Source organism: Muricoccus vinaceus (assembly GCF_042433125.1).
Lineage (GTDB): Bacteria > Pseudomonadota > Alphaproteobacteria > Acetobacterales > Acetobacteraceae > Roseomonas > Roseomonas vinacea.
Genome location: NZ_JBHLVZ010000083.1, coordinates 166009 through 223349, shown reverse-complemented (window position 1 = coordinate 223349; position 57341 = coordinate 166009). Strand labels below are relative to the sequence as shown.

Annotated in this window: 49 protein-coding genes (2 of these 49 only partly in view); 31 read left to right on the top strand and 18 right to left on the bottom strand. The window is 71.2% G+C overall.

What is annotated here, in order from left to right:
* The 6 genes in view from ACFFIC_RS23105 to ACFFIC_RS23080 are tightly spaced (each overlapping or abutting the next) and all read left to right on the top strand, a layout consistent with a single transcriptional unit that may run on beyond the window.
* On the top strand, positions 1–53 hold the 3' end of the coding sequence (locus ACFFIC_RS23105) for an ABC transporter substrate-binding protein (RefSeq protein WP_377054776.1). It extends 1576 nt beyond the left edge of the window; only the last 53 of its 1629 coding nucleotides appear in the window; its start codon lies off the left edge, out of view; it ends in the stop codon at positions 51–53.
* Positions 53–1684, top strand: a complete 1632-nt coding sequence (locus ACFFIC_RS23100) for an ABC transporter substrate-binding protein (RefSeq protein ID WP_377054774.1) — start codon at positions 53–55, stop codon at positions 1682–1684. The genes ACFFIC_RS23105 and ACFFIC_RS23100 overlap by 1 nt, the downstream gene beginning before the upstream one ends.
* Complete coding sequence (locus ACFFIC_RS23095) at positions 1684–2664, top strand: ABC transporter ATP-binding protein (protein ID WP_377054773.1); 981 nt, start codon at positions 1684–1686, stop codon at positions 2662–2664. Before ACFFIC_RS23100 ends, ACFFIC_RS23095 begins: the two co-directional genes overlap by 1 nt.
* Complete coding sequence (locus ACFFIC_RS23090) at positions 2661–3683, top strand: ABC transporter ATP-binding protein (RefSeq protein WP_377054772.1); 1023 nt, start codon at positions 2661–2663, stop codon at positions 3681–3683. The genes ACFFIC_RS23095 and ACFFIC_RS23090 overlap by 4 nt, the downstream gene beginning before the upstream one ends.
* Positions 3683–4618 (top strand): ABC transporter permease, encoded by a 936-nt coding sequence (locus ACFFIC_RS23085; protein WP_377054770.1) that lies wholly within the window; start codon positions 3683–3685, stop codon positions 4616–4618. Before ACFFIC_RS23090 ends, ACFFIC_RS23085 begins: the two co-directional genes overlap by 1 nt.
* The gene (locus tag ACFFIC_RS23080) at positions 4618–5505 is read left to right on the top strand and encodes an ABC transporter permease (protein ID WP_377054768.1); all 888 of its coding nucleotides are present in this window, start codon (positions 4618–4620) and stop codon (positions 5503–5505) included. Before ACFFIC_RS23085 ends, ACFFIC_RS23080 begins: the two co-directional genes overlap by 1 nt.
* Before the next feature lie 43 nt (positions 5506–5548).
* Here the strand turns inward: ACFFIC_RS23080 and ACFFIC_RS23075 are convergent, their stop codons facing one another.
* Both ACFFIC_RS23075 and ACFFIC_RS23070 read right to left on the bottom strand, forming a co-directional pair.
* Entirely contained in the window at positions 5549–6994 is a 1446-nt protein-coding gene (locus ACFFIC_RS23075) for an alkaline phosphatase family protein (RefSeq protein ID WP_377054766.1), read from the bottom strand.
* A 25-nt stretch (positions 6995–7019) separates the two neighbouring features.
* Positions 7020–7694, bottom strand: a complete 675-nt coding sequence (locus ACFFIC_RS23070) for an LbetaH domain-containing protein (RefSeq protein WP_377054764.1) — start codon at positions 7692–7694, stop codon at positions 7020–7022.
* A gap of 264 nt (positions 7695–7958) precedes the next feature.
* On the opposite strand from ACFFIC_RS23070, the gene phnF reads away from it, so the two are divergent.
* From phnF to phnN, 9 genes are read left to right on the top strand one after another with little or no spacing between them, the layout of a single operon-like run.
* On the top strand, positions 7959–8735 hold the full coding sequence (phnF, locus tag ACFFIC_RS23065; protein WP_377054762.1) for a phosphonate metabolism transcriptional regulator PhnF: 777 nt from the start codon (positions 7959–7961) through the stop codon (positions 8733–8735).
* A complete protein-coding gene (locus tag ACFFIC_RS23060; protein WP_377054760.1) occupies positions 8722–9891 on the top strand; it encodes an alpha-D-ribose 1-methylphosphonate 5-triphosphate diphosphatase in 1170 nt (389 codons plus the stop codon). Before phnF ends, ACFFIC_RS23060 begins: the two co-directional genes overlap by 14 nt.
* Complete coding sequence (gene phnG, locus ACFFIC_RS23055) at positions 9888–10400, top strand: phosphonate C-P lyase system protein PhnG (RefSeq protein WP_377054758.1); 513 nt, start codon at positions 9888–9890, stop codon at positions 10398–10400. Before ACFFIC_RS23060 ends, phnG begins: the two co-directional genes overlap by 4 nt.
* Positions 10397–10972, top strand: a complete 576-nt coding sequence (phnH, locus tag ACFFIC_RS23050; RefSeq protein WP_377054756.1) for a phosphonate C-P lyase system protein PhnH — start codon at positions 10397–10399, stop codon at positions 10970–10972. The genes phnG and phnH overlap by 4 nt, the downstream gene beginning before the upstream one ends.
* A gap of 4 nt (positions 10973–10976) precedes the next feature.
* Positions 10977–12101, top strand: coding sequence for a carbon-phosphorus lyase complex subunit PhnI (locus ACFFIC_RS23045; protein WP_377054754.1), 1125 nt, complete (start codon positions 10977–10979; stop codon positions 12099–12101).
* Positions 12098–12943, top strand: coding sequence for an alpha-D-ribose 1-methylphosphonate 5-phosphate C-P-lyase PhnJ (locus ACFFIC_RS23040; protein WP_377054752.1), 846 nt, complete (start codon positions 12098–12100; stop codon positions 12941–12943). The genes ACFFIC_RS23045 and ACFFIC_RS23040 overlap by 4 nt, the downstream gene beginning before the upstream one ends.
* Positions 12940–13716, top strand: a complete 777-nt coding sequence (gene phnK, locus ACFFIC_RS23035; protein WP_377054750.1) for a phosphonate C-P lyase system protein PhnK — start codon at positions 12940–12942, stop codon at positions 13714–13716. The genes ACFFIC_RS23040 and phnK overlap by 4 nt, the downstream gene beginning before the upstream one ends.
* A complete protein-coding gene (gene phnL, locus ACFFIC_RS23030; RefSeq protein WP_377054748.1) occupies positions 13713–14414 on the top strand; it encodes a phosphonate C-P lyase system protein PhnL in 702 nt (233 codons plus the stop codon). Before phnK ends, phnL begins: the two co-directional genes overlap by 4 nt.
* On the top strand, positions 14411–14959 hold the full coding sequence (phnN, locus tag ACFFIC_RS23025) for a phosphonate metabolism protein/1,5-bisphosphokinase (PRPP-forming) PhnN (RefSeq protein ID WP_377054746.1): 549 nt from the start codon (positions 14411–14413) through the stop codon (positions 14957–14959). The genes phnL and phnN overlap by 4 nt, the downstream gene beginning before the upstream one ends.
* On the opposite strand, the gene phnE (ACFFIC_RS23020) is transcribed toward phnN, so the two are convergent.
* From phnE (ACFFIC_RS23020) to ACFFIC_RS22990, 7 genes are all read right to left on the bottom strand, one after another.
* The gene (phnE, locus tag ACFFIC_RS23020; RefSeq protein WP_377054744.1) at positions 14956–15819 is read right to left on the bottom strand and encodes a phosphonate ABC transporter, permease protein PhnE; all 864 of its coding nucleotides are present in this window, start codon (positions 15817–15819) and stop codon (positions 14956–14958) included. The genes phnN and phnE (ACFFIC_RS23020) overlap by 4 nt on opposite strands.
* Positions 15816–16745: a phosphonate ABC transporter, permease protein PhnE gene (gene phnE, locus ACFFIC_RS23015; protein ID WP_377054742.1), complete on the bottom strand. Its 930-nt coding sequence runs from the start codon at positions 16743–16745 to the stop codon at positions 15816–15818. Before phnE (ACFFIC_RS23015) ends, phnE (ACFFIC_RS23020) begins: the two co-directional genes overlap by 4 nt.
* Positions 16746–16770: 25 nt before the next feature.
* Positions 16771–17688: a phosphonate ABC transporter substrate-binding protein gene (gene phnD, locus ACFFIC_RS23010; RefSeq protein WP_377054740.1), complete on the bottom strand. Its 918-nt coding sequence runs from the start codon at positions 17686–17688 to the stop codon at positions 16771–16773.
* Positions 17689–17726: 38 nt separating this feature from the next.
* Positions 17727–18533, bottom strand: a complete 807-nt coding sequence (gene phnC, locus ACFFIC_RS23005; RefSeq protein WP_377054738.1) for a phosphonate ABC transporter ATP-binding protein — start codon at positions 18531–18533, stop codon at positions 17727–17729.
* A gap of 338 nt (positions 18534–18871) precedes the next feature.
* Positions 18872–20320 carry a glycosyltransferase family 4 protein gene (locus tag ACFFIC_RS23000; RefSeq protein WP_377054736.1) on the bottom strand — a complete coding sequence of 483 codons (1449 nt, stop codon included), beginning with the start codon at positions 20318–20320 and terminating at the stop codon, positions 18872–18874.
* Between the two features lie 377 nt (positions 20321–20697).
* Positions 20698–20859 (bottom strand): hypothetical protein, encoded by a 162-nt coding sequence (locus ACFFIC_RS22995; protein ID WP_377054734.1) that lies wholly within the window; start codon positions 20857–20859, stop codon positions 20698–20700.
* 190 nt (positions 20860–21049) lie between these two features.
* Entirely contained in the window at positions 21050–21892 is an 843-nt protein-coding gene (locus ACFFIC_RS22990; protein WP_377054732.1) for an ABC transporter permease, read from the bottom strand.
* A 742-nt stretch (positions 21893–22634) separates the two neighbouring features.
* Between ACFFIC_RS22990 and ACFFIC_RS22985 the strand changes: the two genes are divergently transcribed.
* From ACFFIC_RS22985 to rpsA, 5 genes are all read left to right on the top strand, one after another.
* On the top strand, positions 22635–24281 hold the full coding sequence (locus ACFFIC_RS22985) for an FAD-dependent oxidoreductase (RefSeq protein WP_377054730.1): 1647 nt from the start codon (positions 22635–22637) through the stop codon (positions 24279–24281).
* Positions 24282–24378: 97 nt separating this feature from the next.
* Complete coding sequence (locus tag ACFFIC_RS22980; protein ID WP_377054728.1) at positions 24379–25374, top strand: tripartite tricarboxylate transporter substrate binding protein; 996 nt, start codon at positions 24379–24381, stop codon at positions 25372–25374.
* Positions 25375–25381: 7 nt separating this feature from the next.
* Positions 25382–25858, top strand: coding sequence for a MarR family winged helix-turn-helix transcriptional regulator (locus ACFFIC_RS22975; RefSeq protein WP_377054726.1), 477 nt, complete (start codon positions 25382–25384; stop codon positions 25856–25858).
* Positions 25859–25967: 109 nt separating this feature from the next.
* The gene (locus ACFFIC_RS22970; protein ID WP_377054724.1) at positions 25968–27695 is read left to right on the top strand and encodes a porin; all 1728 of its coding nucleotides are present in this window, start codon (positions 25968–25970) and stop codon (positions 27693–27695) included.
* 304 nt (positions 27696–27999) lie between these two features.
* Positions 28000–29718, top strand: coding sequence for a 30S ribosomal protein S1 (gene rpsA, locus ACFFIC_RS22965; RefSeq protein WP_377054722.1), 1719 nt, complete (start codon positions 28000–28002; stop codon positions 29716–29718).
* Between the two features lie 67 nt (positions 29719–29785).
* Here rpsA and ACFFIC_RS22960 read toward each other — a convergent pair whose 3' ends face one another.
* Complete coding sequence (locus ACFFIC_RS22960) at positions 29786–30265, bottom strand: nuclear transport factor 2 family protein (RefSeq protein WP_377054720.1); 480 nt, start codon at positions 30263–30265, stop codon at positions 29786–29788.
* Between the two features lie 722 nt (positions 30266–30987).
* Between ACFFIC_RS22960 and ACFFIC_RS22955 the strand changes: the two genes are divergently transcribed.
* The 6 genes from ACFFIC_RS22955 (at position 30988) to rfbA (ending at position 40465) form a co-directional block, all read left to right on the top strand.
* A complete protein-coding gene (locus ACFFIC_RS22955; protein WP_377054718.1) occupies positions 30988–34077 on the top strand; it encodes a glycosyltransferase in 3090 nt (1029 codons plus the stop codon).
* 588 nt (positions 34078–34665) lie between these two features.
* Entirely contained in the window at positions 34666–35913 is a 1248-nt protein-coding gene (locus ACFFIC_RS22950; protein WP_377054716.1) for a DUF4214 domain-containing protein, read from the top strand.
* Between the two features lie 1058 nt (positions 35914–36971).
* Complete coding sequence (gene rfbC, locus ACFFIC_RS22945) at positions 36972–37586, top strand: dTDP-4-dehydrorhamnose 3,5-epimerase (RefSeq protein WP_377054714.1); 615 nt, start codon at positions 36972–36974, stop codon at positions 37584–37586.
* Positions 37587–37614: 28 nt separating this feature from the next.
* Positions 37615–38676: a dTDP-glucose 4,6-dehydratase gene (gene rfbB, locus ACFFIC_RS22940; RefSeq protein WP_377054712.1), complete on the top strand. Its 1062-nt coding sequence runs from the start codon at positions 37615–37617 to the stop codon at positions 38674–38676.
* Positions 38676–39578, top strand: coding sequence for a dTDP-4-dehydrorhamnose reductase (gene rfbD / locus ACFFIC_RS22935; protein ID WP_377054710.1), 903 nt, complete (start codon positions 38676–38678; stop codon positions 39576–39578). Before rfbB ends, rfbD begins: the two co-directional genes overlap by 1 nt.
* Positions 39575–40465 (top strand): glucose-1-phosphate thymidylyltransferase RfbA, encoded by an 891-nt coding sequence (gene rfbA, locus ACFFIC_RS22930; RefSeq protein ID WP_377054708.1) that lies wholly within the window; start codon positions 39575–39577, stop codon positions 40463–40465. The genes rfbD and rfbA overlap by 4 nt, the downstream gene beginning before the upstream one ends.
* A 271-nt stretch (positions 40466–40736) precedes the next feature.
* Here the strand turns inward: rfbA and ACFFIC_RS22925 are convergent, their stop codons facing one another.
* On the bottom strand, positions 40737–41894 hold the full coding sequence (locus ACFFIC_RS22925) for an acyltransferase family protein (RefSeq protein ID WP_377054706.1): 1158 nt from the start codon (positions 41892–41894) through the stop codon (positions 40737–40739).
* 641 nt (positions 41895–42535) lie between these two features.
* Entirely contained in the window at positions 42536–43156 is a 621-nt protein-coding gene (locus tag ACFFIC_RS22920; protein ID WP_377054704.1) for a TlpA family protein disulfide reductase, read from the bottom strand.
* 18 nt (positions 43157–43174) lie between these two features.
* Here ACFFIC_RS22920 and argH point away from each other — a divergent pair, with 18 nt between their 5' ends.
* The 5 genes from argH to ACFFIC_RS22895 all read left to right on the top strand — a co-directional run bounded on the left by argH (position 43175) and on the right by ACFFIC_RS22895 (position 47917).
* Positions 43175–44590 carry an argininosuccinate lyase gene (gene argH, locus ACFFIC_RS22915; RefSeq protein ID WP_377054702.1) on the top strand — a complete coding sequence of 472 codons (1416 nt, stop codon included), beginning with the start codon at positions 43175–43177 and terminating at the stop codon, positions 44588–44590.
* Entirely contained in the window at positions 44587–44811 is a 225-nt protein-coding gene (locus ACFFIC_RS22910) for a hypothetical protein (RefSeq protein ID WP_377054700.1), read from the top strand. The genes argH and ACFFIC_RS22910 overlap by 4 nt, the downstream gene beginning before the upstream one ends.
* Before the next feature lie 10 nt (positions 44812–44821).
* A complete protein-coding gene (locus ACFFIC_RS22905) occupies positions 44822–44977 on the top strand; it encodes a hypothetical protein (protein ID WP_377054698.1) in 156 nt (51 codons plus the stop codon).
* 231 nt (positions 44978–45208) lie between these two features.
* A complete protein-coding gene (locus tag ACFFIC_RS22900; RefSeq protein WP_377054696.1) occupies positions 45209–47017 on the top strand; it encodes a DEAD/DEAH box helicase in 1809 nt (602 codons plus the stop codon).
* 117 nt (positions 47018–47134) lie between these two features.
* Complete coding sequence (locus tag ACFFIC_RS22895; RefSeq protein WP_377054694.1) at positions 47135–47917, top strand: lytic transglycosylase domain-containing protein; 783 nt, start codon at positions 47135–47137, stop codon at positions 47915–47917.
* A gap of 197 nt (positions 47918–48114) precedes the next feature.
* Here ACFFIC_RS22895 and ACFFIC_RS22890 read toward each other — a convergent pair whose 3' ends face one another.
* The 6 genes from ACFFIC_RS22890 to ACFFIC_RS22865 form a co-directional block, all read right to left on the bottom strand.
* On the bottom strand, positions 48115–48879 hold the full coding sequence (locus tag ACFFIC_RS22890; protein ID WP_377054692.1) for a hypothetical protein: 765 nt from the start codon (positions 48877–48879) through the stop codon (positions 48115–48117).
* 46 nt (positions 48880–48925) lie between these two features.
* Positions 48926–51373, bottom strand: a complete 2448-nt coding sequence (gspD, locus tag ACFFIC_RS22885) for a type II secretion system secretin GspD (RefSeq protein WP_377054690.1) — start codon at positions 51371–51373, stop codon at positions 48926–48928.
* Positions 51370–52602 (bottom strand): type II secretion system F family protein, encoded by a 1233-nt coding sequence (locus tag ACFFIC_RS22880; RefSeq protein ID WP_377054688.1) that lies wholly within the window; start codon positions 52600–52602, stop codon positions 51370–51372. Before ACFFIC_RS22880 ends, gspD begins: the two co-directional genes overlap by 4 nt.
* Positions 52603–52606: 4 nt before the next feature.
* Complete coding sequence (locus ACFFIC_RS22875) at positions 52607–54334, bottom strand: GspE/PulE family protein (RefSeq protein WP_377054686.1); 1728 nt, start codon at positions 54332–54334, stop codon at positions 52607–52609.
* Positions 54319–54915 (bottom strand): prepilin peptidase, encoded by a 597-nt coding sequence (locus ACFFIC_RS22870; protein WP_377054684.1) that lies wholly within the window; start codon positions 54913–54915, stop codon positions 54319–54321. Before ACFFIC_RS22870 ends, ACFFIC_RS22875 begins: the two co-directional genes overlap by 16 nt.
* Before the next feature lie 172 nt (positions 54916–55087).
* A protein-coding gene (locus tag ACFFIC_RS22865; RefSeq protein WP_377054682.1) for a beta strand repeat-containing protein crosses the window boundary here: on the bottom strand, positions 55088–57341 show its end. 4799 nt of this gene lie beyond the right edge of the window; the window shows 2254 of its 7053 coding nt (coding positions 4800–7053); its start codon lies beyond the right edge, outside the window — the gene reads right to left on this strand; its stop codon occupies positions 55088–55090.

Here is a 57341-nt window from a genome sequence, read left to right as displayed (position 1 = left end):
GCGCGGCGCCGGCCTTTGCCATGGACTTCCGCCAGGGCAACTGGGGCGGGTGATGACGCGCCTTTCCCGCCGCGCCGCGCTGGCCTCGGCCGGCGCGTCCCTCGTCCTGCCGCGCGTCGCGGTCGCGCAGGCGGACCAGCGCCCTTCCGTTACCGTCGCCGTGGGGAAGATCGCCAACAGCAACACGCTGGAAACGCTGCGCGAACAGTCCAACGTGGGCAGCCGCCACGGCGGCTCCTACGGGGAGGCGCTGATCGAGCAGGACTGGTTCGGCGACCTGCGCCTCCGGCCCGGCCTCGCCACCGCCTGGCGCCGCGTGGATGACCGCACGCTGGAACTGGACCTGCGCCCCGGCGTGCGCTTCCACGACGGGCGGGAGATGACGGCGGAGGACGTGGTCTTCTCCTTCGGCCCCGAGCGGATGTGGGGGGCGGACTCCCCGGCCGCCCGCAACCTCTTCGGCAACGTCCCTGGCCGCACCCAGGGCAAGGCCCCGCCAGCCGAGGCCGCCGCCATCGCCCGCCGCACCTATCCCGGCTTCGAGCGGATCGAGGTGGTGGACGCGCGCACCGTGCGCTTCGTCAACAAGGTGGCGGACCCCGCGCTCGAAGGCCGCCTCTCCCGCACGACCGGGATGGTCCTCTCGGGCGGAGGTTTCGAGCAGGCCGCCTCCTGGCTCGACTGGGCGCGGCGCCCGGTCGGCACCGGCCCGTACAAGGTCGCCGAGTTCCGGCCCGACCAGTCCCTCACGCTCCTCGCGCATGACGAGCACTGGCGGGGCCGGCCGCCGCTGCGACAGGTGCGCTTCGTCGAGGTGCCGGAGGTAGCGAGCCGCATCAACATGCTGCTCTCGGGCGAGGCGGACTTCGCCTGCGACATCCCGCCCGACCAGATCGGCGCCTTCGACCGTTCCGCGCGCCATGAGGTGGTGGGCGGTCCCATCATGAACCACCGCATCACCGTGTTCGACAAGAGCCACCCGCAGTTGCGCGACGCACGCGTGCGCCGCGCCTTCACCCATGCGATCGACCGCAAGGCGATCGTGGACGCGCTCTGGGCGGGGCAGGCAGCCATTCCGCGCGGCGAGCAGTTCGACTTCTACGGCCCCATGCTGCTGACGGACTGGGAAGCCCCGCGCCACGATCCCGTCGAAGCCCGCCGCCTGCTGCGCGAGGCCGGCTACCGGGGCGAGCCGATCCCCTACCGCCTGCTGAGCAACTACTACACGGCGCAGGTGGCCACCGCGCAGATCCTCGTCGAGGGCTGGCGCGCGGTGGGGCTGAACGTGGTGATCGAGATGAAGGAGAACTTCCCGCAGGTTCTCTCCAGCCAGGGCGCCGGCACGGCGGCGGGCCGCGGCGTGCGGGACTGGTCGAACTCGGCAAGCTTCAACGATCCCGTCTCCTCCCTGACCTCGGCCCACGGGCCGGAAGGGCAGCAGTGGCAGATCAACGAGTGGCGGAACGAGGAGTTCGGGCGCCTTTCCGCGGTGCTGGAGGGCTCGATGGGCCTGGACGACCGCCGCCGTGCCTTCCGCCGCATGCTCGAGATCATCGAGCGCGAGGACCCCGGCTACACCGTGCTGCACCAGACCCTGAACTTCACGGCCAAGCGGCGAGACCTCCCCTGGAAGCCCGGCCAGTCCTTCTTCATGGACTTTTCCGCGCGGAACTGGGGCGCCTGATGCCACCGCTGGTCGAGATCGCCGGGCTCACCGCCACCTTCGACGGCGTGCCCGCGCTGCGCGGCGTGGACCTCTCCGTCGGCCGCGGGGAGGCCGTGGCGCTGGTGGGTGAGTCCGGATGCGGAAAGTCCGTCACCTGGCTCGCCGCGCTCGGCCTCCTGCCGGGCAAGGCCCGCGTGGCCGGCAGCGTGCGGCTGGACGGGCAGGAGATCCTGAACGCCCCGCCGGCCACGCTGGACGCCCTGCGCGGCGGCCGCGTCGCCATGATCTTCCAGGACCCCGCCAGCAGCCTCAACCCGGTCCACCGGATCGGGCGGCAGATCACCGAGGCGCTGGCCCTGCATCGCGGCTTGAGGGGCGCGGCCGCGCGCGAGGAGGCGCGGCGCCTGCTGGACCGCGTGGGCATGCCCGATTCGCGGCGGCGGCTGGATGCCTATCCGCACGAGCTCTCGGGCGGGCAGAACCAGCGGGTGATGATCGCCATGGCGCTCGCGGGCTCGCCGGAGCTTCTGGTGGCGGACGAGCCCACCACCGCGCTCGACGTCACCATCCAGGCGCAGATCCTGGAACTGCTGGCGGAGATCCGGCGGGACACGGGCATGGCGCTCGTCCTCATCTCCCACGACCTCGGCGTGGTCGCCGAAACCTGCGAGCGGGTCTGCGTGATGTATGCCGGGCGCATCGTGGAGGAGACGGCGGCCGCCGACCTCTTCGCCGCGCCCGCCCATCCCTATGCCGCCGGGCTGCTCGCGGCGCTGCCGCCGATCGACGGACCGCGCCGGCCGCTGGCCGCCATTCCCGGCGGGGTGCCGGAGCCCTGGGCCATGCCGCCGGGCTGCCCCTATGCCCCGCGATGCCCGCGCCGCGTGGCGGCCTGCGACGAGGCGGTGCCGCGCCTCGCCACCGTCGCCCCCGCGCACCGGGCCGCCTGCATCCGCCCGCTGCCCGAAGGCGCCGCGAGGGAGCTGCTCAGCGCATGAGCGTGAACGACGAACCCCTTCTGCACGCGCAGGACCTCGTGCGCCGCTACGCGGTGCGCCGCGGGATGTTCGGGAGGCCGGCGGAGGTGCGGGCGGTGGACGGCGTCTCCCTCACGCTGCGGCGCGGGCAGACGCTGGGGCTGGTGGGTGAATCCGGCTGCGGCAAGTCCACGACCGGCCGCATGGTGCTGGGGCTCGAGATGCCGGATTCGGGCGGCGTCGCCTTCCGCAACGAGCGGATGCCGCCCCCCGGCACGCCGGAATGGCGGCGCCTGCGGGCGCGCATGGCCATGGTCTACCAGGACCCGCTCGGGGCGCTGGACCGCCGGCTCGACATCGGCGTGCAGGTGGCGGAGCCGCTGGAGATCCACGGCATCGGCACCCGCGCGGACCGCCCGGCGCGGGTGGAGGCGCTTCTGCGCAGCGTGGGCCTGCGCCCCGACCAGGCGCGAAGCTTCCCGCACGAGCTTTCCGGCGGGCAGCGCCAGCGCGCCGTGCTCGCGCGCGCCCTGGCCACCGCGCCGGACCTGCTCGTCTGCGACGAGCCGATCAGCGCGCTCGACGTCTCCATCCAGGCGCAGGTGATGAACCTGCTGTCGGAGGTGCAGGCGCGCACGGGCGTCGCCATGCTCTTCATCAGCCACGACCTGCGCGCGGTGCGGCAGATGAGTCACCGGGTGGCCGTGATGTATCTCGGCCGCGTGGTCGAGGAGGGCGAGCCCGACGACGTGCTGCGCGCCCCCGCCCACCCTTATGCGCAGGCGCTGGTCTCGGCCATTCCGCACCCGGGGCGGCGCGGTGGGCGCATCGTGCTGAAGGGCGACCCGCCGAACCCGGCGGCGCGCCCCACGGGCTGTGCCTTCCACCCCCGCTGCGCCGTGGCCGCCGCCGTCTGCGCGCGGGACGTGCCCGCCCTCAAGCCCCAGGCCGCCGACAGGCGGCTGGTCGCCTGCCATGTGGCGCAGGGCGAGGCCGCGCCGGGCGCCGGGCTGCCGCGCCACGCGTTGGAGGCCGCCTGATGCTCCGCTTCCTCGGCCTGCGCCTCGCCCGCGCGCTTCTGACCATGGTGCTGGTGGTCACCTTCGCCTTCGTCGTGCTGCGGCTGTCGGGCGATCCCGCGCTGCTCATCATGTCCGCCGACGCGCCGCCGGAGGCGATCGCGGCCTTCCGCCAGGCCTGGGGGCTGAACGACCCGATCTGGCAGCAGTACATCCGCTACTTCGCGGCGATCTTCCGCGGCGACCTCGGCCAGTCCATGCGCGACGGCCGGCCCGCGATCGAGCTGGTGGCCGAGCGCATCCCCGCGACCCTCGCCCTCACACTGCCGGCGCTGGCGATGAAGCTCGGGATCGGCATCCCCGCCGGCATCCACGCGGCGCTGCACCGCAACTCCTTCGCGGACCGCGCGGTGATGCTGCTGGCGGTGGCGGGCTTCACCGTGCCTTCCTTCGTGCTCGGGCTCCTGCTGGTGCTGGTCTTCGCCGTGCAGCTGGGCTGGCTGCCCTCGGGCGGGCAGGAAAGCTGGCGCCACGCGGTGCTGCCCGTCCTCACCCTCGGGATCGGGGGCGCGGCGGTGCTGGCCCGCTTCACCCGCTCCGCGATGCTGGAGGTGCTGGGGCAGCCCTACATGCGCACGGCCCTCGCCAAGGGGGTGCCCTGGGTGCGCGCCGTGCGCCGCCACGCGCTGCCCAACGCGGCCATCCCGACGGTGACCATCGTCGGCTTCATGGTGGGCAGCCTTCTCGCCGGCGCGGTCGTGGTGGAAAGCGTCTTCTCCTGGCCGGGCGTGGGCCGCCTGCTGGTGGTGGCCGTCGCGAACCGTGACCTCGCGGTGGTGCAGTGCATCCTCCTCCTCGTCGCCGCCACCATGGTCAGCGCGAACCTCGCGGTGGACCTCCTCTACGGCGTGCTCGACCCGCGCCTCCGCTCGGCGCCCCGGGAGGCAACCGCCTGATGTCCGACATTCCCCTCGGCGCCATGCCCGCCCCGGCGGTCTCGGCCCCGCCCGCGCGCCGGCAGGCCCGCCTGCCGGCACTGGTCGTCCTCGCGCTCGGCTGGCTGGTGCTCATGCTGCTGGTGGCCTTCGCGGCCGACCTTCTCAGCCCCTTTCCCTACACGGCGCTGGACCTGCGCAACCGCCTCTCGCCCCCGGTCGGCATGGGCGGCGTCTGGCTGCACCCGCTGGGAACGGACGAGCTGGGGCGGGACGTCCTCTCGCGCCTGATCACCTCCATCCGGATGAGCCTGCTGATCGCCTTCGGCGCCACCGCCATCTCCGCCGTGCTCGGCGTCACGCTGGGCTTCCTCGCGGCCCATTTCCGCGGGCTGGTGGAGCACGCGGTGCTGGCGCTGGTGGACTTCCAGGCCTCCATGCCCTTCCTCATCCTCGCGCTCGCCGTGCTCGCCTTCTTCGGCAACGCGTTGCCGCTGTTCATCTGCCTGCTCGGGCTGAACGGGTGGGAGCGGTACGCCCGCATCGCGCGCGGCCTCGCGGTCAGCGCGGGCTCGCAGGGCTACGCGGCGGCGGTGAAGGGGCTCGGCGCCTCGCCCTGGCGCGTCTATGGCCGCCACGTGCTGCCGAACATCGCGTCCACGCTCATCGTGAGCATGACCCTCGCCTTTCCCGAGATCATCCTGCTGGAAAGCGGGCTCTCCTTCCTTGGCCTCGGCGTGCAGCCGCCGATGACCTCGCTGGGCAACATGGTGGGATACGGGCGGGAATATCTCACGCGGGCGCCCTGGATCCTGCTCGCGCCCTCCTCGGTGATCGTGATGACGACGCTCTCGGTCAGCCTCGTCGGCGACTGGCTGCGGGACCGGCTGGACCCGACGCTGCGCTGACGCTCCGCGGCGAAGCGCCGGAGCCAGCGAGAAGGGCCGGCCGCTAGAGGCGGCCGCCCTCGCGCACGATGCTGCCGCGTCCCTCGCCGGCGACGGCCAGGTATTGCCGGTAGTCGCCCCGGCCGGTGGTCAGCACCCGCGATTCCCGCGCCGGGGCCCAGAACGGCCGCCCCGGCAGCGGCGCCAAGGGCGCGATGCCCAGGAGCGACAGCAGCGTCGGCGCCACGTCCACCAGGCCGACCGGGGAGCCGTCGTCGCCGGGCGGCACGCCGGGCGCGAGAAGGGCCATGAGGTTGCCCATCTCCCGCCGGTGCAGCCCGCCATGCATGCCGCCGCCGGCCGGGAAGTCCTTCCCGACGATGGGGCTCCGGCCTGGCAGCCCGTAGGGATCGGCCTCGGGCCCGCCGCGCATCTGGATCAGCAGCGGGGCGGCGCGCGCGTGGTCGGCATTGACCAGCGCGAGGTCGAAGGTGCCGGGGAAAGGCCCCTCCACGCCGCTGCCGCCGGCGGCCAGCAGCGCGCCGCACCAGGGCCGCTCCTGCAGGGCGGCCGCCAGCCGGCCCAGGCGGGCCGGATCCGCCTCCCGCGGCCAGAGCCAGCACATGGTCCCCGCGGCCACCGAGACATCCGCGCCCGGCCGGTCCAGCACCGCCTCCACCCCGAGGGCGGCGAGTTCGGCCACGAGGTCGAAGCGGCCGGTGGTGCCGACATGCCCATGGTCGGACATGGCGATCACGGCCATCCGCTCCGCCCCCGGCAGGCGCGATGCCGCCTCGAGCACCCCGGCGAAAGCCCGGTCGGCCGCGCGCATGGCGTCCCGCGTCCCCGGCGCGTCCATCCCGCGGTAGTGGAAGGACCAGTCCGGCTCGGTCAGCCAGAGCAGCGCCACGTCCGGCTGCAGCTCGGGCAGCACCACCTCCGCCATGGCGCGGCCGGCGTATTCCACGAGCGGGATCTTGTCCGGCGGGGCCGCGGGCGGCGGGCCGAGGCGGGCCACGACCCTGTCCCAGCCCTCCGGCGTCTCGGCGGCGTCCCGCCCGGACAGGCTGAAGATGAAGGACCCGTTCGCCTTCGCCCGCGGGTCGAGCAGGTAGGCGCCGCCGGCCGAGCCGCTGTGAACGAGGGCGAAGCGGCGGCCGGCCGCGGCCAGCGAGTCCGCGAAGCGCGGGGTGGCGACGAAGCCCGGCCCATGCACCGCGGTGCCGCGGCGCATGTCCCCGGCCGAGGACGTGTCGAGAAAGCGCCCCTCCCGCGCCGCCGGATCGGGGAAGGCGTTGTTGACGATGCCCGCGACGGCCGGCGGCTGCCCCGTTCCGATGGTTGTCGCGCAGACGCGGGTGAGGGAAGGGAAGACCGAGGAGGCTTCCGTGTAGCGCCGCGTCCCCTTGAGGAACTCGGCGAGGGCGGGCATGCGATCCGGCGTCGCCATGTCCGGGCGCAGCCCGTCGAAGAGGACGATGAGAACGCGGCTGGCGGTGCTGGGCGGCAAGGTGTGGCTCCGGTAGAGGCGTGCTTCAGGCGCCGGGGTCGTGCTTCGCGCAGAAGGCCCCGGCGCTCATGCGGCGGAAGTCCTGCATCGCCTCGCCCAGGCGCTCGTGCGGCCAGCTCCACCAGGCGATGCGATGGAGTGCCGCGACGATCTCCGGCGGGAAGCGGTGGCGCAGCACGCGCCCGGGAACGCCGACGACGATGGCGAAATCCGGCACGTCCTTCGACACAACCGCGCCCGCGCCGATCGCGGCACCCGTGCCGATGGTCACGCCGGGCAGGATCACCGCCCCGTGCCCGATCCACACATCGTGCCCCAGCGTGACGCGGTGCGAGCGGCGCCAGTCGAAGAAGGCCGCGTCGTCCTCGCCCAGGCCATAGGCCGAGGAGCGGTAGGTGAAGTGGTTCAGGGCCACGCGGTCGAGCGGGTGGTTGCCCGGGTTGATCCGCACCCCCGCCGCGATGGAGCAGAAGCGGCCGATCTCCGCGTAGATGATGTCGCTGTCGCGTGCGACGTAGCTGTAGTCGCCGAACACGCTCTCGGCGACGCGGGTGCCCGCGCCGACCTCGCAGAAGTGGCCGAAGACGCTGTCCCGCACCTCGGCCGTGGGGTGGATCGATGGCCGCGCGCCGAGGGACTTGCCGGCCGTGTCCGGGTCGGGAAGCACCGCCGCGGCCGGCGGACGTTCCTCTTTCAGCATCTTCCCCGCTTCCTCCCTGCGTTGCGTGCGGCCGACCGGGGGCAGGAGGCCGCCTCCCGCCGACGGAATGGCCGGGCCCCGTCATGCCGCGGGTCCTCTGCCTGCCCGACCGGAACAGGCATGCGTCGGTCCGGTGAAGCTTTGGCGACAGATGCATCGGCACCCGGCGGCGATCCGCCGCGCGGCGATGCGCGCCACAAACCTGTCATGGAGCGGTCACCACGGATTCATCCGAACGAGTGCTAAGGAGCGCCCCGTACACGCATGACCAAGACCTCCTCCCCTTATGGCTGGCGCACCGTGGAGACCTGCCTGACGGCGGAGATCCGCGACGGGCAGCTCAGTCCGGGCCAGCGGCTCCCGCCGGAACCCGCGCTCATGGCGCGGTTCACCGTGGGCCGGCACAGCGTGCGCCGTGCCGTCGCGGCCCTGCAGGCGCGGGGCCTGGTCCGGACGCTCCAGGGCAGCGGAACCTATGTGCGTCCGGCGGCGGTGCTCGAATACCGCCTGTCCGAGCGCACGCGCTTCTCGCGCATCCTTCTAGACCAGGGGCGCGAGCCTTCCGGCCGCTTCCTGCGCGGGGCGGAGGGTCCTGCCTCGCCCGAGGTGGCGGAGGAGCTGGGCCTGCTGCCCGGGGCGCCCGCCTACGAAATTCTCCGCCTGAACTTCGCCGATGGCGTGCCGATGAATCTTTCGGCGGCCTGGTACCCGGCGTGGCGCTTCCCCGGAATGCTGCAGGCCTGGCAGGCGGGGCGGGGAGCCAGCGAGGTGCTCGCCGTCCATGGGCTGCAGGACTACCTCCGGCTGCGCAGCGCCATCCTCACGCGGCTTCCCTCCCCCGAGGAGGCGTCGTGGCTGGACCAGCCCGCGGATCAGCCCGTGCTGGTGGTCCGCAAGGTGGACGCCGACCTGGCCGGCGCCCCCATCGCCTGTTCCGAAACCATCTGGGCCGGAGAGCGCGTGCAGCTCCTGGTCGACAACGCCCCCTCGCCGCGCGGCGAGGCCCCTGGGCGCGAGGAGATGACCGATGTGGATCGCTGACCTTCGGATCGTGCTGCCCGACCGCGTGCTGCCGCGCGGCGCCGTGCGCGTCGAGGACGGATGCATCGTCGAGGTGATCGAGGTTCCGAGCTTCGGCACCCGGCCGGCGGCGCTGACCCTCATCCCCGGGCTGGTCGACCTGCACGGGGACATGATCGAGAAGGAGGTGGAGCCGCGGCCGGATTGCGCCTTCCCGCTGGAGGTCGCGGTCGGCAACCTCGACGCCCGCCTGGCCGCATCGGGCGTCACCACGGCCTATGCCGGCGTTTCCTTCGCGGAAGGCAAGCGCGGCCTGCGGAGCGAGGAGCGGGCGCGCGCCATGGTCGAGGCCCTCGCGCGGCTGCGCGGGCAGGCGCGCACCGACCTTCGCGTCCACGCGCGCTTCGAGATCACCAACGACCGCGCCGAGCCGGTGCTGCGCGACCTTCTGGCCCGCCGGATGGTGGACATGGTCTCCCTGACCGACCACACGCCGGGCCAGGGGCAGTACCGCGATGTGGAGCAGTACGTCGCCTATTCCGCCCGCGCCCACGGCCATGCGCCGGAGGAGGCGGAAGCCCGCGCCCGCGCCCGCATGGCGGCGCCGCCGGCCTGGGAGGTGGCGCGCGCCGTGACGGAGCTGGCCCGCGCGCAAGGGTTGCCGATCGCCTCTCACGACGACGACACGCCGGCCAAGGTGGCGCTGATGCGGAGCCTCGGCGCCACCATCTCGGAGTTCCCGGTCACGCTGGAGGCGGCGCGCGCCGCGCGCGAGGCGGGAATGGCGACGCTGATGGGCGCGCCGAACGCGCTGCGCGGCCAGTCCATGACCGGCAACATCACGGCCGCGTCGGTGCTGGAGGCCGGGCTGCTGGACGCGCTGGCGGCGGATTACCACCAGGGCGCGATGCTGCCCGCCGCGATCGGCTGGGTGCGGGAGGGACGGCTGCCGCTGCACGCCGCCATCGCCCTGCTGACCGCTAATCCCGCCCGCGCCGCGGGGCTCGGTGACCGCGGCGTCATCGCCGCGGGGCGCCGCGCGGATCTCGTGCTGCTTGATGTCTCGGAGGCGCAGGGGGCCCCGCCGCCGCGGGTGCGGGCGGTGTGGCGCGAAGGACGGATGATCCATTCCGATGGCTGGACGGGCATGGCCGACGCCGTGGCGGAGGCCGCATGAGCGCGGAAGCCAGCAACGAGCGTCGCCGTGCGGACGACCAGTGTCGCCGTGCGGACGACGAGCGTCGCCGTGCGGACGACGAGCGTCGCCGCTGGATCGGCATCCTCGCCCGTGCCGGTGCCGCCGGGATCGAGGCGCGAATGGCGGACGTCCCGCCGCTGCCGCCGCACGTGCGGCTGCGGGGGCCGGAAACGGGCCTCGTGATGGTGCGCGGCCGCGCCGGCGGCGACGGCGCGCCCTTCAACCTCGGAGAGATGACGGTGACCCGCTGCGCCGTGCGGCTGGAAAACGGGACGGTGGGCCATGCCTATCTGGCCGGCCGAGACCGCCGCGGCGCCGAGCTGGCGGCCGCCATGGACGCGGCGCTGCAAGACCCCGCCCGCCGTCCCGCGCTGCTGGCGGCGGTGGTGGAGCCGCTGGCGGCCGAACAGGCAAAGGCCCGCGCGGTGACGGCGCGCAAGGCCGCCGCCACCCGCGTGCGCTTCCTGGCCATGGAGACGACCCGATGAACGGCCTTCTACCCGGTTTCGTCGACCCGGTGGCGGACGCGCAATCCGCCTTCCGCGCCGTGCTGGAGGCGATGGCGCGTCCGGGCCGCGTGCAGCACCTGCCCCATCCCCCTGCGCCGCCATCCCCCCTCTCGCCCGCCGCCGGCGCCGTCCTGCTGGCACTCGCGGATGCCGGGACGCCGCTCTGGCTCGATGCCGGTGCCGAGGCCGCCGGATGGGCGGTGTTCCATGCGGGCTGTCCGCTGGTGGAGAACCCCGGTGCCGCCGCCTTCGCACTTGCCACCGGCGCCCCGCCCGCGCTCGCATCGCTCGACCCGGGCACGGATGAGGAGCCGCAGCGTGCCGCGACGCTCATCCTCCAGGTCGCCTCGCTGGCCGAGGGGCGCGGCTGGCACCTGTCCGGCCCCGGCATCGAGCACGAGCACCGGCTGGAAGTGCAGGGCGCGCCGGATGGCTTCCTGGAAGCCTGGGCCGCGAACCGCGCGCGCTTCCCGCTCGGGGTGGACGTGATCCTGTGCGCGGGCGAGTGCGTCGCCGCCCTGCCGCGCGGCGTCGCGATCCGGGAGGGCTGAACCGATGTATGTCGCGGTCAAGGGCGGCGAGGCCGCCATCGCCAATGCCCATGCCTGGCTGGCCGAGGAGCGGCGCGGCGACGCGCGCGTGCCCGAGGTCGGCACCGACGCGATCCGGGAGCAGCTCACCCTTTCCGTCGATCGCGTGATGGCGGAGGGGTCCTGCTACGACCCCGACCTCGCGGCGCTGGCGATCAAGCAGGCGCGGGGGGACCTGATCGAGGCGATCTTCCTGCTTCGCGCCTATCGCACCACGCTGCCGCGCTTCGGCGCCTCCGCCCCCATCGACACGGCGGCCATGACGGTGCGCCGCCGCGTTTCCGCCACCTACAAGGACCTGCCGGGCGGGCAGGTGCTGGGGCCGACCTTCGACTACACCCACCGCCTGCTGGACTTCGCCCTGGCGGCCGAGGGGCTGGCGCCGCCCGCTGCGGCCGAGGCCGATCCCGGCCAGGACGCCGCTCCGCCGCGCGTCACCGGGATGCTGGCGGCGGAGGGGCTGATGGCGGCCGAGGAGCCTTCCGAGGCCGAGCCGGGCGACCTCACCCGCAACCCCGTCACCTTTCCCGCCGAAAGAGCGGTCCGCTTGCAGAACCTGGCGCGCGGGGACGAGGGCTTCCTCCTCTCCATGGCCTATTCCACCCAGCGCGGCTACGGCAACAACCACCCCTTCGTGGGCGAGCTGCGCCAGGGTGAACTGGCCGTGTGCTTCGCGCCGCCGGAGTTGGGCTTCGAGATCGAGATCGGCGACCTAGTCGTCACCGAGTGCCAGATGGTGAACCAGTTCCACGGGTCGCGCACGGAGCCGCCGCAGTTCACCAGGGGCTACGGCCTCGTCTTTGGCCGCTCGGAGCGCCGGGCCATGGCCATGGCGCTGATGGACCGGTCGCTGCGCGCGGCGGAGCTGGGCGAGACCGTGGAAGCGCCCGCGCAGGACGAGGAATTCGTCCTCTCGCATTCCGACAACGTGGAGGCGACCGGCTTCCTCGAGCACCTGAAGCTGCCGCACTACGTCGATTTCCAGAGCGAGCTCGAATCCGTGCGCGCCATGCGGGCCGCGGTGGAGGCGGAGCGGCATGCCGCGCACCCCACGGAACGGCATGCCGAAACCGTGGAGGCCGGGCCGTGAGCGGCTACAACTTCGCCTATCTCGACGAGGCGACCAAACGGATGATCCGGCGGGCGCTGCTGAAGGCGGTGGCCGTGCCCGGGCACCAGGTGCCCTTCGGCTCCCGCGAGATGCCGCTGCCCTATGGCTGGGGCACGGGCGGCATCCAGGTCACCGCGAGCGTCATCGGTGCGGACGACACGCTGAAGGTCATCGACCAGGGCGCGGACGACACCACCAACGCGGTCTCCATCCGCCGCTTCTTCGCGCGCGTCGCGCCAGGCCTGCGCACCACCGAGCGCACGGCCGAGGCGACGGTGATCCAGACCCGCCACCGCATCCCCGAGACGCCGCTGCGGGAAGGGCAGGTGCTGGTCTACCAGGTGCCGCAGCCCGAGCCGCTCTTCCGCCTGGAGCCGCGACGGGCCGAGACGCGCCGCCTGCACGCGCTGGCCGATTACGGGTTGATGCAGGTCAAGCTGTACGAGGACATCGCGCGGCACGGGCGCGTCGGCTCCTCCTACGACCATCCGGTCATGGTGAACGGGCGCTACCTCATGTCGCCCTCGCCCATTCCCTCGTTCGACAACCCGAAGATGCACCGCTCGCCCGCGCTCCAGCTCTTCGGCGCCGGGCGGGAACGCCGGCTTTATGCCGTGCCGCCCTACACGGACGTGCAAAGCCTCGACTTCGAGGACCACCCGTTCGTGCCGCTGCGCGCGAAGGGCCGCTGCACCCTCTGCGGCGCAGGCGACAGCTACCTCGACGAGGTGGTGACGGATGACCGGGGCGGGCGGATCTTCGTCTGCTCCGACACGGATTTCTGCACCGGGCGGCAGACCATGCGCGAGGCCGCGGAATGAACGACCATCCCATCCTTTCCGCCAGCAGCGTGACGCGCGCCTTCGGCGCCGTGCGCGCGGTGGCCGGCGTGTCGCTCGATCTCTGGCCGGGCGAGGTCCTCGCCATCGTCGGCGAGTCCGGCTCGGGCAAGTCCACCCTGCTGCGCCTGCTGGCCGGGGACGTGCGGCCCGATGCCGGAACCGTCCTCTACCGCGCCTCCTCGGGCGCGACGCGGGACGTGCATACGATGGGTGAGCCCGCGCGGAGGCATCTCGCCCGCACCGAATGGGGCTTTGTGCATCAGGATGCGCGCGACGGCCTCCGCATGGCGGTTTCGGCCGGCGGGAACGTCGGCGAGCGGCTGATGGCGAGCGGCGCCCGGCATTACGGCGACATCCGCGCCGAGGCCGCGCGCTGGCTGGAGCGGGTGGAGATCCCCGCGGCCCGCATCGACGACGCGCCCCGCCTGTTTTCCGGCGGCATGCGGCAACGCCTGCAGATCGCCCGCACCCTCGTCACCCGGCCGCGCCTCGTCTTCATGGACGAGCCGACCGGCGGGCTCGACGTTTCCGTGCAGGCCAGGCTGCTCGACATGATCCGGGCGCTGGTGGCCGATCTCGGCATCGCGGTGATCCTGGTGACACACGACATCGCCGCCGCGCGGTTGCTCGCGCACCGCCTCGTGGTGATGCGGCACGGGCGGGTGGTCGAGGAAGGTCTGACCGACCGCGTGCTCGACGATCCGCGGCACCCCTACACGCAGCTCCTCGTCTCCTCGGTGCTGGCGGCATGAGCTGGACGCTGAGGGCCGAAGGGCTCGCCAAGAGCTTCACCCTGCACCTGCAGGGCGGCGTGGAGATGCCCGTGCTGCGCGGCGCGGCGCTGGAGGTGGGGGCCGGCGAGTGCGTGGCGCTTTCCGGCCCTTCCGGTGCCGGCAAGTCCACCCTGATGCGGCTGCTGCAGGGAAACTACGGGGCCGATGCGGGGCGCATCCTGCTCCGCCGCTCCGACGGCAGCGTGGCCGACCTGGCCCAGGCCTCGCCGCGCGAGGTGATCGCGCTGCGGCACGACACGATCGGCCATGTCTCCCAGTTTCTCCGCGTCATCCCCCGTGTTCCGGCACTTGAGGTGGTGGCGGAGCCCCTGACCGCGCGCGGTGTCCCCGGGGAGGAGGCGCGTGCCCGCGCGGCCGCCCTGCTGCACCGCCTGAACCTGCCGGAACGCCTGCACGCCCTGCCGCCGGCCACCTTCTCGGGCGGGGAGCAGCAGCGCGTGAACCTCGCGCGCGGCTTCGTGGCCGAATACCCCCTGATGCTGCTAGACGAGCCCACCGCGAGCCTCGACGCGGTCAACCGCGAGGTGGTGATCGCCTTGATCGACGAGGCCAAGGCGCGGGGCGCCGCCCTCGTCGGCATCTTCCATGACGTGGAGGTGCGCCACCGCGTGGCCGACCGCGTCCTGGAGGTGGCGCCGCTGCGGGAAGCCGCGTGAGCGGCGTGCTGGTCGCGGTCGTCGGGCCCTCCGGCGCCGGCAAGGACACGCTGATGGAGGCCGCACGCGCCACCCTGGCGGGGGAGGACCGCATCACCTTTCTCCGCCGTGCCATCACCCGTCCGGCGGAAGCCGGCGGCGAGGATCATCTCCCGCTCTCGCGCGAGGCCTTCCTGGCGGAGCGCGACGCAGGCCGCTTCGCACTCTGGTGGGAGGCGCACGGGCTTCTCTACGGCCTGCCGCGCGCGACCTTCGAGGAGGCGCTCGTCCCGGGACGGGTCGCCGTCGCCAACCTTTCCCGGCGGGTGCTGGGCGAGGCGGCCGAGCGCCACCCGCTGCGCGTGCTGGAGATCACGGCTTCGCCCGCGGTCCTGGCAGCCCGGCTCGTCGCGAGGGGCCGGGAGAGCTCGTCCGACGTTGAGCGCCGCCTTTCCCGCCAGGCCCCCCTGCCGGCCGGGCTTTCCGTGGAGACGGTGGTGAACGACGGCAGTGTGGAGGCGGGCGTGCAGCGGGTGCTGCGGGTCCTCCGCCGCGCCCGGGCCTAGCCGGCCAGCGCCGCGCGCAGCCGCCCGGAGATCGCGTCGATCACGGCGACGGCGACCAGGATCAGCAGCACGATGAAGGAGACGACGCCCCATTCGAGGGTGCGGATCATCTCCGACAGCATCAGCCCGATCCCGCCTGCGCCGACAATGCCGATGATGGTGGAAGATCGCGTGTTGCTCTCGAACATGTAGAGCACGTGTCCCGCCATGACCGGCAGCACGGCCGGCAGCACGCCGAAGCGGATGCCCGCGAGCCTGCCGCCGCCTGCGGAGGTCACTCCCTCCACGGCCCGCCGGTCGGCGGTCTCGATGGCTTCGGAGAAGAGCTTGCCGAATGTGCCGATGTCGCTGGTCATGATGGCGAGCACACCGGCGAAGGGACCGAGGCCGACGACGCTGACCCAGATCAGCGCCCAGATCAGCGCGTCCACCCCACGGATGCTGTCCAGCGCGCGGCGCGACAGGAAATGCACCACGCGCCCGGCGGAGGTGTTCCGCGCGGCGAGGAAGCCCAGCGGGAAAGCGAGGGCGGCGGCGAGCAGCGTGCCGAGGAATGCGATGGCGAGCGTCTCGGCAAGGCCGCGCAGGATCAGCAGGGCGCGGGAGGTGCTGCCGGGATCGGGCGGCAGCATCAGCCCGAGGAAGTGCAGGAGCTGCCCGAAGCCGCCGGCGATGCGCCCGGGCGAGAATTCCAGCCGCCACAGGCCGAAGGCGAGAAGCCCGAGGGCGGTGGCGGCGACGAATGCCACGCCGAGGCGCGCGGCGGTGAAGCGGCGAAAGACCCGGGGGTGACGGGCCGCGAGCCCGGCGCGGTCGGCGAGCGCGGCCTCGCGCAGGGTGAGGATCCGGGCCGTGCTCATCGGCTGCGCTCCATCGCGCCGATCAGGCGGTGGCGCAGGCGTTCCGTGCCAAGATCGATCAGCATGACGGTGACGATGATCAGCACGAGGATCGCCGCGACGTCGTTGTAGTAGAACTTGCGGATGGCCTCGATCAGGTCCTGCCCGATCCCCCCCGCACCGACAAAGCCGAGCACCGAGGCCTGCCGGACGTTCACCTCGAAGCGCAGCAGCGCATAGCTCGCGTAGTTCGGCAGCACCTGCGGCAGCACCGCGAAGCGGAGGGTCGCCACCCAGGAGGCGCCCGCCGCGGTGGCGCCCTCCACGGGCTTCAGGTCGATGTTCTCCACCACCTCCGAGAAGAGCTTGCCCAGCGCGCCCATGGTATGGATCGCGATCGCCAGCACGCCCGGCACCGGCCCCAGCCCAAAGGCGATGACGAAGATCAGCGCGAAGACGATGTCGGGCACCGTGCGGCAGAACTCGAGGAATCGCCGGGCCGTGCCACGCATCCAGCGGTTGGAAACGAGGTTTGCGGCCGCGACGAACGAAAGAAGGAACCCGCCGGCGGCGCCGATCGCCGTGCCGACATAGGCGATCAGCAAGGTGTCCGCGAGCAGCAGGCCCCATTTCCGCCAGCCCCAGAACCACTCGGCTGGATCGGTCCAGACGCGCCCCCCTCCGGCCTCCAGTGCGGTAAGGCGGTCGAAGTAACCGAAGAAGTCACCGAGATGCCGCCAGAGCCTGGTGGGATCGACCTCTGCCACGCTGCCCGCCAGAAGCGCGAGGACGGCAATGGCGACGGCGAGAACCAGGGCGCGCCGCCGCGGCGCGCGCCCGGCGGCGTGGTAGCCGTCCAGCAACTCGGCCAGGCGCGCGCCGGGCAGGGGGGTAAGCGTGGTGACCAGCGGACCGGCTCCTTCTAGAAAGGCCCGCTTCCCCGGCAAGGCGCCCGGGCGGCGGACAAGGCCGCTACCCGCGGCGCCGCAGGTTGTCGACGAAGCGGTTCAGCTCGATGATCGGGTCGTAGGCAGCGTTGTCCACGGCGACCAGCGGCCCCTGCTTGCCCTCGTAGATCGCATCGAAGGCCCGCTTGTCGGCCGTCGCCAGCTCGAGCGCCGCGCTGCGGATCGCGGACTTCAGCTCGTCCGGAAGGGCGTTGAGGTAGGCCATGGGCGAATTCACGATCTGCTCGGACTTGAAGATGATGCGGAAGTCCTCCGCCTTCACCATGCCCTTGCGCGCCATGCGCAGCAGGTTGCTTTCCTGCTCGTCGTTCCACCAGTTCGCGCAGATGTCGACCGTGCCCTGGTTGAGCGCGATGACGGCATTCTCGTGGCTCCCCGTGTAGACGACGCGGCCGAAGAACTGCTCCGGCACGATGTTCATCTTGTTGAGGGCGAAGCGGGGCACGTTGTTGCCCGAGGTGGAGTTGGGATCCACCAGGCCGAGGTTCTTGCCGCGCAGGTCCTCGACGCGCTGGTAGGGGCTGCTCCCCTTCACATAGAACACGGAGTAGTAGCCCTTCGTGCCGTCGAGGTTCGTCTCGATCGCGAAGGCGGTGATCTGCGAGCCCGTCATCAGCGCGCGCGCGAAGGAGGAGGGGCCGTAGGAGGCGATGTGCACGTTGCCCGACCGCTGCCCTTCGATCACCGCCGCGTAGTCGTTGGCGATGCGGAGCGTGACCTTCGTGCCGAGGCGGCGGGAGAGATACTCGATGAAGGGGCCGTAACGCTCCGTCACGCCGGAGGCGTTCTCGGACGGGATGATCGCGAAGACAAGCTCCGGGTAGCGGGCTGCCCAGGGCGCGGCGCCTTGCGCGCGGAGGACGGAGGGGGCGGCCAGCAGGCCGGCCGCGGCGCTCAGCAGGGTGCGGCGATGGGTGATCATGGAGACCTCTTTCGTGTCGGCGGGCATGTCGGCGCCCGTCAGGTATGGGCCAGGAAGGGGCTCGGGGCTGGCCCCATCAGCGCCAGCGGAGCGGTTTCCATCACCTCCGCCGCCTCCAGGCCGTAGAGTCGGCGGGCGGCTTCGGCATCCAGCGCGTCCGGCGTCCCATCGAAGACCAGTCGCCCGGCGGAAAGGCCGACGAGCCGGTCGCAATAGGTGCGGGCGATGTCGAGCGAGTGGAGATTGCAAAGGATGGTGATGCCGTAGTCGCGGTTGATCCGCGCCAGGGCATCCATCACGACCCGCGTGTTCCGCGGATCCAGCGAGGCGATGGGTTCGTCCGCGAGGATGATCTCCGGCTCCTGCACCAGGGCGCGCGCGATGGCGACGCGCTGCTGCTGGCCACCCGACAGATGCTCGGCGCGCTGCGCCGCGAGTTCGGCGATGTCGAAGTGCTCCAGTGCCGAAAGGGCGATCGCACGGTCCGCATCGGACCACAGGCGCAGGAGCGAGCGGTGTGCGGGCACCTTGTTCAGGCGTCCGACGAGGACGTTGGTCAGTACGTCGAGCCGGCCGGAAAGATTGAAGCCCTGGAACACCATGGCGCAGCGCGACCGCCAGTCGCGCAGCGCCTTGCCGCGCATCTCCGTCACGTCGGTGCCGTTCCAGAGAATGCGGCCCGCGCTGGGTTCGGCCAGGCGGTTCACCATCCGGAGCAGGGTGGACTTGCCCGCGCCGGAGCGGCCGATGACTCCGACGAAGGCGCCGCGCGGCACCTCCATGCAAACATCGTCCACAGCGACCCGGCCACTGAAGTGGCGGGTCAGTCCCTCGATAATCAACATGGGGCGGGGCTTAGTGGGACTTGCCGGACATCTCCGTGAAGGAGGCATGAAGCAATGATGACAGACAGGGCCGACGCATGCCGTTCCCCCGCTGGTCTTGGCGTATCAGGAGGGAACCTGCGGACTGAACCGCTCCGGATGTCGAGGGAATGGAGCCATGACGGGGAAGGCACCGAACCGGCATTCGCCTGGGGTCCGCACCACCCGCCTGCCCGGCCTGCAGGGAGCCTGGGCCAGGGAAAGGGCCTGGTGGCCTTGTCGCTCGCGCGCGTGCAGCCGGTGGCGGCGTCGCGGATGCCGGCCCTCGGTGAAAACGCGAGGCCAGGTCCCGGCGAAGGTCAGCGTCTCGGAAGCTGAAAGGACGATTCGGGTTGGCCTGTCAGACCCAGATCGGCAGCCAGAACCTCGGCCGAGCGACGCCAGGAAACAGGCCGGAACCCGTCACGGATTTTCCTCTCGCATTCTTCGATCAGGCCGTCGTCCACGCAAGCCTTCCGGATTATCTCCGTTGCACCTGTCAGGTTATCGGGGTCGATATAAAGGCAGAAATCGCCGCCTGCCTCGGGTACCGAGGCCCTGTCCGAAGCGATGCATAGCTTTCCGAAGGAGAGGCTTTCCGTCACAGGCAGCCCCCATCCTTCGTAGAGGGACGGGAACAGAGTGAAGCGGCAACCCTGGTAAAGGGCGGCCAGCTCCGCATCATCGGGGTTGGTCACGACGACCACCTTGCCGCCAAGATAAGCGCAGTTTTCGAGTTGCTGCATCAGGTCGTTGACCAGCCAGCCGACACGGCCTGCAAAGACGAGTGTTGGCACGGCCTCCGCGGGCATTTCCTCCAACATGCGTCGCCAGGCACCGAAGGCGAGAAGGTGGTTCTTGCGCGCCTCGATGGTCGAAACGATCAGCGCGTAGCCTCCTGGCTCCAGGTTGCTGGGCAAAGCCGCGCCGGTACGAGGCAGGGCTCCCGAGAAGCCAGTTCCGATCGGCATCGTCCGTGCCGGCAGCTTGAGGGAAACGCCCTCGCGTGCAGCCCAGCGTCCTATATCCCGCGCGGTCGCGTTGGAGACGGCAAAAAACTGGTCGACATGCGGAGCCAGACCCCTGAACCAGCGGTCGAACACCTTCACCAGTCCAGCCTCACACCACTCGGGATGCATGAGCGGGATCAGGTCATGCACAAGCAGCATGATGCGTACGGAGCGCCCCTCCAGGGAGCGATTGATGAAGCCCGCATAGTCCGGGTGGGCCCAGGGCGCGCCGAGGATCCCGAAAACATCCCCTGGCTTGATGAGGTCGCGGATGTCGCAGCCATGTTGAGCGGGATCGTCGCTTTGCTGAATCTGGCCGCGCAGCAAGGCCGGGCTGGCCATCAAGGCGCGCCCGCCCTGCCGCAGCACCTCGCCTTGGGCTGAGATCGCTGCGCGCTGCGACCGGTACGCCTTGATCAAGGGAACACGCACCTCGACCGGCATCCGCTCGGCTAGAAAGCGCCCCAGCCGTTGGCGCAACGGTACCGCGGCGCCTCCAGACGCTTGTGGGGACGCCACCCGGGAAGGTTTCTCTTCTGGTACTGGCTCGGAAAGCTTCAGAAAATATTTGCTGATTGCTTCCCAGGGTAAGGTGCGCAGCTTGTCTGCCACAGGATCGTGCCGGCAGAACCGCACGCCATCACCAAGCAGGTTTGCCAGCTCGGCAGATACCTCAAAGGAAACCCTCTGGATGCCGCTCGGACGTGCGTGATGTTGAGCGTATGAGAGGAGATCATCCACATCGAGCCAGAGAGTCATCGGAGGAGTTGTTCCATCTTATGTGCCATCGAGGTGGTTTCTGGTTAGGATAGGCATTTCGGCAGAAGGGTGCCATGCGCGCCTTCCGAGAAGATCGCCGGAGGCGCTTTCGCCTCCTGTCTCTGCCCGCTCAAACACCGCTGGGTTATGTTTCGCTTCATCCGCCACGATCCCGCCGCCCTACGTTGGGAACAGGCCAGGGCACGGCAACGATGCGCAACCGCATGTCCTGAGCTTCGATCATCACGATGCCCGTGGCGGAGGTGAGATCAGCGGACCGTGCTGCGGCTTTGTCCGTGACGGTCCATTTCCAGCCATGAACCACGAGTTGACTGGCGGAATTCACTTTGCACGCCAGCAAAGATAGCAAAAACCATTCAGACCGGCGGACGGGCAGAACAGCCGTCGATCCAGGTCAGCAGCCGGGTCGATGAGGGCGCCCGCCAGCCTTTGATGACCAGCCGGCCTCCGGCAGGCTTATGGACGCTGGCAGGCCGGCGAAGCAGGATCGTTCCGCCGGCACTGCTGCCGCCGGTCATGACAGTCCATCCGGCAGCGTCCTTTCGAACACGCGGATCGCGCGGAACGCTCCCTGCCACATGGGTTGCCTTATCGGCCCGCACCCATGTTGCGGGCCCGGGCAGCCGCGCCGTCCTCAGGTTATGTGCCAGGAGGCGAAGGAGCATGAAATCGGTACACGGCCGGCATGCTGTGACCTGTACCAAGGCATCAGACCCAGAAGGCAAGCCGTCCGCGGAACCGGACAAAAAAGCTCACGGAAACGATGCCGAGGATCGCGGTGTACAGGAAGGCAGCCAACCATGTGAGCGGGCTTCCGCCGCCTTCGACCAGGGGCCCCCGAATGGTTTCCACCAGGGCATAGAAGGGATTGAGCGGCAACCATACGGCCGCCTCCTTCAGCAGTTCCGGCTTCCAGATGATGGGCGTGAGAAAGAAGGCGAGCTGCATCACGTTCGTCACGATCGGTCCGATGTCGCGGAAACGGGCACACACCATGCCGAGCAGGAGCGACGCGAAGAAGGCATTGACCAGAAGCAGGGCGACGCCCACCAGCGCCAGCAGCCCCTCGAACCCGGGAAGCTTCCAGAAAATCAGCAAAACCAGCAGCATCAGCGGAAGATTATGGGCCGCAGTGAGAGCGTTCCGGAAGACGGTGCGCAGAGCATGCACGGTGAAGGGAACGCGCAGCTGACGGATCACGCCTTCGGCGCCCGTCATGGTGACGCAGGCGTCACCCACGATGGCGGAGATGACGTTCCAGGTCACCAGGCTGACGGACAGATGGGGCAGGTAATCCGCCAGGCTGAACCCCAGCAAGCGGGAGTAGAGCAGGCCCAGCCCCACCAACATGGCGGCCGTCGACAGCGTCACCCAGAACGGCCCGATGACGGAACCGCGGTAGCGGTTGCGTAAGTCAAGGCGGGCGAGAGCCCAGGCAAGGCGCCAGGAGGCAAGGCCGTCGCGCAGGTCCGCGTAGGCAACCTCCCCGCGGCGCGGCAACCCAGCGTCGAACACGTAGGTCTCGGATTGAGCAAAGGAATTCTTCAGCATCGCCTGGGATTGTATGATGATCTATAGCTCGTCTGCCAGTCCCGCGACCCCGCCTGGTGGAACTGCTCCCATCAAGCTGAACGCCCGGCCAAGCGAGGCTGAGCGGAATGAACGCGCGGGGTGAGGATATCCGCAGGCCTGGGCGCCGATGGACTTCGCCGCAGCCGATGAGGGAACTCGCCCGGTGACGGCGGCACCCGGCCCGGGATGGATGCGGGCGCCGTCGCTCCCGAGTGCCTACACCCCGGTGTCGTTGACACGGTCGCACGCCGAAGCCGGTGAAACCGCCATCGGCCTTCCTCCCCCCTCCTCGAGCGGACACGGGGTGCGGCCTGAGCGATCCCGGCCCGGGCTTTGTGGCCAGCGGCCGGGCGGAGGCAGTGCCGGTCGTGAAAGCCGCGGAGGAGGGGGCGGCGCGGCCCTGACGGGTTGCCGGCTCCCGAAGGGCACCTCCTTGATCAGCCAGCGCCGGAGGCTGCCCGGCGGCACCCTCGCCAAAGCCGAGGCTGGGCAGGGAGGGAGGGAGCCCTCGCAGCCCGGCCCGCCGCACAGGCCATCCCCTCGCGCAACCTCTCCACCTCCGGGCAGCGCCGCAACGCCCGCGATTGGCGCGGATGGCTCAGCGCGCCACCTCAATCCGGATTGGCAAAACGGCGCCAGCATCGGAAATTGCCCGGAACGACTAGGCCTTGCTGGGGTCGTAAGGCTTCCTTACCATCTGTTTCGAAGGGGGAGGACGGACATGGAAGCGGCGGCACGCGTTCCCGTGCTGATCGCCGGCGGCGGGCCCTGCGGCCTGATGCTGGCCATCGAGCTGTCCCGCCGCGGCATCGGCGTGCTGCTGGTGGACGACAAGCCCGGCACGACCTTCAACCCCCAGGCCAACGCGACCCAGGCGCGCACCATGGAGCACTACCGCCGCCTGGGCTTCGCCGACGAGATCCGGGCGCTGGGCATGCCGCCGGACTATCCCACGGACATCGCCTACTTCACGCGCTTCGCCGGGCACGAGCTGGCGCGCTACCGCCTGCCCTCCGCGCGTGAGGCGCGGGCCAGAGTGGCGGGGCTGTCGGGTTCCTGGAGCGCGGCGGAGCTGCCCCACCGGGTGTCGCAGAAGTTCGTCGAGCGGGTGCTGCGCGCCAAGGCCGAGGCGGCAGGGGCAAAGCTTCTCTATGGCTGGCGCCTGGTCCGCTTCGCCGAGGAGGAGGGCGCCGTTTCGGCGGAGATCGAGGCGGTGGACGGCTCGGCCCGCCGCGCGCTCCGGGCGGATTACCTGGTGGGGGCGGACGGGCCGCGCTCCTTCGTGCGGGCGCTGCTCGGCATCCGCTATGGCGGCTCCTCCCGCGTGCCGCGGGACTTCATGGGCGGGCGGATGTACGCCCTCTATCTCCGCTGCCCCCGCTTCCACGAGGAGGTGCCGCACGCCCCCGCCTGGATGCACGTGACCTACAACGGGGACCGCCGCGCCTTCATGGCCGCGGTCGACGGGCACGGCGAGTTCGCCTTCCACACGCAGCTTCGCGACGGCGAGAACGAGGACGGCATCACCGAGGCGCGGGCACGCGACATGTTCGAGCACGCGGTGGGCCGCCCCGTCGCCGCCGAGATCCTCTCCCGTTCCGCCTGGACCGCCGGCCACGCGCTGGTGGCCGAGGGCTTCGGGCGGGGCCGCGTGCTGATCGCGGGGGACGCCGCGCATCTTTTCACCCCGGCGGGCGGCCTCGGCTACAACACGGCGGTGGAGGACGCGGTGAACCTGGGCTGGAAGCTGGCTTCCGCCCTGCGCGGCATCGCCGGCCCCGCCCTGCTGGAAAGCTACGGGGTGGAGCGGGGCGCGCTGGCCCGGCGCAACACCGCCTATGCCCGCCGGCTCGCGGACTCGCTCGGCTATCGCCCGGCGCCGCCGGAGCTGGAGGATGAGACCCCCGCCGGCGAGGCCGCCCGGCGCGAGGCGGGCGCGCATCTCGAGGCGCATGCGCGGATGGAGTTCAACATCCCCGGCATCACCTTCGGCGGGCGCTACGACGGATCGCCGGTGATCGTGCCGGACGGCACGGCGGCGCCGCCGGACGAGCCCAACCGCTACGAGCCCAGCGCCTGCCCGGGCGGCCGCCCGCCCCATGCCTGGCTGGCCGACGGCCGCTCGCTTTACGACAGCTTCGGGCCGGAATGGACCCTGCTGCACCTGGGCCCGGCCTCGGCCGAACCCTTCGCCCGGGCGGCGGAGGCGGCGGGGATGGATCTGCGCGTGGTCTCGCCGGAAGCCGAGGGGCTGCGCGATCTTTACCAGCGCGACCTCGTGCTGATCCGGCCGGACCACATGGTGGCCTGGCGCGGGAACGATGCCGGGGCGGCCGCGGCCGTGCTCGCGCGGGCCATGGGGCATTGAGGCGCCGCCTCCCCTTGCGGGGCTGGCGGGTTATGCTGCGCACAAGCACGGGACGCACCGGCCGGCGCGGCACGGATGCGCGGGGGAGGAGAACGCGATGATCAAGCGTGAGCAGTTCGGGCGCAGGCGGTTCGGGCGGGCGGCGGCCTTGCTGCCCCTGGCGGCGCTGGCGCCCCGCGCCGCGGGCGCGCAGGGGCGCATCCCGGACGGGCCGGTGACGGTGGTGGTGCCCTATACCCCCGGCACAGGGCCCGACATCCTGGGGCGGCTGATCTCCGCGCCCCTGCAGCAGCGCTTCGGCCAGCCGGTGGTGGTGGACAACCGCGCCGGGGCCAGCGGCAACATCGGCACCCAGTTCGTGGCCCGCGCGGCGCCGGACGGGCGGACGCTGATGCTGCAGCCCAACACCTTCATCATGAATCCCAGCCTGTTCAAGCAGGTGCCCTACGACCCCATCAACAGCTTCGTGCCGATCATCCAGCTCAGCGTGGGCGACCTCGTGGTGGTGGTGAACCCGGACGTGGCCGCCCGCAACGCGAAGGAACTGGCCGATCTGGCGCGGGCCAAGCCGGGGGAGCTGGACTACGGCTCGCCCGGGGTGGGCACCCCGCAGCACCTGGCCATGGCGCTGTTCGGGCTGACGGCCAACGTGCAGATGAACCACGTGCCCTACCGCGGCGCGGCGCCCTCGCTGCAGGACCTGATCGGCAAGCGGCTGGCGGCCATGGTGCTGCCCGTGCACACGGCGCTGCCGCTGGCCCAGGCCGGGCAGATCCGCCTGCTGGCGATCTGCGGCGAGACCCGGAGCGATGCGACCCCGGACGTGCCGACCCTGGCCGAGAGCGGCTTCCCGGGATCGCAGGCCGACCTCTGGTTCGGCCTGTTCGGTCCGGCGGGGCTGCCCGGGGACTTCGTGCAGCGGGTGAACGCCGACCTCAACGTCTGGCTGGGCGACCCGCGCACGCGCGAGGCGTTGCTGGCACAGGGCATGAGGCCGGCCGGAGGCACGCCGGAGGTGCTGGGAGCGCTGGCCAAGCGGGACCTCGCGCGCTGGGCCGACGTGATCAGGCGCGGCAACATCTCGGCGGATTAGCGCGGCCGTGCCGGATGCGCCCCCCTCCGCCGCACCCGTCGAAGAGAGCACGGAGGACTGGCGCCGGCGCAATGTCGGGCGGCTGCTGAACGAGGCCGTGAGGCGCTTCGAGAGCCGCGTGCTGGAACGCCTGGCGGAGCAGGGCTTCCATGGCGTGCGGCTGGCCCATGTCGGCGTGACGCGAAACCTCGACGTCGCCGGAACGCGTCCGACGGAACTCGCCTACCGTGCCAGCATGACCAAGCAGGCCATGGGGGAGCTGATCGGGCAATGCGTCGATCTCGGCCTGGTCCGGCGGGAGCCGGACCCGGCGGACGGGCGCGCCAAGATCGTGCGCTTCACCGACCAGGGTCTGCACTTCCTGGAACACTTCCGCCGGGCGGTGGTGGCCGCGCAGGGGGAGATGGGCGAGAACCTGGGCGAGGAGCGGGTGAGGGCGCTTCTCGAAACCTTGTGGGATTACGTGCACCCGGACGGGACCTGAGCGGGTCGCCTCCATCCTTGTTTCATCCTACGATACGCCTGACGATGCGGGCGTGACCTCCACCGGGATCCGCACCCTGTCGGCCGCAACATCGCAACAGGATGAACCCGTGACGCCTGGACGGACGCTGCTTCAATCGTTGGGCGAGCCCGGGGCGGGCAGCCGCTCGGGACGGGGTTCCGGGAGGCGGCTGCAAGCGGCCTGCGGGGCCGCCGCCCTGCTGCTTCTATCCTTTCCGGCGGCGGCGCAATCCGTCGGGGAGTTGCGGGCGCAGCTGAACGCCCTGCAACGCCGGATCGACCAGTTGGAGGCGGCGCAGCGCCGCGCCGAGCAGCGGGCCCCGCGTGGCGCCGCGGCGCCGGCCCCCGCGGCGGTGGCGGCGCGGCCTGCACCGGAGGGGACCGGGCGGCCGGCAACGGGCCAGGCAGCCGGGCAACCACCGGTGCGGACGCTGGACGCCGCGGCGGGCAACAGCATGTCGCGCGAGAGCAGCACGCAGGGGCCGCCGCAGGTCACCTCCGCCATCCCCGTGCAGTCGCAGCGGGAGGCCCCGCTGAGCCAGTGGCGCGGTTCCTTTCCCGGCTCTTTCCGGGTGCCGGGAACGGACACCTCCGTGCGGCTCTACGGCTTCGCCAAGCTCAACGCCTTCGGCGACCTCGGTCCCCGCAACCGCTCGGACTCGATCAGCGGGCAGTCGATCCCGCTGGAGCGCGGCGCGGCGGGAGCGCGGACGGGCGGGGACTTCCAGGCGAGCGCCCGGCGCTCCCGCCTCGGCATCGAGACGCGCACGCCCTTCGACGGCCTCGGCGAAGTGCGCACGCAGGTGGAGTTCGATTTCGCTGGCCAGAACACGGACCTGACCACCCAGGCAACCTCGAACGCCTATACCCCGCGCCTGCGCCAGGCTTTCGCCGAGTTCGGGCAGTTCGGGGCGGATGGCTGGGGCACGGTGCTGGTCGGGCAGTCCAACACCCTGTTCGGGGATGCCACGCTGCTGCCCCTGCAATGGCTCAACGACTGGACGCCGCTGGGCGCCAGCAACGTGCGGCAGGCGCAGATCCGCTACTCCCGCCGCCTGGAAGGTGGCGTGACGATCAAGGCCGCGCTGGAGAACGGCTACAGCGACATCGCCGCCACCTCCGGCACCAGCTATCCCGACGCCAATGGCGGGGCGGGCTTCGGGGTGAACCAGGTGCCGGACCTGACGGGGCAGGCGATCCTGGAAGGCGACTGGGGCTTCGCCGCGCTGCGCGGCGTGCTGCGCCAGGTGCGGATCGACAACCGCGGCGCCGCCAGCCCCGCCGCGCGCTACACCGATTCCGCGCTGGGTTTCGGGGTGGGCGCGACCGGGGCGTTGAACCTGCTGGACAAGCGGCTGATCCTGGCCGGCAGCGTGCAGTACGGCGAAGGGCTGGGGCGCTACCTCGATTCCAGCTCCGCCGGCTTCGGCGCCGTGTCCAATTTCGGCCTGCCCGCGGTTCAGGGCGGGGGCCGCGACATCGACACGGTGGGCGTGCTGGCCGGGCTGGTGGGGGCGCAGTACCACTTCACGCCCTCGCTTCGCAGCAACCTCTCGCTCCACGGGGTGCGGCTCACCTATCCCGACTACGTCCGCGCCTTCGCCGGCTGCGCCGGCGCCGGCGCGGGCTCGGTCTGTGACGGCGTGAACCAGGAGATCTGGGCGGGGGCGATCAACCTGATCTGGAGCCCCGTGCGCCCGGTGGACCTCGGGATCGAGTACATCCACACGGAGCGCACCCTGCAGAACCGGAACCTGAACGGCGTGCGGGGCGGCCAGTCGGACCGCATCCAGGCCTCCGCCATCGTGCGGTTCTGAGGCGGCGGGCCGGGCCGGCCACCCCGCGCCCGGCAAAGCCCCCGGTAAAGGAGGACCCGGCCCCTCCGTGGGAGCGGGACGCCCTCCCGGCCCGGGGTTTCCCTTGCATCCGACCGGCCTGATCGCCTAATGGGGTCCGGCTACCGGGGGTCTGACTCCCGGTCGCGCACCCGTACCCGGGTGTCTCCCGAACAGGCCCGACCGGGCAAGACGTGTCATCCAGCCGGCCGCGCGCGGCGGCAGAGGGATGGGGCGCAGGACCCAGGCGGCGCGCTGCGCCCCGCCTTCAGGAACACACCGCTACATGGCATCTGCCACCACCCTCGACCGGCCCATGGCCGGCGGCGAGGACTTTGCCTCCCTTCTCGACGAGACGCTGGGCGCCGATACCGGCTTCGCCGGCTCCGTCGTCACGGGCAAGGTGATCCGGATCGATGACGACGTCGCCGTCGTCGATGTCGGTCTCAAGAGCGAGGGGCGCGTGCCGCTCCGCGAGTTCGCGGCCCAGGGCCAGAAGCCCGAGGTCAAGCCGGGCGACCTGATCGAGCTCTTCGTCGAGCGCTACGAGGACCGCGACGGCTCCATCGTGCTGTCGCGCGAGAAGGCGCGGCGCGAGGAGGCCTGGACCAACCTGGAGAAGCAGTTCCAGGCGCAGGTCCGCGTGAACGGCGTCATCTTCGGGCGCGTGAAGGGCGGCTTCACCGTCGACCTCGGCGGCGCCGTGGCCTTCCTTCCGGGCTCCCAGGTCGATATCCGCCCCGTGCGCGACGTCGGCCCGCTGATGGGCAGCCCGCAGCCCTTCCAGATCCTCAAGATGGACCGCGCCCGCGGGAACATCGTGGTGTCGCGCCGCGCCGTTCTCGAGGAGACGCGCGCCGAGCAGCGTTCCGAGCTGATCCAGGGCCTCAAGGAAGGCATGGTGCTCGACGGCGTGGTGAAGAACATCACCGACTACGGCGCCTTCGTGGACCTGGGCGGCGTGGACGGGCTGCTGCACGTCACCGACATCGCCTGGCGCCGCATCAACCACCCCTCCGAGGCCCTGACGATCGGGCAGCCGGTGAAGGTGCAGGTCATCCGCTTCAACTCCGAGACGCAGCGCATCTCGCTCGGCATGAAGCAGCTGATGTCCGACCCGTGGGAGGGCGTCGCCGCCAAGTACCCGGTGCAGGGCAAGTTCTCCGGCCGCGTGACGAACATCACCGACTACGGCGCCTTCGTGGAGCTGGAGCCGGGCGTCGAGGGCCTGGTGCACGTGTCCGAGATGTCCTGGACGAAGAAGAACGTCCATCCGGGCAAGATCGTCGCCACTTCGCAGGAAGTGGAGGTGGTCATCCTGGACGTGGACGAGCCCAAGCGCCGCATCTCGCTCGGCCTCAAGCAGGCGCAGGGCAACCCGTGGGAGGTCTTCATGGAGACCCACGCCCCGGGGACGGTCGTCGAGGGCGAGATCCGCAACATCACCGAGTTCGGGCTGTTCGTGGGCCTGGCCCCGGAGATCGACGGCATGGTCCACATGTCCGACCTGTCGTGGGACCTTTCGCCCGAGCAGGCGATGGCGAACTACAACAAGGGCGACATGGTCAAGGCCAAGGTCCTTGATATCGACGTCGAGAAGGAGCGCATCTCGCTCGGCATCAAGCAGCTCGAGGCCGATCCGGCCGCCGAGGTGCTGGACAAGGTGAAGAAGGGTGAGATCGTCACCTGCATCGTCACCAAGGTCGAGGCCAACGGCATCGAGGTGAAGATCGACGAGGTCCTCACCGGCTTCATCCGTCGCGCCGAGCTGGCCCGCGACCGCGGCGACCAGCGCCCCGAGAAGTTCGCGATCGGCGAGAAGGTGGATGCCAAGGTCACCGGCATCGACCGCGCCGCCCGCCGCCTGGCCCTGACCATCAAGGGCAAGGAGATCGAGGAGGAGCGCGAGGCGGTGAAGGAGTTCGGGACGTCCGACAGCGGTGCTTCGCTGGGCGACATCCTGGGCGCCGCCATCCGCCGCCGGAACCTGTCCACGGACGAGTGATCGTCCGGGCTGAACCGAAGGAGGGCCGCCCCGCGAGGGGCGGCCCTTTTTCGTTCAGGGCGCCCCCTCAGGCCGGGCGCGGCACCGCCTGGCGGGCGAGCAGCTTCCAGTCGCCGCCCTGCTTCTGAAAAACGAGCAGCACGCCGATCCGCACGTTGCCGGGCCGCCCGCCATCCATGGTCTGGGCGGTAAGAAGGTGCCGGACCGTGGCGACATCGCCCGACACGTGGATGGCCTGTTCCGACAGGTCGATGCTGCGGAAGACGCTGCGCCCCTCCACGATGGAGGCGACGAACTGCTCCTTGTTCTCGAGCCGGCCGGAGGAGTGCCCATAGGTCAGGGCATCGGCGGCGGCGGCCTCCAGCCCGGCGCGGTCGGCCGAGATCATGGCCTGGCGCAGCCGTTCGACGGCATTGCCCACGGCAGCCTCTTCCGTGGACCGGGTACCGGCCGTCGGAGCGGCTGTCTGGGCCATGGCGGATGCCGCGCCGAGCAGGGCGAGGGTCCCCCCGGCGGCGATGGCGAGATGACGGCGGGAATGGGGCACGCGTTCCTCCTGGCATTCTGCCTCGGCGCTTCGCGCCGGGAGAAAGGCTAGGAGGGATCCACCCGCGCCGTCACCCCCTCTCTGCCACGAGCTCAGCCCATCATGAGGCACCCTGCCGGCCTTGGCAGGCGTGGCCATGGCGGATGGGCTTCAACGGTCGTGACCTGTCCTGGCGTGATGCGCCGCAACACGCCGCGGAGGCATGCGCCGCCCTTGCCCGCGCGGGCTGCTCGTGCCCCGCGGCGGCACGGCCGGAGCTCCCGGGGCAGGACCGGCCGCAGCGCGGCCCGGGCCGCTTCCTGCGGGCGCGGACTGCGCGCTTCATGCAGCCAGACAACATGCCGAACGGCTCCTGAACGGAAACGGCACGCGGGGGAAGTGGCGGAGGTTGTCGCCACCCTGCCAGGCAGCTCCGGCTGGGCCAGCCCGGCCGTCGCGTCTCCATGCCGGCGCACATTCCACCCACGCAGATGTCGAGGTGAGCATCCTGCCCCTGCCCCTGCCCCTGCCCCTGCCCCTGCCCCTGCCCCTGCCCCGACCTCCTCCGGCCGCTGATGCTCCCCCACCCTCCCGAAGCCCCCGGCGGCTTCCAGGGGCGAAGGCCGTGCGGCCTCATTCTCTCGGAAGGGCTGCTGATGCTACCTTGGTGCATCGCCCTCAAGATGGCCGATTGCCTCGCGTGATGTGCTGGCTGCAGTGGTGAGCCTGGTAAGGAAAGTACGATGGACGATGATATCCACCGGTTGAACGCGATGATCGAGGCAGAACGAACCAAGCAGCACGAGATGCTGGCCGCACACCGCGCCGAAATCCAGCGAATCCAGGAGAAGCTTGAGCAGGAAAGGCACAACCTTGCCGAGCGGATCGCCGAGCAGCGCGAGGAAATCCGTGCTCTGAGCGCGCGGATTGAAATCAGCGAGGCGCGGACAAAGGCCGCGGAGGAACGGCTGCAGGACTCGGAAAGATGGAGGGGCATCCTGGCGGCCCGGGCCGACGCCGCCGAAAAACGGCTGGAAGACCTTCTGCGGTCAACATCTTGGGCGGCCACTGCACCGCTGCGATTCGCGATGGAACGCGTTCGGGTTGTTAAGCGCTTCTTCCGTGCCCCGGCCGGCAAGGATCCGGCGGTGCTCGCGCACCAGGGCGAACCGGCGCTCCATGAAGCGGCGGTCGCGAGTTATGCCGCCTGGTCCGCGCGCTTCGATACGCCTGACGTTGAGGACACGAAGCGACTGCAGGTAAGCGCAGGCGATGTTCCCGAGGCTTTCTTTTTCATCGGGGCTTCCTCGGGAACTCTCGCGTTTCTCGACCGGACGCTTGAAGCCCTTCGCATGATCGTCGGGCTCCGCTGGCATGCCCAGATCATCTTCGATGAAGAATGCAATGCAAGAACATCCGAGGCACATGCCCATGCCTTGATCGATGACCCACGTTTCCTCCAAGCGGGCGACACGACCCCTGCTGATGCGGTGGTCCTCCTGCTTGAGGCGGGGGCCATCCCGCGTCCCCATGGGCCGAGAATCCTCGTCGATGCCCTTGCCGCAGATCAAACGGCCATGCTGGCTTATTCTGATGAGGATCGCCTCGGCGCCGATGGAGTGCCCCACACTCCCTTCTTCAAGCCAAAATTCGCGAGGCGCCTTGCTGAAGCCGGCATCCTTCTGGGGAAAATGACGGCGGTACGCCCTTCCGTGCACGGCATCGCCGGGCTTGCAAGCCGCCTGCGGATGATGGGTGGCGGGGCTGCCTCCCTCGCGCGGGACATCGCACTTGAACTGGCCGATCGAAAGATCCTGCACGTTCCGCATGTCACGTTTCACGACGTCGCACTCCCCCGGGTTCCATCGCCATCGACTCCGCCTCTGCCGGATCGTCTGCCGGGCGTCAGCATTGTCATTCCGACCCGCGACAGCTGGAACCTTCTCCAGGCATGCCTGGCCAGCCTGAAGATGACCGACTGGCCTCGCCACCAGCTTGACGTGATTGTTGTGGACAATAACTCGACGGAGGCCGAAACGCTTGACGGACTCGCGCAGGCGGAGGCCGCAGGAGAGATCCGGGTCCTGCGCGACCCGCATCCTTTCAATTACGCAAGACTGAACAACGCCGCGGCGCAACTCGCGCGCGGTGAACTTCTGGTGCTGCTGAACAACGATACGGAGGTGCTTGATCCGGCATGGCTCAAGAAGCTCGCGGCCTATGCCCTGCTTCCCGACGCCGGAGCGGTCGGCACCAAGTTGCTTTACGGCGATGGCAAGGTGCAGCACGGGGGCATCATCCTTGGCGTGCAGGGGGCGGCAGCGCACGCCCATCTTTTTCTGGGTGCCGAGGACCCGGGCTATGCAGGCCTCGCCAAACTGACGCACGAGATCTCCGCCGTCACGGGAGCCTGCCTGATGGTGCGGCGCGACCGATTCCTCGCAGTGGGCGGGTTGCGAGAGGAATTCCGCGTTTCGTTCAACGACGTGATGCTCTGCCTCGATCTTCTGATGCAGGGCCTCGACAACTTCTACGTCGGCGACCCTCTGATCACCCATCATGAAAGCAAAACCCGCGGCTACGACGACACCCCGGAAAAGATCCGCCTCGCCCGTCACGAAACATGCCTTGCACTGCGCGTGTACCCTGAGTTGTTTCGCAATGATCCGTTCTATTCGCCGAACCTCTCGCTGGAGGTTCCATACAAGCTCGCCTTCGCACCACGCCGGCGTTCTGCATGGAAGGCCCCGGCCGCGCAGTCACTCAAGGTGCTTTTTCTTTCGATCACATACGCCCGCGGCCATGGCGTGGCGGTTGTGATCGAGCAGCAGGTGCGGGCTCTTGTTAAAGCGGGGCATCAGGTCCTTCTTGCGGGTGAAAAGTCGGATCGCGATTTCGGCTTCGGCGAACAGGCGATCTTCGAGGTGCATGATCCACGCTCTGCAGCGACGCTGGCCAGCGATCTCAATGTCGATGTGATCGTCGCTCACACGCCGCCTTATTTCGGGGTTGCTCGCTGGGTCGGCACCTACCCGCCTGTCCTTGCCTACGACTATGGCGAACCGCCGCCCGAACTGTTTTCGGAAGCACCGGAACGGCGCAATCAGCTTGAGATAAAGGCGATGGAACTCGCCGCGGCCACTCGGGTGCTGGCGATCTCGGACGCTGTGGCGAATGAGGCTGCCTTTCCGCCGGACGGCGTCGTTCCGCTGGGAAATTCACATCTCGGACGATGGGATGAGCTGGCGGCGCGGCGGCGGACGACCGTGCGCGCCGACCGGGGCTGGGAAGACAGCACCGTCATTCTGAACGTCTGCCGCTTTCACGCCGGGGAACGTGCCTACAAGGGTGTCGACACTTACACGTTCATGAGGGATTCGCTCATGAGAATGAACCCGGCACTCGGCTCGAAGACGGTCTTTGTTCTTTGCGGCAAGGGAACGGCCGATGATGTCGTCGCGATGGAGGGATGCGGCCTGACGGTGATCGCGAACGTGGATGACGAGGAGATGTTTGACCTTTATGCGGCCTCCGATTTCTACGCGAGCTTCTCCCGCTGGGAGGGCTACAATCTCGGCATCGGCCAGGCGCTTGCCATGGGTCTTCCGGTCATTGCCTCGGATATACCCGCGCATAAGGCCTTCGGCGTGGCGGTCACGAACGACCCGGACGAAGCAGCTCGCTTCATCGTCAACGAAAGCGGCGCGCCGAGGAACCGCGTTCCGCGGATCTGGGAATGGAAGGAGCCGCTGGAAAGCTTCGTTGCCCAGGTGGAGGAGGTTGCGAGAGGCGGCCAGGCCCGTCGGGTGCACCAGGGGGGGCACAAAAGATGATCCCCACCACACCGGGCTGAGGAAACCTGCCCCGGCGGATCTGTTGGCCATCTCCCCACCTGCGCTGCCTCGCAAGGCAGGTGGGCGAACCGAGGGGTCGGACAAACCGGCCCTTCTGCGAGGAGTCTTGCCTCGTGTTCCCACGGCGGTGGAACCCGGCGACGGGGACTTGCTCAACCAAGCACCCCCACCTTCCCGTTCTCGCATAAGGTCAGAGCGAAGACGCCCTGGGATTGCTCAGAGGCTGCCCCGGGCAGTCGCCCCGCCCGGTCGGCGCTGGCCTACCCCTTGACGCCGTTCAGCATGGTCGCGGGCACCGCCTCCGGGCCGGCTCGCCCTGGCCCTGTGGGCACCTCAACCTGCCGCAGCTTGCTCACGCTCCGCTCGGCCCTCGGCGTCCTCTTCCGCCCCTCCACGGCCTCCTCGAAACAGCCACTGAAGAACATAACCTCCGATGGGGCAGATCATTCACACACCCATATTTGATTGCGCTAGCGCATTGGCGAATTCGTTCTGACACCCTACTGTGTTAACGTATCGTTGTTCGATGTATTTTCTCGCTGGTTCGTTCATTCGGAGGCGTTTCTTATGGCTTTCAGCCCTATTCCCACCAACAATGCTGATAATATCAGCAGCGACGGCATTGGCGACTTCATTGCGGCGCTCGGCGGGAATGACAGTGTTTTCGGCAATGGCGGCAACGACACATTGGATGGCGGCGACGGAAGCGACGCGCTTTCCGGTGGCGATGGAGACGACCTCCTGCGGGGCGGCGGCGGCCCGGTCGACACCATGAGGGGCGATGCCGGCAACGACATCTTGATCGGCGGCGCAGGCGGGAACGCCATGTTTGGCGGCTCTGGGAACGATGTCTTCATTCGCGGCGGCGTGCTGAACCAGTTCTTCGGCGACGAAGGCTATGACATCGAGCTTGCCTCGGGCGTCGGCCGCCGCGGTGCCACCTTTAGCCTGGAAGGCGGCACGTCCACCCGCAACGTCCAAGGCGTCAGGGACACCTATACTGGCGTCGAGGTGGTCCAGTATGCTGATGGGCGGGAGGTGTTCGACCTCAATGACCCGGCTGCCCAGGTCGTGCGGCTTTACCAGGCGGCTTTGGGCCGCGCACCCGAACAGTTCGGACAGAATTTCTGGGACACGAAGCTGCAGGCAGGGCAGGGCAGCCTCGCGGACCTGGCGCAGGGCTTTTTGAATTCCGTTGAGTTTGTCGGCCGTTTTGGCAACAACCTCGATAATCAAACGCTCATGGTTCGTCTGTACGAGAATGTGCTGGGACGGGCGCCTGATCAGGCCGGCCTCACTGACTGGGTGAACACGCTGAATGCGGGTGAAACCCGCGCCTCCGTTCTCGCCCGCTTCTCGGAGTCCGGCGAGAATGTCAGTCGGACCGCTCCTTTCATCCAGGCCGGCGTCTGGGATCTGTCGGAGCACGCCGCGCAGGTCGCCCGCCTTTACGACACGACCTTCGGGCGTGTGCCCGATGTGACGGGGCTGCAAGCTTGGCGCGAGCAGCTGGATGCCGGATCGCAAAGCCTGTTGGACGTGACGACCGGCTTCGTCAACAGCTCGGAATTCGTGTCCCGCTACGGTGCGGCGGTGGATACCGGCAGCTTCGTCGAGTTGCTCTACCAGAACACGCTTCACCGTGCTTCCGACGCGGCGGGAAAGCAGGGCTGGGTCAACGCCCTCGATGCGGGCGTCTACAGCAGGGCCCAGGTGGTGATCGGCTTTTCCGAAAGCACCGAGCATCAGTTCCTGACCAGCGGGAACATCCTCAACGAGAACCCGGGTCAGTTCGGCATTCTTTTCGCGGGGTGAGCGACTCTGTCGCGCAGCTTTGCCGTCGGGAACCGAGGTTCCTTGCTGGACCCAGTGCCGGCCGGGCGGTTCCCGCGCCGGTCCGGTGCCATGGCATGGACCCGTTGATGCGGTCCTGCGGCGAGCCGCCGACGAGGCGTTTGGCAAATCGGTGAAGTGGCTCTGCGGGTCGGTGTCTTCGGCTCCGCAGGGCCTTGACGAAAAGGCGAGCGGCCCGGCGGCAGCGTCCGTCCGGGCCGTTCGCGCATGAGGTGTTCTTGCGGCTGAAGCAGAGGAGCCTGCTGGCACGCTCCATGGTTGTTGGCATCCGGCAACGGCGAGCCCCGGCCGTCCCGACCCGCCGGCATGGTTCAGGGATGACAAGGCGGGTCGGCAGCGGGCATGGCGGATGCGCTGACTGGCATGCGTGCCATTCACCCGCGGCCCATCCCGATCGAGGGCGCCGGTCTTGTTGAAGACCGGTTGTTCGGGGTTCAGGCCAGGCCAGGCCAGGCCGAACACCGAACCGGGCGCGGCGCCTGGCCGCGACGTCGGCCGCCCTTGCTCGGCTGCATGCGCCGCTGTCGGGCTGGCCCACCAGCCACAAGCCGGGGCCGCAGCTTGGGAGGGTGCTGACCGAATGGCATGGGCAGGCCCGGCCCATCGAGCCTCCGGGGAGGGGCTCGCGGCCGAAACCCGGCCCAGCGAGGCCGCCCGGCTGCTGGCCACCCCCCCTTTTCGTCGCCGGGCGCAACGGCCCGGGTGGCGGCGACCGGCAGCCGGGGAGGCGATGTCGACCTCCGCGAGAGGCTGATGCGCGGCGCGCGTGCGGCCGTTCGGGACAAGTCCTGCGATGGTGTCGCCGTCCGGGAGTTCAGCCCTTCGCGCTCCCCCGCCGCCGACGGTGGGACAAGGTCCTCGGAAGGTGGAAACGCGAGGGTCCGCCAGTGGATCTCGGGCTCTGAATCGGGGTAGAGCGCCGGGCGTCCACACCCGCAAGCTGCGCGGCACGGTGAGGCTGTGGCACGGATTCACTTTTGTGATACCCTTCCGGCACCTTGCGATCAGGATCCCGCGTGATGTCCGCCACTTCTTCGCCGCTCCATGTCCCTCCTTCAGGTGACCTCCGCGTCAGTGGCAACGTGACGGCGCGCGTGCTGGAGATCGCTGGCCCTTTGCTGATCGGGGTTCGCCGCTTCGGTGACCTGCGCGGCTACTTCATGGAAACCTTCAGCGAGCGGGACCTGCGCGCGGTGGGCGTGCCCGAGAGCTTTGTGCAGGACAACCAGTCGCTTTCCGAGCGCGTGGGAACGCTGCGCGGCATGCACTTCCAGCTCGCCCCCCGCGCCCAGGCCAAGCTGGTCCGGGTGCTGCGGGGCGCGATCCTGGACGTGGCGGTGGACATCCGTCCGGGCTCGCCCGGCTTCGGGCGCCACGTGGCCTGCCGCCTGGATGCCGAGGGAGCGGAGCAGCTCTATGTTCCCACCGGCTTTGCCCATGGCTTCGTGACGCTCGAGCCCGGCACCGAGGTCGCCTACAAGGTCAGCGACTACTACGCCCCCGAGCTCGACCGGGGCCTGGCCTGGGACGATCCGGACCTCGCCCTGCCCTGGCCCGTGCTGCCGGAGGGGCCCATCCTGTCCGAGAAGGACCGCCGGCACCCGCGCCTGCGCGACCTTCCGGATGCCACCTGAACCCCCATCGCCTGCTGAGACCCACACCATGCGCGTGATCGTTACCGGCGGCGCCGGCTTCATCGGCTCGGCGCTCGTGCGCCACCTCGTGCTCGACCTCGGCCATGAGGTGCTGGTGGTGGACAAGCTCACCTATGCCGGCGACCGCCGCACGATCGCCGCCTGCGAGGGGCGCCCCGGCTTCGCCTTCCTCCAGGCCGACATCTGCGACACCGAGGCCATGCGGGCCGCCTTCGCCGATTTCGCCCCCGACGCCGTGATGCACCTGGCCGCCGAGAGCCACGTGGACCGCTCCATCGCTTCGGCCGCGCCCTTTGTGCAGACCAACGTGATGGGCACCTTCGCCCTGCTGGAGGCGGCGCGCGCGCTGGTGGGCGGGTATGACGCCGCCCGGCGCGCGGCCTTCCGCTTCCTGCACGTCTCCACTGACGAGGTGTTCGGCTCCCTCGGCCCGACCGGCGCCTTCACCGAGACCACCCCCTACGACCCGCGCTCGCCCTATTCCGCCAGCAAGGCCGGCTCGGACCACCTGGCGCGCGCCTGGCACGAGACCTACGGTCTGCCCACCATCGTGACCAACTGCTCCAACAACTACGGCCCCTACCACTTCCCCGAGAAGCTGATCCCGCTGGTCACCCTCAACGCGCTGGAGGGCAGGCCGCTCCCGGTCTATGGCGACGGCGGCAACGTGCGCGACTGGCTCTTCGTGGAGGACCACGTCCGGGCGCTGGCCGCGGCCGTCACGCACGGCGTGCCCGGCGAGACCTACAACATCGGCGGCCGCGCCGAGCGCACCAACCTCGAGGTCGTCCACGCGATCTGCGACACCCTGGACCGGCTGCGCCCCGGCGCCACCCCGCGGCGCGACCTCATCACCTTCGTGGCCGACCGACCCGGACACGACCGCCGCTACGCCATCGACCCCGCCAAGGCCGAGCGGGAACTGGCCTGGCGCGCCTCCGTCACCTTCGAGGAAGGGATCGCGCGCACGGTGGCCTGGTTCCTGGAGAACGAAGCCTGGTGGCGACCGCTGCGGGACCGCTACGACGGACAACGCCTCGGATTGCTCAACAACAAGGGGACTCCCTGATGCGTGTGCTGGTTGCCGGCCGCACCGGCCAGCTCGCCCTTGAACTGCAGGACCGCCTTCCGCGGGATGGCCACCCGGTGGTGGCGCTGGAGGCGCCCGAGCTGGACCTGACGGACCGCGCCTCCATCCTCCGCGCGTTGGCCGAGGCCGAACCGGACATCGTGGTGAACGCCGCCGCCTTCACGGCCGTGGACCGCGCCGAGAACGAGCGCGACATGGCCTTCGCGGTGAACGCGATCGGCCCGGGCATGCTGGCCGCGGCCGCCGCCGCGCGCGGCCTGCCCTTTGTCCACCTGTCCACCGACTACGTCTTTTCCGGCGAGGGCGGCGCCCCCTACGCCGAGGAAGCCACCCCCGATCCCGCCGGGGTCTACGGCGCCTCCAAGCTGGCGGGAGAGCGCGCGGCCCTGGCAGCCAATCCCCGCACCGCCATCCTGCGCACCGCCTGGGTGTGCAGCCCGCACGGCGCCAACTTCGTGAAAACCATGCTGCGCCTGGGCGCCGAGCGGGAGGAGGTTTCCGTGGTGGCCGACCAGCACGGCGCCCCCACCTTCGCCGCCGACCTGGCCGATGCCATCGCCCGCATGCTGCCGCGCCTCGGCGCCGCGCCGGAGGGCGATCCCGCCTTCGGGGTGTTCCACCTGACGGGCCAGCCCTGGACCACCTGGCACGGCTTCGCCGAGGCCATCTTCGCGGGCGCCGCCGCCCGCGGCCACAAGGTGCCGCGCCTCTCGGCCATCACCACCGCCCAGTATCCCACTCCCGCCCGGCGGCCACCCGACGGGCGCCTGGATTGCGGGCGCATCCAGCGGGTGCACGGCATCGGCGCCGCCGATTGGCGCTCCTCCCTTTCGCGCTGCCTCGACGCGCTGATCGGGCCCATCACGAAGGATCAGGCATGAGCGCCCCCGCACAGATTCCGGCCACCAAGGGCATCCTGCTTGCGGGCGGGAGCGGGACGCGGCTCTACCCGGCGACCCTGGCCGTCTCCAAGCAGCTCCTGCCCGTCTACGACAAGCCGATGATCTACTACCCGCTCTCGGTGCTCATGCTGGCGGGCATCCAGGACATCCTGGTGATCTCGACGCCCCACGACCTGCCGCTCTTCCGCCGCCTGCTCGGCACCGGAGAGCAGTGGGGCATCCGCCTTTCCTACGCGGAGCAGGCGCATCCGGACGGGCTGGCCCAGGCCTTCATCCTGGGCGAGGAGTTCCTCGGCGGGGCTCCCTCGGCCCTCGTGCTCGGGGACAACATCTACCACGGGCACGACCTGGACGACCGGCTGGCGGAAGCGCGTGTGGAACGGGAAGGGGCCTCGGTCTTCGCCTATCGCGTGGCCGATCCGGAACGCTACGGCGTGGTGGAGTTCGACGACAGCTTCCGCGCGCTGTCGCTGGAGGAGAAGCCAGCGGTGCCGCGCTCCAACTGGGCGGTCACGGGCCTCTACTTCTACGACGGGCGCGCTCCCACACTCGCCCGCTCCCTCAAGCCCTCCCCGCGCGGAGAACTGGAAATCACCGACCTCAACCGCCTCTACATGGAGGAAGGGACGCTGCGCGTGATCCGCCTCGGCCGCGGCTATGCGTGGCTGGACACCGGCACGCATGACAGCCTGCTGGAGGCCGGGGAATACGTGCGCGCCATCGAGAAGCGCACGGGCACGAAGGTGGCGGCCCCGGAAGAGGTCGCCTGGCGGCTGGGGCTGATCAACGACGATGCGCTCCGCGCCCTGGCCGGCAGGCAAAGCAAGAGCGGCTACGGCTCTTACCTGGAAGGGCTGATTTCCTAGGAACACCCGGCCAGGCTGCCCCGCGCGCGGAGATGCCTTGCGGGCGCTGCGTGCGGTGTTCGCGGCAAGCGCTATCGCATCCCGGACGGCGATGGAGGGTGATCGCCGTCCCCGCACGGCCTCGCGGGTTTCGAAGCGGCGCTGCTGACGGAGCAGCGAGGCTGGTGATGACGGCACGCCCTCGCCGAGCCGAGGGCGCTGCGCCGAAAAGCAGCGGCCCGCACCCGCGACGCGCTATGCTGTCGATGCGTTCGACAGACTTGGAAAATTCCTAGGGACCTTCCCCCCCAGGGCTTTTGAACTGGGGCAAGGTTAGATGCTCGTTCTTGGCATAAAGAGGATACAGGATCCGGTCGTCAGCCGGTCTGCGCGAATTCCGTCGGGTCGGCTTTAACTGCAGGGCTGGGCGTTCGACGACATGCCAGGACAGGAACGCACACGCCATCGTCCCGATCAAAGACAAGGTTATGAAGGCGGCAAAACTGATCCCGTGCCCGAAGAAATGCATGACTGTTTGCTGCACGGGAAAGGAATACACATAAATACCGTAGGAGAAATCTCCGCGGCTGGCGGCAAACGACAGGATCTTCACCGGATGAAAGGCGATGCTGAGTATCAGAAAAGGCAGTGCGAGATGCAGAACCGGCTGCAAACGACTGCCTCCGAGAGTCAAGATGGCGATGAGCGTGGCAAGTGCGTAGGCGCCATGCAGCTTCGGTAGCTTCGGCCACCAGTGGAACAGCATCGAACCAGCATAGAAATAGGCCGCGACGTCAAGAGACTGCTTCATCTCCATATTCAGAAACCCGTGGGTGCCCGACACGAAGTAAGTTGCATAGTAATACGCCACGAAGGCTACGAGAGCGAACGCCGTGGTCGCTGCCTTGCTCGAAAGAACCCCGACGATCCCGAGGACCAGGGCAACAATATAACAGGCCACCTCGATTCTGATCGACCACAAAGAACCATTGAAGTAAATCGGGAAAACGTTGTGCTCGTATACGCCGGGAAGATAACCCTGAAGCCAGAATATGCCGAGCTGCCAGACATACCCGGAAACGCGCGCCGCGGAGAAATATTCGCTTAGCGGCAATTCGGTCAGCAGCGGACCGACGAACACCGTGCTGATAAAGAGAAAAACATACAGCCCCGGCAGCAACCTGAGCGCGCGCCGGATGGAAAACCGGACCGGGTCTGGATCCCGATTCCAGCTTTGCGCCACAAGGAAACCGCTGACGATGAAGAAGATATAGACAGCGAAGGTTCCCAGGGTGATCGAGCCGGTTAACAACGCCAGTGGCTCGGCCGGATTTGCGTACAGTGGGTAGCTGTGACTGATCAGCACGGCCAACGCTGCCAAAAGCCTTATGAAGTCCAGGTTATTGTCAGTGTGTTTGGCTGAATTCGTTGGTGGCTGCGGTCGTGACATCGTATTCAAGAGAATCCTCTATTGAATGCAATTAGTCCAGACCACTTCAGGCTTGCACGATCTCAGGGGTGTGGATGCGGGGCTGCCGATGGAGCAGCGGGGCCGGTGACGCCGCCGCCGCCGCAGGACCGGCGCGAGTGGTCCAGGCTGTTGAGGCGGGCGCCTCGGCGGCGACCACGCCGGCCCGGCGGGTGCGCCAGACCGGCAGCACGGCCCCAGCCCGAGACGGCGGCTACCGCAAGCCGCCACTGCCTGGGGGCGTGCCGCTCATGCTGGGGGGGGGCGCGTAACGGGCGAGATCTTCCTCGCCTGTGTCGGGCGGTTCCTCGCGCCCGCCCCGGCCAAAGGTGACGTGGTGCCCACGGACGACGTCCCGGCCCACAAGGTCGCAGCCCCGCGCCGGCGATCCGGACCACCCGTGCCGGCCTGCTCGCCCCGCCGCCCCACTCACCCGTCCCTTCGAGGCAGTGCCTCAAAGCCCATGGGACAGGCCTTCGCCAAGCTGAAGGCTTCTGCTCCGAAAGGCCACGGCCCGCCCGCGGGAGGCGCTCTGGACCACCATCGGCCTGCTCAACACCTTCACCCCAGCCGGATGCCGGAACCACCGCGCCAGCTCCGGCTTCGAGTGAAGCGGTAAGGCTCTAGGCCGGCTCCGTGGCCGGCCGCCCGTTCCCGCCGCCATCCCCGCACAGGCGCCGCACCTCGGCCAGCAGCGCCGGCCCGTCCCAGGCCGCGCCGCCTTCCAGCCGCGCCCGCTCCCGCCCCAGCCGGTCGATCAGCACCGTGGTGGGCAGCCCCCGCGCGCCCAGCGCCCGCGTCGCCGCCGAGTTCGGGTCCAGCCAGATGCCGAGGTTCCTCACCCCCGTGCGCGCGTAGAAGGGCTCCACCATCGCCCGCCCGTTGCGGTCGGACGAGGCGGGGATCACCAGGATGTCGTCGGCCGCGAGCAGCCCCGCCAGGCGATCCAGCGCCGGCATCTCCTCCACGCAGGGCGGGCACCACGTGGCCCAGAGGTTCAGCACCACCCCCTTCCCCGCGAAGAAGGGCATCTCCCGCCGCGCCCCCTCCGGGTCGGTCAGGGAAAAGGCGGGCAGGGGCTTCGGCCCGTCCAGCCGCAACGCCCCCGTGGCCGGGTTCCCGCTTCCCTGGGGCCCGCTTCCCTGAGCCCGCGCTGGACGCGGCGGGAGGCCCGCGCCTAGTGTCCCGCCCGCGAAAAGGCCCGCCGAAAGGGCCAGATGGCCGCGACGGCCGTAATTCTTCACCGAGAGACCTCCTCGCCCGTGCCCGACGACCAGCCGAACATCGCCAACGCAGCCCACGTCAACACGGCATGGGGCGGCCGCTACGCCGCCGGCCCCTCCGCCATCATGCAGGCGATCAACGCCTCCATCGGCTTCGACCGCAAGATGTGGCGCCAGGATATCCGCGGAAGCCTGGCCCATGCCGCCATGCTCGCGCATGTGGGCATCATCACCGCCGCCGACGAGTCCGCGATCCGCGACGGCCTCACCGCCATCGGCGCCGAGATCGAGGCGGGCGACTTCCCCTTCAGCGAGGCGCTGGAGGATATCCACATGAACATCGAGGCCCGCCTGACGGATCGCATCGGCGAGGCCGGCAAGCGCCTGCACACCGCGCGCTCGCGGAACGACCAGGTGGCGCTCGACGTCCGCCTCTGGACGCGCGACGCCATCGACGGCCTCGATGCCCAGATCGCCGACGTCATGCGCGCCTTCGCCGCCCGCGCGGCCGAGCACGCCGGCACGGTGATGCCCGGCTTTACCCACCTCCAGCCGGCGCAGCCCACCACCTTCGGCCACCACCTTCTGGCCTATGTGGAGATGCTGTCCCGCGACCGCGGGCGGCTGGCCGATTGCCGCGCCCGCCTGAACGAGAGCCCGCTCGGCGCCGCCGCCCTCTGCGGCACCGGCTTCCCGATCGACCGCCACATGACCGCCGAGGCACTCGGCTTCGACCGCCCCACCCGCAACAGCCTCGATTCCGTCGCCTCCCGCGACTTCGCCCTCGAGTTCCTGGCGGCCTGCGCCATCTGCGCCACCCACCTCTCCCGCTTCGCGGAGGAGGTGGTGATCTGGACCAACCCCTACTTCAACTTCGTGAAGCTGAGCGACGCCTTCACCACCGGCTCCTCCATCATGCCGCAGAAGCGTAACCCGGACGCGGCCGAGCTGGTCCGCGCCAAGCCCGGCCGCATCAACGGCGCCCTCGTCGGCCTGCTCACCGTGATGAAGGGCCTGCCGCTGACCTACGGAAAGGACATGCAGGAGGACAAGGAGGGCATCTTCGACGCCGCCGAGAACCTCGCCCTGGCGCTGGCCGCCACCGCCGGCATGGTGCGCGACATGCAGCCCGTGCCCGGCCGCCTAGCCGAGGCCGCCGGCGCCGGCTTCTCCACCGCCACCGACCTGGCGGACTGGCTGGTGCGCGAACTCAGGCTCCCCTTCCGCGACGCCCACCACGTCACCGGCCGCCTGGTCGCCAAGGCGGAGGGCATGGGCGTGGACCTCGCCGGGCTCACCATCGGGGAGATGCAGGCGGTGGAGCCCCGCATCACCGAGGGGGTCTTCGGCGTGCTCTCGGTGGCCGCCTCCGTCCGCTCCCGCACCTCCCACGGCGGCACGGCGCCCGCGAACGTCGCGGCCATGGCAAAGGAATGGCTGGAGCGCCTGGCATGAGGAACCTGCTTCTTCTCGCCGCCGTCCTGGCACTGGCGGGCTGCGGCCGCATCGGCCCGATCCGGGCGGACGGCCCGGCCAGCGCGATCATCTATCCGCGCGCCTACCCCTATTTCCCGCCGGGCTCGCAACCCGGCGCCCCCGCCGGCGCGGCCGCTCCCGGCACGGCACCGGCCACGCTGGGAACGCCGCTGCTGGTCGTGCCCGGCATCACCCGCTGAGCCCGCCGGAATGCGCGCCCTCGCCCTGATCCTCCTGGCCGCCGGGGCGGCGGGGGTGGTCACCACTCTCGTTCTCGCCACCTCCGGCGACACGGGGGGCGCCACGCGCGCGGCAGGGGTGGCCTCCTCCGCCCTGATCCTCGGAATGATCCTCTACCGGCGCTGATCCCGGCGCTGATCCCGGTGCTGCCCGCGGCGCCGACTGGGGCGCCGACCGGGGCGCCGCAGGGCTGGAATGCGCAGCCGCCGGTTGTGGCGGCGGGCCCGAAGCCCGATATCGTCCTCTCCGCGGGCGCAATCCTTCGCCCGCTCGAACGCGCCGCCCCCCCGCGCCACGACGTGCCATGCCGCACGCCCCCCGCGATCAGGCGCCCCTTCCTCCGGACGCCTTAGACCCATGCCCTTCGAATCCCTGCCCCAGCCTCTGCGCGACGCCCTGTCGGCGCGCGGCTACGCCACCCCCACCCCCGTCCAGGCCGCCGTGCTCGCCGAAGGCACCGCCGGGCGCGACCTGCTGGTTTCCGCCCGCACCGGCTCCGGCAAGACCGTGGCCTATGGCCTGGCGATGGCCGGCGACCTGCTGGGGGAGGGCACGCGCCTTCCCGCCCCCGGCCATCCGCTCGCCCTGATCGTGGCGCCGACGCGCGAACTGGCGCTGCAGGTCAAGACCGAGCTCACCTGGCTCTACGGCCCCTCGGGCGGCCGCATCGCCTCCTGCGTGGGCGGCATGGATCCGGTGGCCGAGCGCCGCGTTCTGTCCGCCGGCGTGCACATCGCGGTGGGAACCCCCGGCCGCGTGCGCGACCACATCGAGCGCAACAATCTCCGCACCGACGCCATCCGCGCCGTGGTGCTGGACGAGGCCGACGAGATGCTGGACCTCGGCTTCCGCGAGGAGCTGGAGGCCATTCTCGGCGCCCTGCCGGAAACCCGCCGCACCCTGCTCTTCTCCGCCACCGTGCCGCGCCCCATCGCGCAGATGGCCAAGCAGTTCCAGCGCGACGCGCTGCGCATCGAGGCCACCTCCGGCGACGAGCCGCATGGCGACATCACCTACCGCGCGGCCCTGGTTTCCCCCGGCGACGTGGAGCGCGCCGTGGTGAACGCGCTGCGGCTGGAGGAGGCGCCGATCTCCATGGTGTTCTGCGCCACCCGCGCGGCCGTGGCCCGCCTGCACGGCAACCTCTCGGAACGCGGCTTCGCGGCCGTCGCCCTGTCCGGCGAGCTTTCCCAGGCCGAGCGCACCCGCGCCCTGCAGAGCCTGCGTGATGGCCATGTGCGGATCTGCGTGGCCACCGACGTCGCCGCCCGCGGCATCGACCTGCCGGAGCTGGACCTCGTCATCCACGCGGAACTCCCGCGCGACCCCGACACGCTGCTGCACCGCTCCGGCCGCACGGGCCGGGCCGGGCGCAAGGGCACCAGCCTGCTGATCGTGCCCCCCTCCCGCCGCCGCATCGCCGAGCGCCTCATCTCCGCCGCCCGCGTCGAGGCCGCCTGGGGCCCCGCCCCCTCGGCCGAGGCCGTGCGCGCCAAGGACGCCGAGCGCATCGCCGCCCGCGCCCGCGAACTCCTGACGGAGGAGGCGGCCGAGGAGGACCTGGCCATCGCCCGCGCCCTGGTGGGCACCCCGCTCGCGGCCACCGCCGCCACCGCCGCCACCGTCGCGCCCTCCCCCAGCAACGACGACGCCGGCTGGAGCCAGCCGGCCGCCGACGAGGCCGCCACGGCCGAGGCCCCCGCGGCGGCGGCAACGCCGCTCGCCTCCGCGGCGGCAACGCCGCTCGCCCTGGCCGCAGCCCTGGTGAAGCTGATGCGCGCCCCGCTGCCGGCCCCGGAGGAACTCTCCCCGGTCATGGCGGACCGTCCCCGCCGCACGATGGCGGAAGGCCCCCGCGACGCCGGCGGCCCGCCGCCCCCCTCCGAGGGCGTGTGGTTCCGCCTGAGCATCGGCCGCGACGGCCAGGCCGACCCGCGCTGGCTGCTGCCCTTCCTCTGCAAGCGCGGCGACGTTTCGCGCGCGGAGATCGGCCGCATCCGCATCCTCGGGCGCGAAACCCAGGTGGAGGTGGCCCCCTATGCCGCCTCCCACTTCGCCACCAACGCCCGCAATGCCGGGGCCGAGGATGCGCATATCCGGGTGGAGTCCATGCAGCCCCTGCCCCGCGCCCAGGCCCCGCGCCCGCCGAAGCACCGCCGGGGCTGAAGGCGGCGTCCACCACCCCGGGCCGGGCAAGTGCCCGCCCGGGGCAGGGCGGTCAGGCCATTCCCAGGATAAAACGGTTTCGGCATAGTCGCGGCCCCGACCTCCGCAGGAGTGGCCGTGATCCCCGGGTTTGTCCCGTCCAGGCGCGCAAGGCTGCCCGCCATCGCGATCGCCGGGCTGCTCCTGGGCTTCGCCGCCGCGGCGGAGACGCCTCCCGCCTCCGGGCCGCCCGCTTCTTCGCCCGTCGCGGCGCCCATCCCCGCCGGGACCGCGCAGCGGCGCGCCCTCTATGTCCCCGCCCTGATCCGCTGGGCCGCCCTGGCGGGCATCCCGGCCGAGCTGGCCGATGCGGTGGCCGTGGTCGAGAGCGCCTACGAGCCTCGCGCCGTCGGCTCCTCAGGGGAGGTCGGCCTGATGCAGGTCATGCCAGCCACTGCCGCCATGCTCGGCTTCCGCGGGGGGGTGGAGGCGCTGATGGAGCCCGACACCAATCTCCGCTACGGCACCCAGTACCTTGCCGGCGCCTGGAGGCTGTCGGGCGGCGATCTCTGCTGGACCCTGGCCCGTTACCGCGCCGGCCACGGGGAGCAGCGGATGACGCCGCGCTCGGTGGATTACTGCCGCCGCGCCGTGGCCCATCTCGCCTGGCTCGGCTCCCCCCTTGCCGCCGTGGCCTTGGTGCCCGCCGCCCCGCCCGCGCCAGGACCGGCGCGCGAGCCCGTGGTGGCCGCCCCCCCACCCCTCCCGCCCTTGCTCCGGCGCGTGGAGGAAGAGCGGCAGCGCTTCCAGGCGATGCGCGACGCCCGGCTCCGCCTGGTGCGCAGCGAGATGCTGGCCTCGGCGGGCAGCGCCCGCAACGGGCTGCTCCAGCGCTGGCCGGGTCTGCGCCCGCCACCCTGATCCACTCCCAGCCTCCTGTCCTGTCATGACCGGCGAGGCCGGGGAGAGAAAGAAGGAGTTCCTCCTCTCCCCACACCCCTCACCATCGTCTTTTTCTTCGAACAAGCAGGAGCCTCAGGCTCCCGGGTCCGGCGTGGGACCAAAGCCCGCTTTCCCCGCAGCCAACAGCACGGCGCCAGCACAACCGGAAGACGGCATCACAGGCCGGAGGGGCGCCATTCCAGCACCCGCCCGGGCATGCCGTTGCCCGGCGCGATCTCCATCACGGCCGCCGCGCGCGCCTCCACCGCTCCGCTCACCGCACGCGCCTCGATCCGCCACACCGCCCGTCGCCCGGGCGCGGTTCCCCGTCCGGTGGAGGGCGTGCGCAGCCCCGCGGACTGCGTGGCCTGCACCGGGATGGCGTCCCGCGACAGCGCCAGCGCGGCCATGACGGCGGGCGGTGCCGCCTCGGCCGCCGGCTGCGCCCGCCCGGTATGGACCGTGACCGCCCCGCCCAGCACCGCCGGCAGCGCGCGGGGCATGCCTGGAACCGCCGCCAGCTCGCCCGTGCCGCGAAAGGCGGGGCCCTGCGGCGCGGCCCCCATTCCGGCATCCTCCGCCCGCCGGCGCAGGCTTGCCGGCTCACGCCACTCCACCACCCGCGCGGCCAAGACCATGGCTTCGGGGGCGGGCAGGCCGGAGGTGCGGAACAGGTCCGCGAGCAATCCCTCCGGCGCGGCGTTCACGTCGATCCGCCCTTCCTCGTCCGCCATCTCCACCGCCACCTCCGCGCGGCCCAGGGCAAGCGTGAAGGCGGCGCGCGGCGGCCGGGCGCCGGCGGGCTGAAGCGCGAGGCGGTGCGCCGCCGCCCAGATTCCACCCTCGGCCGCCGCGCGGGCGGCGGCCAGGTCCGCCTCCACCCGCGCCGCGCCGGCACCGCCCGCGGCCAGGCGCATCGCCACCAAGCCGCAGACACCCACCAGAAGCGCGATCCACAGCGCGAGGACGAGCGCGAAGCCCCCCCGCTCAGCGGATCGCGGAGGGCACGGCATCGATGCGGGCAGGATAGGCCGTGGGATAGGCCGGCTGGCGCGGCGCCATGTTGTACATGCGCGTCCGCAGCTCCTCGGTCGCGCGGCGCAGGTCCTCCGTGCTCTGCACCACGCGCGGCGTGATCAGAACCAGAAGCTCCGTCCGCCGCCGGTCCCGCCGCCGCACGCCCACCAGGTCCCGCACGATGGGGATGTCGATCAGGTAGGGAATGCCGGAACGCGTGTTGCTGTCGGCCTCCCGGATCAGCCCGCCCAGCGCGACGGTTTCGCCGGAGGGCACGGAAACGACGGTGCGCAGGCGCCGCTGCTGGATGGTCGGGCTGTCGATGCCGCTGGTGGTGGTCGCCACCGCGTCGGACACGTCCTGGTCCACGTCCAGCAGCACGCCGCCCACCGAGTTCACCCGCGGCGTGACGTCGAGCGACACGCCGGTGTCGCGAAGCTGCACCGAGTTCACGATCCGCGTGTCCGTGATGCCGCCGCCCGAGGCCTGCTGCGTCACGATGGGCACGGAATCGCCCACCCGCAGCCGCGCCACCTGGTTGGACAGCACCACGAGCTGGGGGGAGGAGATCACGCGCACGTCGGTGATGCTGGCCAGCGCCGTCAGCACAGCCCCGGCATCGGCGCCGCCGGAATACAGCAGGTTGAAGCCCGGAAAGGTGGGGCTGGGCGTGCCGCCGCCGTTCTGGATCTGGTTGAACTGGAAGTTGCCCAGGCGAAAGAACCAGGACAGCCCGTATTCCAGTCCCTGGTTCAGCGTCACCTCGGCGATCACCGCGTCGATCGCCACCTGGCTCGGCGGGCGGTCCAGAAGCAGCACGGCGCGCTCCACCAGCCGCCAGTCGGACTGGCTGGCGTAAACGATCAGGGCGTTCTGCGCCTCGTCCGCCACGATGCGCACGGGGGCCGCGGGCAGGCCGCCCCCCGCATCCCCGCCCGGCCCGGAGGCCGCGCGCAGGCCGCCCGTTCCCCCACCGTTCGAGGGCCCGCCGCCCAGCAGGCCGCCGCGCGCGGCCAATCCGCCCGCACCGCCCGAGTTGATCAGCCCACCCCCGAGTCCACCCCCGAGTCCAGTCCCGAGTCCAGTCCCGAGTCCGGCCCCAAGTCCGGCGCCGAGGCCCGCCCCGGCCCCCGGCACACCGGCCGCACCGCCCAGGCCGCCCCCGGATGCGCCACCGGGCCCATTGCCCGAGCCGCCGAGCGCACCGCCCAGGCTTCCGCCCGACGGGTCGGACAGGGTGAGCCCGCCGCCCGCCTGCGCCCCGCCCAGCCCGGGCGCCAGCAGCGGCCCGCCCGGTGCGTCGCCGCGCCCGCCGCCCTGCAGCAGCTGCCGCAGCGTGGCCGCCAGCTCGTTGGCCCGCACATACTGCACGCGGTGCACGAAGAGCTGCGGCGCGCTGCCCAGGCCCGCCGAATCCAGCTCGCGCACCCAGCGGCGCACGCGCTCCAGCTGGCGCGGCTGGGATGCCACCACCAGCACCGCGTTCATGCGCGCCACCGGCACCACCCGCAGCGATTCGCGGGATGCGCTGCCTTCCCCGAACAGGGTGTTGATCTCCTGCGCCACCGAGGCCGCCGGGGCGGAATCCAGCGGCAGCAGCGCCAGGGACTGGTTCTGGATCCAGCCCACGTCGAAGCTCTGCGCGGTTTCCAGCAGCGTCGCGAGCTGCGGGCCGGTGCCGGCCAGCAGCAGGATGTTGCGCGCCTCGTCCGCCACCACCGCCCCGCCGCGCGGCGCCAGCGGCTGCAGCACGCGCTGCAACTCCGCCGCCCGCGCGAAGGACAGCGGCAGGGCCACGATCGAGAAGCCGGCACCCGCGGCGGCGCTGGCCGCACGCAGGCTACCCGCCGCGCTCACCGGCGGCCCCGATTGCAGCGCGCCTTCCAGCGGCACCACCCGGTAGTTGCCGTCCCCCGCCAGCAGCGCCGCGCCATTGGCCTCCAGCGCCGATTCCAGCAGGGACAGCGCCGCGCCCTGCGGCACCGGGCGCTGGGTCTGCAGGGTGATGTTGCCGCTTACCCTGGGGTCGATGGTGTAGCCGGCGCCGAGCAGGTCGCCGATCACCGCCTGCACCACCTGGGCCAGCGCGGCATCCACGAAGTTCAGCGTCACCGAGCCGCCGCCCGCCGGGGCGGCGCCACGCGGCGCGTTGGTCTGCACCGGCCCCGACCCGCCGCGCCCCTGCGCGCCCACGTCCACCACCGTCCGCCGCGTGCCCGGCCGGTCCGGCGGCACCGGGAAGGAGGGGCTCTCGGTGATCGGGCGCACGGTGTCGGGCTGGCGCGTGCGCGCCTCCTCCAGCCGCTGCATCGCCGCGTCGAAGGCCGCGGGGCCGCGCAGCGCGGGTTCGCCACAGGCGGAAAGCGCCAGCGCCGAGGCCGCCAGCCCGCGCAGGAACCGGCCATGGGCGGACCTCACGAGCTGCCCATCGCGGCGGAGTTCGCCCCCAGGATCGCGTTCAGCGTGGCCAGCACGATCCCCGCCACCAAGCCCCCGAGAAGCAGCGTCACCCCCGGCACCAGCAGCACGAGAAGGCGTTCCGTCGCCCGCTCGGCCTCTTCCTCGTGTATCACCGCGACCTCTTCCAGCATTTCCTTCAGCCGCCCCCCTTCCTCCCCCACGCCGATCAGCGTGACGGCGAGCTGCGGCAGCGCCCCTTCCTGCACCAGGGCGGTGGTGAAGCGCGCCCCGGCGGCCACCCGCATCCGCGCCCGCTCCAGCCGGCCCGCCACCGCCGCGTTCCCCGCCGCCGTGCCGGCGTGCCCCATCGCCTCGGCCAGCGGCACGCCGGCCGCGAGAAGCGTGGACAGCAGCCGGGCGAAGCGCGCGGCGGCCGATTGCCAGGCTAGGCGCCCGAGCAGCGGCAGGCCCAGCACCGCGTCGTCCCGCCAGCGCCGCGCCTCCTCCGACGCCAGGAGGCGCCGCGCCCCGAGGCCGAGCGCCAGCAGGGCGGCCAGCAGCATCGCCCCCCATTCGCGGAGAAAGGCCGCGCCATCCAGCATCATGCGGGTGGAGGCCGGCAGCCGCCCGCCGGCCGCCGAGAACAGCGGCTCCAGCGCCGGCAGCACCACCGTCACCAGCACCGCGACCGCGAGCACCGCCAGCCCCAGCACCACCAGCGGATAGGTCAGCCCGGCCCGGATGCGCTCCGCCACGCGCTCCAGCCGAAGGGTTTCGGCGGCCAGGCGGCTCAGCACCGCGGGCAGGCGCCCCGTGCCCTCGGCCGCCGCCACCGCCGCCGCGTACCAGCCGGGAAAGGCGCGCGGGCGGGCCGCGACCGCGACGGAGAAGGCGCTGCCCGCCCGCACCGCCTCGTGCAGGCCGCGCAGCAGCGTGCGGGGGCCGGCGCGGGTCTCGGCCGCCGCCAGGGCATCGAGCGCGACATCCAGTTGCAGCCCGGCGGAAAGCAGCAGGCTCAGGCCCCTGACGATCCGCGCCCGCTCCCGCGCGGGAATGGCGGGATCGCCGGGCGAGCGCGGCGCGCGCCCGGCAACGGCCTCGCCCGCCGGCCGGATCTCCATCGGCAGGCTGCCGGCCTCCTGCAGGCGGCGCGCGGCGGCCTGGCGGCTCTCGGCCTCGACGCGCCCGCGCAGGGTGCGCCCATCGGCCGCGATGGCCACATAGTCGAAGGCGGTGCTGCCCGGCACCGCCTCAGCCCCCGCCCGTCACGCGCAGCACTTCCTCGACCGAGGTGGTGCCCGCCAGCGCCTTGCGCAGCCCGGCCTGCATCAGGGTCGGCATGCCCTCGGCCACCGCGGCCGCCTCGATGCCGCTGGAGTCGGCGCGCCGCAGCACCAGTTCGCGCAGGGCGGGCGTCAGCGTCATCACCTGCAGCACGGTGGTGCGGCCGCGATAGCCGCTGCCCCCGCAGCCCGCGCAGCCCACGGGATGGAAGATGCGGATGGGCCCGCCGCTTCCCTCCGGCGCCAGCCGCGCAAGGCCGAGGCGCTCGGCCAGCGCGGGCGGCGCCTCCTCCGCCCGGCGGCAGGCGGGACAGAGGGTGCGCACCAGCCGCTGCGCCAGCACCCCGTGCAGCACGGAGGCGATCAGGTATTCCGGCACGCCGAGGTCCATCAGCCGCGTCACCGCCGAGGGCGCGTCGTTGGTGTGCAGCGTCGCCAGAACCAGATGTCCCGTCAGCGCCACCTGCGCCGCGACGGAGGCGGTCTCGGCGTCGCGGATCTCGCCCACCAGCATCACGTCGGGGTCGTGGCGCAGCATGGCGCGCAGGGCGTTGGGAAAGGTCAGCCCGATGGCCGGCCGCACCTGCACCTGGCTGACGCCGTCGAGCCGGTATTCCACAGGGTCCTCGATGGTGCAGACCTTCAGCCGCTGCCGGTCCACCGCGCCCAGCGCGGCGTAGAGCGTGGTGGTCTTTCCGCTGCCCGTCGGGCCCGTGACCAGCATCATCCGGCTGGTCTGGTTGAGCATCCCCTGCAGCACCGCGATCTCGTCCGGGGAAAAGCCCAGGGAGGCGAAGTTCAGCGCCAGCGTCCCGCGGTCGAGGATGCGGAGCACGATGCCCTCGCCGTCCAGCGTCGGCACCACGGACACGCGCAGGTCCACGTCGCGCCCGCGCACCGCGATCCGCATGCGGCCGTCCTGCGGCAGGCGGCGCTCGGCCACGTCCAGCCGCGCCATGATCTTCAGGCGCGACACCACCCCCGCGCCGAGGGCCTGCGGCGCGAGCCCCGCGTCGCGCAGCACGCCGTCCACCCGGAGACGCGTGCGCAGCCCCGCCTCCGTCGCCTCCAGGTGGATGTCGGAGGCCCCGGCCTCCACCGCCCCCAGGATCAGTGCGTTGACGTGGCGCACCACCGGCGCCTCGCTCGCCTGGTCGCGCAGCCGCGTGGCGTCGTCCCCGGCCGCGGCGCCGCCCTCGGGCTCCAGCAGCTCGGGCTGCGCGGCCGTTGCTTCCTCCAGCCGGGCGAGCGCGGCGTCGATGTTGGCGGGCGTCGCCACCGCCACCGAGACCGGCATCCCCGTGGCCAGCCCCGCCGCCTGCGCCGCGAAGGCATCCAGCGGGTCCGCCAGCGCGAGCAGCAGCCGCCCGTCCTCCACCCGCGCGGGATAGGCGCGCACCCGGCGCAGGAAGCGCAGCGGCAGGCGGTCCGCCAGGGGCGGCTCGGGCGGCAGGTCGTCGCGCCCGAGCAGCGGCAGGTCCAGCGCCTCCGCGCTGGCGGCGGCCAGGCGGTCCTCGCCGATCAGGCCGAGGGTGAGCAGCGCGGTTGTCAGCGATTCCCCGGCCGCGCGGCCCGCCTCCTCGGCGCGGGCCAGCGCCGGGGCGGGCAGCAGCCCGGTCTCCAGCAGGTGCCGCGCGAGGCGGCGCCCGGGCCCCGCCTCGGCTCCGTAAGGCGGCTCGTTCAGGGGAAGGTCCATGCCGGCACCCCTCCGGCCGCGATCCAGACCAGCCAGCAGGCCGCGGCCAGCGCCGGCGCGAAGGGCAGGGAGGCGGCGGGTGCGAAGCCGCGGTCGCGCAGCATCACGGCAACGAGGCCCAGCGCCGCGGCCCCCGCGACCACGAGGCCCAGCCCGCCCACCCCCACCCAGGCGCCGGCCGCGCCCAGCACCCAGGCGTCGCCCCGCCCCAGCCCCTCATGTCCGCGCAGGCGGCGGAAGCCCGCCTCGATCAGCCGGAAGGCCAGGTAGCCGCAGGCGGCGCCGGCCAGGCCGGCAGGCAGCAGGGCAGGGGCCGCGATCCAGGCATGGAGCAGGCCGCCCAGCGCCAGAGGCAGCACGAGGCCCGCATGGACCACGCCCCGGCGGAGATCCAGCCATCCGGTCGCGATCAGGAGGGCGCCAAGTCCGGCCGCGGCTGGCCAGCGTTCCGCGGGCAGGACGGCGGCGAGCGAGGCGGCGGCACAGACCGGCAGGCAGGCCATGCCGCGCCGGAATACCCAGCCACCCGCCCGGGGCAACCGCCCTGCCGCCGGCCCGGTGGACGAAACCGAATGTCCCACCCTGAGAAAATCCTAGACCCGTGGCTTGTTCCCCATCGGGCGAACTGCTGACGATTATGTTCCCGATACTATCGAAGATTTTACCCGCCGCAATTCAAAACTGCCGCCCGCGGCCGGAGGGGTGCCATGCCGGCGCTGGCCGCCATGGCACGTCCGGGACGGCAACGCCGCCTCATCCGATCAGCTGGATGTCGCTCGCCACCATCGCGGAAAGGTCCGTGAAGGTGGCAATGATCACCCCGCCGCCCGCGCCGGTGCCGTTCGCATCCCACCACAGCGCCCTTGCGTCCGTTTCGAAGATGAACTGCCCGACCGCGGCGGTCGCCTCGCCCGAGGCGTTGGAGGTGAACCTGTTGGCCGCGAGCGTGCCGCCGGTCAGGCCGCCTCCGAAGCCCGAGCGGGAGATCTGGAGATGGTCCTGCCCGCTGGTGAAGCCGGTGACCGTGTCCCCGCCCTCGCTCGCCAGGAGATAGCGGAACATGTCGTTCCCCGCCCCGCCCGCGAGCTGGTCCGCGCCGACGCCGCCAACCAGCGTGTCGTTGCCGAGCCCGCCCAGCAGCGTGTCATCGCCGTTCTGGCCCGACAAGGTGTTGGCGGCGTCGCTGCCGGTGATGAGGTTGTTGAGCCCGTTTCCGGTTCCGGTGACCGCGGTGCCCTGCAAGGTCAGGTCCTCCACGTTCGCCGAGCCCGCGAGGGAGTAGGACACCGTGGCCACGACCGTGTCCGAGCCCCCGTCGGCGAGTTCGATCACCACGTCCCCGGCCGAGTTCACGAGGTAGACGTCCCTGCCCACGCCGCCGGCCAGGGTGTCGGTTCCCGCCCCGCCGTCGAGCGTGTCGTCGCCATCGCCGCCCAGGAGGTTGTCGAGGCCGTTGCCGCCGTTCAGCACGTCGTTGTCCACCCCGCCGTCCAGCGTGTCGTCGCCCACGCCGCCATCCAGGGTGTCGCTGCCCGCGCCGCCCAGGAGGCTGTCGAGGCCGGCGGCGCCGTTCAGCACGTCGTTGTCCGCCCCGCCGTCGAGCGTGTCGTTGCCCGCTCCGCCATCCACGGTGTCGGCGCCCTCGCCGCCGAGGAGGGAGTCGTTGCCCGTCTCCCCGTTCAGCGTGTCGGCGCCCGCGCCGCCATCCACCGTGTCGTTGCCGGCGCCGCCCAGGATCAGGTTGGCCGCCTCGTTGCCGGTGAGGGCGTTCGCCAGCGTGTTGCCGGTCGCGTTCGCCGCGAGGCTTCCGACCAGGGTGATGTTCTCCACCGAGGTGGTGGCGACGGAGAAGGTGACGGAGCTGATCACCAGGTCGATGCCGCCGTTGGCGGCCTCGTTGACCCGGTCGCCCAGGTCGTCGACCTGGAAGGTGTCGTTGCCCAGGCCGCCGCCCATCAGGTCGGCGCCCAGCCCGCCGATGATCGTGTCGTTGCCATCGCCGCCCGAGAGCGTGTTGGCGCCGTCGTTGCCGGTGATCAGGTTGGCCAGCGCGTTGCCGGTGCCGGTAACGGCGCTGCCGAGCAGCGTGAGGTTCTCCACCCCCGCGGCCGCCGGCGCGGCCAGGGAGTAGGACGCGGTGGCCTCCACCGTATCCACGCCCTCGCCGCCGGTCTCGCTCACCACGTCGGTGGCGCTGTTGACCCGGTACAGGTCGTCGCCGAGCCCGCCGGTCAGCGTGTCGCTGCCCAGCCCGCCATCCAGCGTGTCGTTGCCGTCGCCGCCCGAGAGCGTGTTGGCCAGGGCGTTGCCGATGATCAGGTTGTTCAGCGCGTTGCCCGTGCCGGCGACGGCCAGGCCCACCAGGGTGAGGTTCTCCACATCCGCCGCGCCCGCGAGGGAGAAGGAGAAGCTGGCCTCCACCGTGTCCCGGCCCGCCCCGGGCGCCTCGCTCACGGCGTCCGTCGCCGAGTCCACCCGGTAGAGGTCATCGCCGGTGCCGCCGGCCATGCTGTCGTCGCCCGTGCCGCCGTCCAGGGTGTCGTCGCCGTCGCCGCCGTTCAGCGTGTCGTTGCCCAGCCCACCCTCAAGCGTGTCCTTGCCGTTGTCCCCCTCCAGGGTGTCGTTGCCGTCCAGGCCCTGGAGGAGGTTGTCCCCCCCGTTCCCGGTGATGGCGTTGTCGAGCCCGTTGCCGGCCCCCAGTACCGCCCCGCCCGCGAGAACCAGCTTCTCCACCTCCGCCGACAGCGTCAGGTCGATCGAGGTGGTGATGGTGTCCACCCCCTGGCCCGCGCTCTCGCTCACCGTGTCGCCCAGGCTGTCCACGACATAGCTGTCGTCGCCCAGGCCCCCGGCCATGGCGTCGCCGCCGATGCCGCCGTCCAGCGTGTCGTTGCCGATGCCGCCGTCCAGCGTGTCGTTGCCCTCCATGCCGCTCAGGACGTTGGCCCCGTCATTGCCGGTGATGCCGTTGTCCAGGTCGCTGCCGGTGCCGTTCAGGTCCACGCTG

Bases quoted from the DNA above. Each gene is read 5' to 3' on its own strand.
- phnC (WP_377054738.1), bottom strand. From the start codon at position 18,533: ATGTTGATTATCGAGGGACTGACCCGCCACTTCAGTGGCCGGGTCGCT.
- ACFFIC_RS23000 (WP_377054736.1), bottom strand. From the start codon at position 20,320: ATGACTCTCTGGCTCGATGTGGATGATCTCCTCTCATACGCTCAACAT.
- ACFFIC_RS22925 (WP_377054706.1), bottom strand. From the start codon at position 41,894: ATGTCACGACCGCAGCCACCAACGAATTCAGCCAAACACACTGACAAT.
- ACFFIC_RS22995 (WP_377054734.1), bottom strand. From the start codon at position 20,859: ATGACCGGCGGCAGCAGTGCCGGCGGAACGATCCTGCTTCGCCGGCCT.
- ACFFIC_RS23085 (WP_377054770.1), top strand. From the start codon at position 3,683: ATGCTCCGCTTCCTCGGCCTGCGCCTCGCCCGCGCGCTTCTGACCATG.
- ACFFIC_RS22900 (WP_377054696.1), top strand. From the start codon at position 45,209: ATGCCCTTCGAATCCCTGCCCCAGCCTCTGCGCGACGCCCTGTCGGCG.
- ACFFIC_RS22910 (WP_377054700.1), top strand. From the start codon at position 44,587: ATGAGGAACCTGCTTCTTCTCGCCGCCGTCCTGGCACTGGCGGGCTGC.
- ACFFIC_RS23045 (WP_377054754.1), top strand. From the start codon at position 10,977: ATGTATGTCGCGGTCAAGGGCGGCGAGGCCGCCATCGCCAATGCCCAT.
- rfbB (WP_377054712.1), top strand. From the start codon at position 37,615: ATGCGCGTGATCGTTACCGGCGGCGCCGGCTTCATCGGCTCGGCGCTC.
- ACFFIC_RS23090 (WP_377054772.1), top strand. From the start codon at position 2,661: ATGAGCGTGAACGACGAACCCCTTCTGCACGCGCAGGACCTCGTGCGC.
- ACFFIC_RS22905 (WP_377054698.1), top strand. From the start codon at position 44,822: ATGCGCGCCCTCGCCCTGATCCTCCTGGCCGCCGGGGCGGCGGGGGTG.
- phnK (WP_377054750.1), top strand. From the start codon at position 12,940: ATGAACGACCATCCCATCCTTTCCGCCAGCAGCGTGACGCGCGCCTTC.
- ACFFIC_RS22985 (WP_377054730.1), top strand. From the start codon at position 22,635: ATGGAAGCGGCGGCACGCGTTCCCGTGCTGATCGCCGGCGGCGGGCCC.
- rpsA (WP_377054722.1), top strand. From the start codon at position 28,000: ATGGCATCTGCCACCACCCTCGACCGGCCCATGGCCGGCGGCGAGGAC.
- ACFFIC_RS22950 (WP_377054716.1), top strand. From the start codon at position 34,666: ATGGCTTTCAGCCCTATTCCCACCAACAATGCTGATAATATCAGCAGC.
- rfbC (WP_377054714.1), top strand. From the start codon at position 36,972: ATGTCCGCCACTTCTTCGCCGCTCCATGTCCCTCCTTCAGGTGACCTC.
- phnD (WP_377054740.1), bottom strand. From the start codon at position 17,688: ATGATCACCCATCGCCGCACCCTGCTGAGCGCCGCGGCCGGCCTGCTG.
- ACFFIC_RS22990 (WP_377054732.1), bottom strand. From the start codon at position 21,892: ATGCTGAAGAATTCCTTTGCTCAATCCGAGACCTACGTGTTCGACGCT.
- rfbA (WP_377054708.1), top strand. From the start codon at position 39,575: ATGAGCGCCCCCGCACAGATTCCGGCCACCAAGGGCATCCTGCTTGCG.
- rfbD (WP_377054710.1), top strand. From the start codon at position 38,676: ATGCGTGTGCTGGTTGCCGGCCGCACCGGCCAGCTCGCCCTTGAACTG.
- phnG (WP_377054758.1), top strand. From the start codon at position 9,888: ATGAGCGCGGAAGCCAGCAACGAGCGTCGCCGTGCGGACGACCAGTGT.
- ACFFIC_RS23070 (WP_377054764.1), bottom strand. From the start codon at position 7,694: ATGCTGAAAGAGGAACGTCCGCCGGCCGCGGCGGTGCTTCCCGACCCG.
- phnL (WP_377054748.1), top strand. From the start codon at position 13,713: ATGAGCTGGACGCTGAGGGCCGAAGGGCTCGCCAAGAGCTTCACCCTG.
- ACFFIC_RS23060 (WP_377054760.1), top strand. From the start codon at position 8,722: ATGTGGATCGCTGACCTTCGGATCGTGCTGCCCGACCGCGTGCTGCCG.
- phnH (WP_377054756.1), top strand. From the start codon at position 10,397: ATGAACGGCCTTCTACCCGGTTTCGTCGACCCGGTGGCGGACGCGCAA.
- phnE (WP_377054744.1), bottom strand. From the start codon at position 15,819: ATGAGCACGGCCCGGATCCTCACCCTGCGCGAGGCCGCGCTCGCCGAC.
- ACFFIC_RS22955 (WP_377054718.1), top strand. From the start codon at position 30,988: ATGGACGATGATATCCACCGGTTGAACGCGATGATCGAGGCAGAACGA.
- ACFFIC_RS22980 (WP_377054728.1), top strand. From the start codon at position 24,379: ATGATCAAGCGTGAGCAGTTCGGGCGCAGGCGGTTCGGGCGGGCGGCG.
- ACFFIC_RS22875 (WP_377054686.1), bottom strand. From the start codon at position 54,334: ATGGACCTTCCCCTGAACGAGCCGCCTTACGGAGCCGAGGCGGGGCCC.
- ACFFIC_RS23100 (WP_377054774.1), top strand. From the start codon at position 53: ATGACGCGCCTTTCCCGCCGCGCCGCGCTGGCCTCGGCCGGCGCGTCC.
- ACFFIC_RS23080 (WP_377054768.1), top strand. From the start codon at position 4,618: ATGTCCGACATTCCCCTCGGCGCCATGCCCGCCCCGGCGGTCTCGGCC.
- phnF (WP_377054762.1), top strand. From the start codon at position 7,959: ATGACCAAGACCTCCTCCCCTTATGGCTGGCGCACCGTGGAGACCTGC.
- ACFFIC_RS23095 (WP_377054773.1), top strand. From the start codon at position 1,684: ATGCCACCGCTGGTCGAGATCGCCGGGCTCACCGCCACCTTCGACGGC.